The sequence below is a fragment of the Rhodococcus sp. A14 genome (assembly GCF_011603105.1).
GTDB classification, from domain to species: Bacteria; Actinomycetota; Actinomycetes; order Mycobacteriales; family Mycobacteriaceae; genus Rhodococcus_F; species Rhodococcus_F opacus.
Genome location: NZ_JAAOQS010000017.1, coordinates 1 through 57671, shown reverse-complemented (window position 1 = coordinate 57671; position 57671 = coordinate 1). Strand labels below are relative to the sequence as shown.

At 67.9% G+C, this 57671-nt stretch carries 38 protein-coding genes and 1 tRNA gene (1 of these 39 running past the window's edge); 14 read left to right on the top strand and 25 right to left on the bottom strand.

Annotation, left to right across the window (positions count from 1 at the left end; all coding sequences use genetic code 11):
• From G9373_RS12100 to G9373_RS12085, 4 genes are all read left to right on the top strand, one after another.
• A protein-coding gene (locus G9373_RS12100; protein WP_005561491.1) for a sigma-70 family RNA polymerase sigma factor crosses the window boundary here: on the top strand, positions 1-872 show its 3' portion. The gene continues 16 nt to the left of window position 1, outside the view; the window shows 872 of its 888 coding nt (coding positions 17-888); its start codon lies beyond the left edge, outside the window; its stop codon occupies positions 870-872.
• A 92-nt stretch (positions 873-964) separates the two neighbouring features.
• Positions 965-2857 (top strand): glycoside hydrolase family 15 protein, encoded by a 1893-nt coding sequence (locus G9373_RS12095; RefSeq protein WP_005561489.1) that lies wholly within the window; start codon positions 965-967, stop codon positions 2855-2857.
• A 42-nt stretch (positions 2858-2899) separates the two neighbouring features.
• Entirely contained in the window at positions 2900-3535 is a 636-nt protein-coding gene (locus tag G9373_RS12090; protein ID WP_005244512.1) for a TetR/AcrR family transcriptional regulator, read from the top strand.
• 101 nt (positions 3536-3636) lie between these two features.
• Positions 3637-5049, top strand: coding sequence for a lipase family protein (locus tag G9373_RS12085; protein ID WP_120659712.1), 1413 nt, complete (start codon positions 3637-3639; stop codon positions 5047-5049).
• Between the two features lie 14 nt (positions 5050-5063).
• Here G9373_RS12085 and G9373_RS12080 read toward each other — a convergent pair whose 3' ends face one another.
• Both G9373_RS12080 and G9373_RS12075 read right to left on the bottom strand, forming a co-directional pair.
• Positions 5064-5267, bottom strand: coding sequence for a sigma factor-like helix-turn-helix DNA-binding protein (locus G9373_RS12080; RefSeq protein WP_037206487.1), 204 nt, complete (start codon positions 5265-5267; stop codon positions 5064-5066).
• 143 nt (positions 5268-5410) lie between these two features.
• A tRNA-Thr gene (locus G9373_RS12075) sits at positions 5411-5485 on the bottom strand.
• Positions 5486-5557: 72 nt separating this feature from the next.
• Between G9373_RS12075 and G9373_RS12070 the strand changes: the two genes are divergently transcribed.
• Entirely contained in the window at positions 5558-5938 is a 381-nt protein-coding gene (locus tag G9373_RS12070) for a nuclear transport factor 2 family protein (protein ID WP_133986089.1), read from the top strand.
• A 1-nt stretch (position 5939) separates the two neighbouring features.
• On the top strand, positions 5940-7379 hold the full coding sequence (locus G9373_RS12065) for a threonine/serine exporter family protein (protein WP_005561483.1): 1440 nt from the start codon (positions 5940-5942) through the stop codon (positions 7377-7379).
• Between the two features lie 107 nt (positions 7380-7486).
• Here the strand turns inward: G9373_RS12065 and G9373_RS12060 are convergent, their stop codons facing one another.
• From G9373_RS12060 to G9373_RS12040, 5 genes are all read right to left on the bottom strand, one after another.
• The gene (locus G9373_RS12060) at positions 7487-7738 is read right to left on the bottom strand and encodes an MbtH family protein (RefSeq protein WP_005244517.1); all 252 of its coding nucleotides are present in this window, start codon (positions 7736-7738) and stop codon (positions 7487-7489) included.
• Entirely contained in the window at positions 7735-9081 is a 1347-nt protein-coding gene (locus tag G9373_RS12055; RefSeq protein ID WP_005561481.1) for a SidA/IucD/PvdA family monooxygenase, read from the bottom strand. The genes G9373_RS12060 and G9373_RS12055 overlap by 4 nt, the downstream gene beginning before the upstream one ends.
• A 161-nt stretch (positions 9082-9242) precedes the next feature.
• Positions 9243-26003: a non-ribosomal peptide synthetase gene (locus G9373_RS12050; RefSeq protein WP_167115287.1), complete on the bottom strand. Its 16761-nt coding sequence runs from the start codon at positions 26001-26003 to the stop codon at positions 9243-9245.
• A 290-nt stretch (positions 26004-26293) separates the two neighbouring features.
• The gene (locus G9373_RS12045) at positions 26294-27493 is read right to left on the bottom strand and encodes a sensor domain-containing diguanylate cyclase (protein ID WP_133986087.1); all 1200 of its coding nucleotides are present in this window, start codon (positions 27491-27493) and stop codon (positions 26294-26296) included.
• Positions 27494-27541: 48 nt separating this feature from the next.
• On the bottom strand, positions 27542-28345 hold the full coding sequence (locus tag G9373_RS12040; RefSeq protein ID WP_005244521.1) for an alpha/beta hydrolase: 804 nt from the start codon (positions 28343-28345) through the stop codon (positions 27542-27544).
• A gap of 110 nt (positions 28346-28455) precedes the next feature.
• Between G9373_RS12040 and G9373_RS12035 the strand changes: the two genes are divergently transcribed.
• Positions 28456-29391, top strand: coding sequence for a methionyl-tRNA formyltransferase (locus G9373_RS12035; RefSeq protein ID WP_064080302.1), 936 nt, complete (start codon positions 28456-28458; stop codon positions 29389-29391).
• A 58-nt stretch (positions 29392-29449) separates the two neighbouring features.
• Here the strand turns inward: G9373_RS12035 and G9373_RS12030 are convergent, their stop codons facing one another.
• Together G9373_RS12030 and G9373_RS12025 are read right to left on the bottom strand one after the other, a co-directional pair.
• Positions 29450-31198: an ABC transporter ATP-binding protein gene (locus tag G9373_RS12030; protein ID WP_133986086.1), complete on the bottom strand. Its 1749-nt coding sequence runs from the start codon at positions 31196-31198 to the stop codon at positions 29450-29452.
• Positions 31195-32898 carry an ABC transporter ATP-binding protein gene (locus G9373_RS12025; RefSeq protein WP_133986085.1) on the bottom strand — a complete coding sequence of 568 codons (1704 nt, stop codon included), beginning with the start codon at positions 32896-32898 and terminating at the stop codon, positions 31195-31197. The genes G9373_RS12030 and G9373_RS12025 overlap by 4 nt, the downstream gene beginning before the upstream one ends.
• Before the next feature lie 171 nt (positions 32899-33069).
• Here G9373_RS12025 and G9373_RS12020 point away from each other — a divergent pair, with 171 nt between their 5' ends.
• Both G9373_RS12020 and G9373_RS12015 read left to right on the top strand, forming a co-directional pair.
• The gene (locus G9373_RS12020; protein WP_005262874.1) at positions 33070-33243 is read left to right on the top strand and encodes a hypothetical protein; all 174 of its coding nucleotides are present in this window, start codon (positions 33070-33072) and stop codon (positions 33241-33243) included.
• 33 nt (positions 33244-33276) lie between these two features.
• On the top strand, positions 33277-34824 hold the full coding sequence (locus tag G9373_RS12015) for a trehalose-6-phosphate synthase (RefSeq protein ID WP_043787817.1): 1548 nt from the start codon (positions 33277-33279) through the stop codon (positions 34822-34824).
• Here G9373_RS12015 and G9373_RS12010 read toward each other — a convergent pair.
• The 14 genes from G9373_RS12010 to G9373_RS11945 form a co-directional block, all read right to left on the bottom strand.
• On the bottom strand, positions 34794-35804 hold the full coding sequence (locus G9373_RS12010) for an NAD-dependent epimerase/dehydratase family protein (RefSeq protein WP_005562670.1): 1011 nt from the start codon (positions 35802-35804) through the stop codon (positions 34794-34796). The two genes, G9373_RS12015 and G9373_RS12010, sit on opposite strands and share 31 nt — an antisense overlap.
• A gap of 88 nt (positions 35805-35892) precedes the next feature.
• Positions 35893-36717, bottom strand: a complete 825-nt coding sequence (locus G9373_RS12005; protein WP_005562669.1) for a nuclear transport factor 2 family protein — start codon at positions 36715-36717, stop codon at positions 35893-35895.
• A 2-nt stretch (positions 36718-36719) separates the two neighbouring features.
• On the bottom strand, positions 36720-37238 hold the full coding sequence (locus G9373_RS12000; protein WP_005262880.1) for a hypothetical protein: 519 nt from the start codon (positions 37236-37238) through the stop codon (positions 36720-36722).
• Entirely contained in the window at positions 37235-37978 is a 744-nt protein-coding gene (locus tag G9373_RS11995) for a hypothetical protein (RefSeq protein WP_054245867.1), read from the bottom strand. The genes G9373_RS12000 and G9373_RS11995 overlap by 4 nt, the downstream gene beginning before the upstream one ends.
• Positions 37975-39390: an MlaD family protein gene (locus tag G9373_RS11990; RefSeq protein WP_133986084.1), complete on the bottom strand. Its 1416-nt coding sequence runs from the start codon at positions 39388-39390 to the stop codon at positions 37975-37977. Before G9373_RS11990 ends, G9373_RS11995 begins: the two co-directional genes overlap by 4 nt.
• On the bottom strand, positions 39387-40616 hold the full coding sequence (locus G9373_RS11985; protein ID WP_120659717.1) for an MCE family protein: 1230 nt from the start codon (positions 40614-40616) through the stop codon (positions 39387-39389). The genes G9373_RS11990 and G9373_RS11985 overlap by 4 nt, the downstream gene beginning before the upstream one ends.
• Entirely contained in the window at positions 40613-41905 is a 1293-nt protein-coding gene (locus G9373_RS11980) for an MCE family protein (RefSeq protein WP_005262885.1), read from the bottom strand. Before G9373_RS11980 ends, G9373_RS11985 begins: the two co-directional genes overlap by 4 nt.
• Positions 41902-42957, bottom strand: coding sequence for an MCE family protein (locus G9373_RS11975; RefSeq protein ID WP_007300936.1), 1056 nt, complete (start codon positions 42955-42957; stop codon positions 41902-41904). The genes G9373_RS11980 and G9373_RS11975 overlap by 4 nt, the downstream gene beginning before the upstream one ends.
• Before the next feature lie 2 nt (positions 42958-42959).
• On the bottom strand, positions 42960-43982 hold the full coding sequence (locus G9373_RS11970; RefSeq protein ID WP_005562660.1) for an MCE family protein: 1023 nt from the start codon (positions 43980-43982) through the stop codon (positions 42960-42962).
• Complete coding sequence (locus tag G9373_RS11965) at positions 43979-45154, bottom strand: MCE family protein (protein ID WP_054245865.1); 1176 nt, start codon at positions 45152-45154, stop codon at positions 43979-43981. Before G9373_RS11965 ends, G9373_RS11970 begins: the two co-directional genes overlap by 4 nt.
• Positions 45155-45166: 12 nt before the next feature.
• Positions 45167-46018 carry an ABC transporter permease gene (locus G9373_RS11960; protein ID WP_005262888.1) on the bottom strand — a complete coding sequence of 284 codons (852 nt, stop codon included), beginning with the start codon at positions 46016-46018 and terminating at the stop codon, positions 45167-45169.
• 20 nt (positions 46019-46038) lie between these two features.
• Positions 46039-46803, bottom strand: coding sequence for an ABC transporter permease (locus G9373_RS11955; RefSeq protein WP_005262890.1), 765 nt, complete (start codon positions 46801-46803; stop codon positions 46039-46041).
• 578 nt (positions 46804-47381) lie between these two features.
• Positions 47382-48299: a 3-oxoacyl-ACP reductase gene (locus tag G9373_RS11950; protein ID WP_167115284.1), complete on the bottom strand. Its 918-nt coding sequence runs from the start codon at positions 48297-48299 to the stop codon at positions 47382-47384.
• 104 nt (positions 48300-48403) lie between these two features.
• Complete coding sequence (locus G9373_RS11945; protein WP_005262894.1) at positions 48404-48595, bottom strand: ferredoxin; 192 nt, start codon at positions 48593-48595, stop codon at positions 48404-48406.
• 247 nt (positions 48596-48842) lie between these two features.
• On the opposite strand from G9373_RS11945, the gene G9373_RS11940 reads away from it, so the two are divergent.
• Genes G9373_RS11940 through G9373_RS11930 form a run of 3 tightly spaced genes read left to right on the top strand, consistent with a single transcriptional unit; the run spans position 48843 to position 52724 of the window.
• Positions 48843-50024 carry an acyl-CoA dehydrogenase family protein gene (locus G9373_RS11940; protein WP_005562657.1) on the top strand — a complete coding sequence of 394 codons (1182 nt, stop codon included), beginning with the start codon at positions 48843-48845 and terminating at the stop codon, positions 50022-50024.
• Between the two features lie 10 nt (positions 50025-50034).
• Positions 50035-51156 (top strand): acyl-CoA dehydrogenase family protein, encoded by a 1122-nt coding sequence (locus tag G9373_RS11935; protein WP_167115281.1) that lies wholly within the window; start codon positions 50035-50037, stop codon positions 51154-51156.
• The gene (locus tag G9373_RS11930) at positions 51153-52724 is read left to right on the top strand and encodes a long-chain-fatty-acid--CoA ligase (RefSeq protein ID WP_133986082.1); all 1572 of its coding nucleotides are present in this window, start codon (positions 51153-51155) and stop codon (positions 52722-52724) included. Before G9373_RS11935 ends, G9373_RS11930 begins: the two co-directional genes overlap by 4 nt.
• 41 nt (positions 52725-52765) lie before the next feature.
• On the opposite strand, the gene G9373_RS11925 is transcribed toward G9373_RS11930, so the two are convergent.
• Together G9373_RS11925 and G9373_RS11920 are read right to left on the bottom strand one after the other, a co-directional pair.
• On the bottom strand, positions 52766-53881 hold the full coding sequence (locus G9373_RS11925) for a nitronate monooxygenase family protein (protein WP_005262901.1): 1116 nt from the start codon (positions 53879-53881) through the stop codon (positions 52766-52768).
• Positions 53882-55534: an acyl-CoA synthetase gene (locus G9373_RS11920; protein WP_007300930.1), complete on the bottom strand. Its 1653-nt coding sequence runs from the start codon at positions 55532-55534 to the stop codon at positions 53882-53884.
• A 79-nt stretch (positions 55535-55613) separates the two neighbouring features.
• Here G9373_RS11920 and G9373_RS11915 point away from each other — a divergent pair, with 79 nt between their 5' ends.
• On the top strand, positions 55614-56468 hold the full coding sequence (locus tag G9373_RS11915; protein WP_133986081.1) for a crotonase/enoyl-CoA hydratase family protein: 855 nt from the start codon (positions 55614-55616) through the stop codon (positions 56466-56468).
• Between the two features lie 173 nt (positions 56469-56641).
• The gene (locus G9373_RS11910; RefSeq protein ID WP_043788335.1) at positions 56642-57601 is read left to right on the top strand and encodes a hypothetical protein; all 960 of its coding nucleotides are present in this window, start codon (positions 56642-56644) and stop codon (positions 57599-57601) included.
• The last annotated feature ends 70 nt before the right edge of the window (positions 57602-57671 follow it).

Here is a 57671-nt window from a genome sequence, read left to right as displayed (position 1 = left end):
GGCTGACGGAGCGTTTCGAGGAACACCGGCCCCGGCTGCGGGCCGTCGCGTACCGGATGCTGGGCTCGGTGACCGAAGCCGACGACGCCGTCCAGGAGGCGTGGCTGCGCATGAACCGCGCCGACACCGGCGACGTGGACAATCTCGAGGCGTGGCTGATCACCGTGGTGTCGCGGGTGTGCCTGAACGTGCTGCGATCACGCGAGCAGCGGCGCGAGGAACCTCTCGACGTGCAGGCGCACGATCCGGTCGTCGGTCACGAGGACGGTGGCGACCCCGAACACGCAGCGATGCTGGCCGACTCGGTCGGGCTGGCCCTGCTCGTGGTGCTCGACACGCTGACCCCGGCCGAGCGGCTCGCGTTCGTGCTGCACGACATGTTCGACGTGCCCTTCGACGACGTGGCTCCCATCGTGGGCCGGTCCTCCACCGCGGTGCGACAGCTCGCCAGCCGCGCCCGCCGACGGGTGAAAGGAGTCTCGCCGGCGCCGGACACGGCGGATCTGGCACGCCAGCGCCGCGTCGTCGACGCCTATCTGGCCGCCACGCGCGGCGGCGACTTCGACGCGCTGGTCGCGCTGCTCGATCCGGATGTTGTGCTCCGCGCGGATCCGGCTGTCGGCCCCACCCCGGCCCCACTCGTGATCCGGGGTGCCCGCGTCGTGGCCAGGGGCGCGCTCGCCTCCTCGGAACGGGCCAGGTTCACCCAGGTCGCCCTGGTGAACGGGGCGGCCGGGCTCGTAATGGCCCTCCACGGGCGGTTGCACGTGGTGCTGGCGTTCACCATCGCGGACGGCCGGATCACCGAGATCGACGTCATCGCGGAACCCGATCGGGTCCGCCGACTCGATCTCGCGGTTCTCGGTGACTGACGGGACCCCGGTCACCCGTACAGGGTGATGACCCTGCGCGCCCCGACCCGCAGCATGGAGGTGGCCGACACTGCCGGGAGAGGGGCGCGAACGTGACTACTGCCTCGGACGACGACGCCCCACCCCAGAGCGCGGCCGCGCCGTCGCCGTTCCCGCCCATCGCCGACTACGCCTTCCTCTCGAACTGTCACACCGGGGCGCTGATCGCGCCGGACGGTTCCGTCGACTGGCTGTGCGTGCCCCGTTTCGACTCGCCCAGCGTGTTCGGTTCCCTCCTCGACCGCGAGGCCGGGATGTTCCGGATCGGCCCGTTCGGGCTCAACGTTCCGGCATCCCGGCAGTACGAGCCGGGAAGCAACACCATTTCGGCGGTGTGGAACACGCCGACCGGCTGGGTGACCGTGCGCAGTGCACTGACGATGGGGCCGAGCCGCGGCGAGGACACGATCACTCCCCACACGCGGCCGCCTGCAGACGAGGACGCCGATCACATGCTGGTCCGCACGGTCACCTGCCTCGACGGCACTGTGGAGGTGGAGTTGGTGTGCGAGCCCGTGTTCGACTACGGGAGAACACCGGCGGAGTGGGTTCTCGTGGACGGCGATCGGCACACCGCCGACGCGAGCGGCGCGGGGCGGACCCTGCGTCTGCAGACGGACATGGCGCTCGGCATCGAGGGTGGGCGGGTGCGCGCCCGGCACGTGCTCGAGAAGGGTGAAACCCTCTACTGCGCGCTGTCGTGGGCGGCGGAACTCGCCGCACCGGAAACTGCGGAAGAGGCTGTCGCGCAACTCGATGCAACCTCGGCGTTCTGGCGGCGCTGGTTCAGCCACGCACGTTTTCCCGATCACCGGTGGCGGGAGGCGATTCAGCGGTCCGCCCTCACCATCAAGGGACTCACGTACATGCCGACCGGCGCCACCGTCGCAGCCCTCACCACCTCCCTACCGGAAACTCCGGGCGGCGAACGCAATTGGGACTACCGGTACACGTGGATGCGGGACTCCACGTTCACACTGCAGGCTCTGCACTATCTGAACCTGGACTGGGAGGCCGACGAATTCATGCAGTTCATCGCAGACCTCGAGTCGAACGGCGATGGCGCACTGCAGATCATGTACGGGATCGACGGCACCCGCGACCTGACGGAGTCGACCCGCGACGACCTGTCCGGCTACGCGGGCGCGCGTCCGGTGCGCATCGGCAACGGCGCGTTCGACCAGCGGCAGAACGACGTGTTCGGCGCCGTCCTCGACTCGATCCTGTTGCACACGGTGCGCAGCAAGCGCCTCCCCCGCCGGCTGTGGCCGCTCGTACAGCAGCAGGCGACGTGCGCGTCCGCGGTGTGGCGCAACCCCGATCAGGGGATCTGGGAGGCTCGCGGCGCACCGCAGCACTACGTGTCGTCGAAGCTGATGTGCTGGGTGGCACTCGACCGGGCGTCGAAGATCGCGGGCATCCGCGGCGATCGCTCGGCCGAGGAAACCTGGCGCGCCACAGCCGAAGAGATCCGCGCTGACATCCTCGAGCACGGGGTGAAGAACGGGGTTCTGCGCCAGCACTACGACACCGAGGCGCTGGACGCGTCGACCCTGCTCGCCGCGGTCTTCGGCTTCCTTCCCCGCGGGGACGCCCGTCTGCGCGCCACCGTCGACGCCATCGCGAACGATCTCACCGAAGACGGATTCGTCCTGCGCTACCGCACCGGCGAAACCGACGACGGGTTGTCGGGCAAGGAAGGCAGTTTCCTGATCTGCTCGTTCTGGCTGGTGTCGGCACTGACCGTGGTCGAACAGGTGCAGGAGGCAACCGATTTGATGGAGCGGTTGGTCAGCGTGTCCTCTCCCCTCGGGCTGTACGCCGAGGAGTTCGACACGAGCACCGGCCGTCATCTCGGCAATTTTCCGCAGGCGTTCTCCCACCTCGCGCTGATCGAGGCCGCGGGGCGCATCATCCTGCACGAACGGATGCGGGAACTGATGTGAGCCGAGGCGGACCTCGACGTCCCGTCACCGTAGGCTGAGATCGTGTCCCGAGCAGAGTCGAATCGGACGTACAGCGGCCAACCGGTTGCGGAACGTCGCGTAGCCCGCCGGGCACGGTTCCTCGACTCCGCCCTGTCGGTCTTCGCGGAGAAGACGTACGCCCACAGTTCGATCAGTGACATCTGCGCCCACGCCGGACTGTCGCGTCGCCAGTTCTACGAGGAGTTCGGCAGCCGCGAGGACATCCTCCTCGCGCTCTACGACACGATTCAGGACGAGGCCCGGGACGCGGTGCTCGCCGCGAACGACCGGGCGCCCTCGCGCGATCCCCGGACCGTCGCCGGCACCGTCATGACGGCCTACATCGAATCGGTCGGCACGGACGAGCGGCGGGCCAGGATCATCTTCGTGGAGGTGGTCGGCGCGGGCCCCCGGGTGGAGCAGTACCGCCTCGCGCGCCGCACGCAGTGGGCCGAACTCTTCGAAGCGGTCACCCGCACGATCGACGGTGGCGTCGTCGACCCGCCCGAGCGGTTCGCGATGGTGTCGATCGCCTTCATCGGGGCGGTCAACGATCTCGCCCATCACTGGAGCACCGCCTCCCCCAGACCGTCCGCCTCGGTCCTGGTGGACGTTCTGAGCACGATGCTCATCGCGCTGGTCACCGACCAGACCTGAGCCGAACTTACTCGCGAGTATTGCGATACCCGTCACACCTGATCTATGGTCTGCTCTCAAAGTGAGACATAGACGTCTCACTTCGGCCCGGGGAGGACCACATGATCGGAACGAGAGCGCTACGACGTCGAATGCTGCTGGTGGGAGCGATGGTGGTGGGCGCACAACTCGCCGTCGCCACGCCGTCGGTCGGGGCTCCCACCGACGGCGGAACGTCGGTGGACGTGCAGCCGGCCCTTACCGTTCCCGCCTGGCCCGAGGTCGGCCGGGGTTTCTACGAACCGCCTGCGGACGTGGTCGCGGCGGCCGAGCCGGGCGAGATCATCGCCGCCCGCGAAGTGCACCTGGCGAACCTGTCGGTAGTTCCGGTGAACGTCGACGCGTGGCAGCTGTCGTATCGCTCCAACAATTCGCGGGACGAGGCGATCCCTGCGGTCGCGACGGTCGTCAAGCCCCGGGGCACGATCGACGGCGTCCGTAATCTGCTCTCGCTCCAGCCGGCGGAGGACTCCCTCGGCAAGTACTGCGCCGCCTCGTACGCACTGCAGCAGTGGTCCGTTCCCGCGCCGTTGACCGGTCAGATCGTCGCGCCGCTGCAGTTCCTCGAGGCGCAGGCCGCCCTCGCCCAGGGATGGGCCGTCGTGATGCCGGATCACCAGGGCCCGAACGCCGCGTATGCGGCCGGGCCCCTCGCGGGCCGCATCACCCTGGACGGGATCCGCGCGGCGGAGAACTTCGACCCCCTGGGTCTGACGGGCCGGCAGACTCCGGTCGGGTTGATGGGCTACTCCGGAGGCGCGATCGCGACGGGTCACGCCGCCGAACTCCACGCGAGCTACGCACCGGACCTGAACATCGTCGGCGCCGCCGAAGGCGGCATCCCCGCCGATCTCGGCGCCCTCGTCGATCTCGCCGACAACAATCTGGGCGCGGGAATCGTGCTGGGCGGCGTGTTCGGCGTGAGCCGTGACTATCCCGAGCTCGCGGAGTATCTCGACACGCACCTGAACCCACTCGGCAAGCAGCTCCTTGCCGCCAAGAGCAACCTCTGCGTCAGCTACCAGTCGGCGCTACTGCCGTTTGCGAACCTGAGGGGCCTGTTCGACAGCCCGAGCGGCGACCCGCTTCGCGATCCGGTGGTCGAATCGGTACTCGACCGGACCGAGATGGGTCACCGGGTCCCGGACGTGCCGATGTTCATGTACCAGGCGAATCCGGACTGGCTGGTGCCGGTCGGGCCCGTCGACACACTCGTCGACACCTACTGCCAGGACCCGAACGCCCGGGTGACGTACACCCGCGACCACGCCAGTGAGCATCTGTCCCTCGAACCGGTCGCAGCCGCGAGCGCTCTGATGTGGCTGCGGGACCGGTTCGCCGGGGTGCCCACCGACGCCGGATGCATCACCCACGACGTGGGATCGATGGCCCTCGACCAGGCGACGTGGCCGGTGTGGTCGTCGATCGTCGGCGACACGATCGCGAGCCTGCTCGGTCAGCCGATCGGCACGTGAGGGCGCGGTCCCGATCAGAGGTCGCCGACACCGGCGAGCAGTCTGCGCGCCCCCTCGTGAAGGCGGTCCCGGACGGTGGCGACGCTGATCTGCATCGTGTCCGCCACCTCGTCGCAGGACATTCCCCGGTAATACACGAGGGCCAGTGTCTCCCGCTCGAGGGCGGGCAGCGCTTCCACCGCGTCCAGTACCACCGACCTGCACGAATTCACTTGCATGCACTCATCGTCAATGACCGGCGGGGTCGGAGACAGGGACCCCAGGGTGACGAACTGCCCACCCAGGGGTGAGCGTGCGGGAAACACAGAGGGCCACCTTCCCGGGAGAAGGTGGCCCTCTGTGTGCGGAGGTAATTCCGCGGTGGAGCCTCCTGTCAGGATTGAACTGACGACCGCTCGCTTACAAGGCGAGTGCTCTACCACTGAGCTAAGGAGGCGGACACGCGCGCCCATCATATCCATTGCAGGAACGACGGTTACTTCCGCCCACATTGGATAGCGTTGGAGCCATGAGTACCTCGGAGATCGCCACTGTCCTCGCTTGGCACGACGCCCTCAACTCCGGCGACATCGACACTCTGCTGTCGCTGTCGAGCGACGACATCGAGATGGGTGGGCCGAAAAGCGCCACCCAGGGCCTGGCGGCGCTGCGGGAATGGGCGTCTACCGCGGGCATCACGCTGATTCCGCAGCGAATGTATTACTACGACGGGGTGCTGGTGGTCGAACAGCAGGCCACGTGGGCCACGGACCCCGAGGAGACGCGTATCCTGGCCTCTGCATTCCGTGTCGTCCACGATCAGGTCATCTCCACGTTCCGCCACGAGACACTCGAGTCTGCACTCTCCGCCACCGATTTGACCGAGAAAGATCTTGTCTCCGACACGTAGTATGGCCAAGCTCACAGAATCCCTCCAACGTCTCACAGGCGACCGTCGCGCAACGGTCGATGCGGTCACCGCTGCACCCACACCGCTGCAGCCGATCGACCTCACCGACGACGCGGTGGTCGCCGAAGTACTCGACCTCGCCGTGCGAGTCGGTGAAGTGCTCCTCGCGTCCGGCACCGGTGCGATGGACACCGCCGAGCAGGTGCAGTTCATCGCCGCCACGTACGGCCTCGCTCAGTGCGATGTGGATGTCACGTACAACTCCATCGTGCTGTCCGCGTACCGCGGGCCGACGCTCCCGCCGGCGAGCACGATGCGGATAGTGCACTACCGCTCGATGGACTTCACCCGCCTCGCGGCGGTGGACCGGCTCACGCGGCGGATCCGCCGGGAGGCCGTCACCCCCAGCGAGGCGCACGAGGCCCTGACCGCGGTCACCACGGCGCCGCACCCGTACAACCGCTGGATCGCGACGCTCGCCTGGGCGTCCATGGCCGCGTCGGTCTCCGTGTTGATGGGTGGTGGTGTGCTGGTCGCATCGGTCGCCTTCCTGACGACGATGGTGATCTACCGGGTCAACCGCGTCCTCAACCGCATCGGTCTGCCGTTCTTCTTCCAGCAGGTGGCGGGCGGTCTGGTGGCGGCGACCCCGGCGGCGACGCTGTACACGTTCCAGGATCAGCTGGGTGTCGAGATCAGACCCTCACAGATCATTTCGGCCGGTGTGGTGGTGCTGTTGTCCGGGTTGTCGCTGGTCGGTTCCGTGCAGGACGCCATCACCGGAGCACCGATCACCGCGGCGGCGCGATTCTTCGAAGTGGTCATGATGACCGGCGGCATCATCGCCGGTGTGGCCATCTCGTTGCGTCTGACCGGTGTGCTGGGTTCGACCCTGCCACCCGTCAACGTCGAGATCACGGAACTCGTGCAGCTACCCGTCCTGGTGATGTCGGGCGCTTTCGCGTCGATGTTCTATGCATTGGCCTGCTACGCCGAGCAGCGTGCCCTCACGGCCGCGTGGTTCGGTGGCGCGGCCGGCGCCCTGGTCTACATGGTGGCGCACCAGTTCGGCATCGGCCCCATCATCGGTTCGGCACTCGCGGCCACGGTGGTCGGTTTCGCCGGTGGTCTGATGGCCCGCCGCGCGCTCACGCCGCCGCTGGTCGTCGTGGTGGCGGGTATCACGCCACTGCTGCCGGGTCTGTCTCTGTATCGGGGTCTGTACGCCCTGCTCAACAACGAGGTGGTGATCGGACTCAGCTCGCTGCTGGCGGCGTTCGGTATCGGTTGCGCGCTCGCGGCGGGCGTCACGCTGGGCGAGTGGATCGCCCGGACCCTGCGGAGGCCGCGCATCCTGCGTCGCACAGACGACATCCGCCGCCCCGTCTTCAAGACGAGGCGGCGGAAGCCGGTCGAAACACACACACAGAAGGCGGCCTGAGGCAGTTTCAGGTGACGGCCTCTCGGCCGTCTGCCGGGTACGACCGCCGGTGTCTCACCGGACGGTCGTCCCGGCACATCGTCGCCGAAACGCGGCGCCCGGGGAGGTCAGCTCTTGTCGACGCTGTGCCGTCCGCCCGACTTCTCGTCGGCCTCCATGGCCTCACGCAGGCTCTTCGGCCGCATGTCGGTCCAGTTCTTCTCCACGTACTCGAGGCACGCGGCCCGGCTTTCCTCGCCGAAAACTACGCGCCAGCCTGCCGGCACCTCAGAGAACGTGGGCCACAGTGAGTGCTGGTCCTCATCGTTCACCAGCACGTAGAAGCGGCCTTCTTCGTCATCGAATGGATTGGTGCTCATCTCGCCTCGCTTGTCGCATACGTGTCCTGTGCGTTCACACTAGCAAGCGTGCCGTTGCGGCCACGCCTTGTTACGACAGATGTAACGATCTCTCCCGCCCGCACGGCAACGTTCGACAGGAGCGACGACGTGATTCCGTGCGTTTTCTCCGTGCCGCCCTGCAGATAGATTCCCGCTGTGACGTCCGGTGAAACCGCCAATCTGTAATCTCGGCCCACGTCGCGCGGCGGGTGGGTTTGCGGCGCGAGATCGCCGAGTAGAGGTTCGAGGGGTGCGGGGGTGAAACCGGTGGCCAGAATCAGTGCGTCGCAAGCGAGAGTGTCGGTGAGGCCGTCCACGCCGCTGCGGACAGCCACCTCGATTCCGTCCGAAGTCTCGTCGACGGCAATGATCTCCGACGCGCGACGCATGAACAGGCGACGACGCCCACGAACGCGTTCCTGGTATTCGGTCGCGTAGAGCTCGTTGATGAGCTCGATGTCGACCACCGAATAGTTAGTACTCCTATGGACATCCAGCAATCGCAGACGCTCCGCCTCCGGGGCACCGTGCAGATCGTCCACCGCCTCCGGATCGAAGATGCGGTTGGCGTACGGACTGTCGTCGGCCGGGCTGTACCCGTACCGCGAGAAGACGCTGTGGACTTCGGCTTCGGGGTAGTTTCCGTGCAGGTACTGCACAATCTCGGCGGCACTCTGACCCGCTCCGAGGACGACGAACCGATGGTGGACCGGGGCCGGCATCTCACCGAGCCGGAACAGGAACTGGTGGTTGTGGAAGCACCGCGCAGAGGGGTTGGCCCACTCGGGGATTCGTTCCCGCAGACCGGCGCCCATCACGACGTTGCGCGCGATCACCGTGCTGCCGTCGGCGGCGCGGACCTCGAAACGGTCGATCACCCCGTCGTCGCCGCGGATTCCGCGCACGGTCTCCACCGCGGTGCCGTATCGCACGTCGGCGTCCACTCGGCGTGCCGCCCACTGCAAGTAGTCGTGAAACTCGTGACGAGTCGGGAAGAAGGTCTGGTGATTGACGAAGTCGACGAGGCGACCCTGATCGAAAAGGTAATTGAAGAAGGTGAATGCGCTACGCGGATTCCGGAACGTCACCAGGTCCTTCGGAAACGCGATCTGCATCGTCGCGCCGTCGAGAAGCATCCCAGGATGCCACCCGAACCGATCCTGCTTCTCGAAGAACTGCGCGCTGATCCGCTCGCGCGGGGGGCACTCCGCATTGTGCTCCTCGATGGCAATGGCCAGGGCGAGGTTAGCGGGACCGAATCCGACACCCACGACATCTCGCACCGGGAGATCTGTACCGACCGTTTCCGGCGATTCACTCATAGCTCGTTGTCCGTCCTCGACGCCGCGCCGCACCCGACCCAGCCGCCGTCCGCCTTCGAAAAGATAGTGAAGCCTATCCTTATTTCCAGCACAGTACCAAGTACTTCCGGCCCTCGCGGCGGCGAACTCCGCCCCGGAACTGCGATCTGGATCACTCTTGATCATCGGGATCCTTCCGCCCACACGGTGACCAGCGACGACAACTCCGACGCCCAGCCACGAACCGTCTCGGCGTCCAGCACATCCGAGGAGAACGAGAAATACGCGTGGACGGGTCCGTCGCCGATCGGCTCGTAGAAACTCAGCGTCAGGTCCGAATCCGGAACACCCACCGGCACCGGCATCAACCCACCCAGCGCGTCGAGACGACCGAGCCTGGCCTGCTCGTGATGAACGAGCATGACCTGCGGACGCAGCACCGCGGTCTCACCGACCGCCTCCACGACGTCGGCGAACGCCACATCCTGGTTGTCCAGCGCGTCGAGATTCGCGGTACGGACACGCCGCAGCAACTCCACGGGATCGGGATCACCGCTCGTATCCGTTCGCAACAGAACGATATTGAAGAAGCAGCCGACCAGCGCGTCCAGCGCCTCCTCCGTGCGTCCCGCGACGAGTGACCCCAGCGGAATGTCTGTGCCCGCGCCGTGCCGTGTCAGCACGGTGGCGAGTGCGGCCTGCAACACCATGAACAGGCTGGTGCCCGTGTCGCTCGCGAACCTCCGGGCCGCGCTGTGGAGTTCCGCGTCGATCTCGACCGGCACGATCTCCGCCGTCCGCGGTCCGCGCCCGGCCGGGGCGGGCAGGTCGAGCCGGGACGGCATGCCGTCCAGCGTCTCCCGCCAGTAGTCGAGCTGACGCGACCGACGGCTGTCCGGGTCCTCGGGATCGCCGACGAGTGCCTGCGACCACACGACGTAGTCGGCGTATCCGACGGGCAGCGGTTCCCACCCGGGTCCCTCGCCGTGCGAGCGCGCTGCGTATGCGCCCATCAGATCACCGAGCAACGGCACCACGGACCACTCGTCGACGGCGATGTAGTGCATCGCGAGGAGCAACACCTGGGTGCCGTCGGCGCCGGTCACGAGATGCACCCGGAGCGGTGCGTGCTCGGTGAGATCGAGGGGTTCCTGCGCCAATTCGAAGACGGTGCGGTGAACGTCTCCGTCCCCGACGTCGACGAGTTCGAGGGCGGGCCGCACCGCTTCCTGCGCGACGACGGTGTCCCCGGCCTCTACGTACACGGTCCGCAGCGGTTCGTGCCGGGACGTGACGTCGTCGAGAGCCTGCGCCAGGATCTCGACATCGACGGTATCGCGAAGCTGCAGCGACAGTGCGTGACTGGCCCGCGCCTCGGCGCCGGCCGCCCGGAACTGCTTCCAGAACCGGCGTTGCGGCCCGGACAACGGCAGCGCCTCCGGTCTCGGGTCCGCTGCCGTCAGCACCGGCCTGCCGGTGGACGAGGCCCCCGCGACGAGTGCGGCGAGTTCGGCCACCGTGGAATTGTCGAACACGTCCCGGATACCGATGTCGACGGCGAACCGCCCGCGGATCCGTCCCACCACCCGCATCGACGCCATGGAGTTGCCGCCGAGGTCGAAGAAGTTGTCGTGGATGCCCACCGACGGCAGATGCAGGATGTCGGCGAACACTGCGGCGATCTCCTTCTGCTCCGACGTCTGCGGGGCGCCGTCCCCGGTCAGGGCCGACCAGTCCGGCAGCGGAAGCGCCTTGCGGTCGAGTTTGCCGTTGGGTGTCAACGGGAGATCGCCGTCCAGCACGACCACGAGAGTCGGCACCATGTAGTCGGGCAACCGCGCGGCGGCGTGTTCCCGCACCGCCTGCGGATCGATCTGCCCGGCTCCGTGACCGTCGGCCGGTGTCACATAGCCCACGAGCCGGACGATGTCGCCGGACCGGTCCGCGACGACCGCCGACTGCTTCACCACCGGATGGCTTCCGAGGGCCGCGATGATCTCGCCGAGTTCGATGCGGAATCCGCGGATCTTCACCTGGTCGTCGACGCGTCCGAGGAAGTCGATGTTGCCGTCGGCCCGCCAGCGCGCCCGGTCACCGGTCCGGTACATCCGGGTGCCCGCGTCGCCGAAGGGGCTGGGCAGGAACCGTACCGACGTGAGGTCGGGCCGGCCGAGGTAGCCGCGGGCCAGTCCGCGTCCGGCGATGTACAACTCGCCCGCCACTCCCGGCGGTACCGGCTGCAGGCGGTCGTCGAGGACGTACGCCTGCTCGTTGGGATCGGGGATGCCGATCGGCACGGCCGAGTTCCATCCGGGTTGCGCCTGCCACAGCGTGTTGTTGACGGTGGCCTCGGTGAGACCGTACGCGGCCAGCAGGTTGAGCCGTTCCGCCCAGCGTCCGATCAGTTCCGGCGGCACGGTCTCGGTGCCCACCAGCACGGTGCAGCCCTCGGGGACGTCACACCCCGACGGCAACGCCGCCAGCAGTGACGGCGGAATGATCGCGTGCGTCACGGCGTGTGTGGCCATGAAGTCGGTGAGTTCCGGTCCGGCGACACGGGACTCGTCGGGCACGATCACCAGGCGGGATCCCGTGCACAGTGCCATCGACAACTCGAAGACCGCGACGTCGAATCCGATCGACGCGAACTGCATCACCACCGAACCGGGGACGAGCTTCATCCGCTGTTCGGCGGTCGCGACGAGGCTGGGGATCCCGTCGTGAGTGAGGATCGCGCCCTTGGGTTTACCGGTGGAGCCCGACGTGTAGATGACGTACGCGGCGTGGTCCAGGCCCTGCGGGGGCCGTGGCACCTGCGGGGCGGGGCCGGTCCCGAGTTCCGCGACGACGGACGCGTCGTCGAGGAGAACGCGAGCGAGGCTGCCGACGTCCGCGATGCGCGGGCTCTCCCCCACCGTGGTCACCAGCACCCGCGCGGCGGAGTCGGCGAGCATGTAGGAGATGCGGTCGGACGGGTGGTTCAGGTCGAGCGGAAGGTACGCGGCCCCGAGTTTCAGCACCCCGAGCACGACCGAGACCATCTGCGCCGACCTCGGGACCGCGAGTCCCACAACGTCTTCGACGGAAACGCCGCGACGATGCAGCAGTGCGGCGATTCGGTCGGCGCGAACACTCAGGTCCGCGTAGGTCACCTCACCGTCGTCGTCGACGACTGCCACGGCGTCGGGGGTCGCGGCCACGTGGCGGGCGAATGCCTCGTAGAACGTCTCCTCCGCCACCGGCTGTGCGGTGTCGTTGAACCCGCGCACCACGAGTTCGCGTTCGTCGCCGAGGAACACGTCGAGGTCGCCGACCGTGCGACCCGAGTCCGACGCGAGGGCGTCCAGCACCACGACCTGCCTGCGCGCGATCTTCTCCGCGGTGGCCCGGTCGAACAGGTCGGAGCCGTATTCGAAACGCAGCTCGACCCGGTCGTCGTCGAGGTACTCGGTGAAGTTGAACACCAGGTCGAACTTGGCGGTGCGTTCCTCGAACGCCACCGGGGCGAGGGCCAGTCCGGGTGCGAGCGCCGAATCGGACGTCCGGCTGTGGTAGCCGACCATCACCTGGAACAGCGGGTTCCGGGCCAGGGTCCGCGCCGGATTCACCTTCTCCACGACGGTTTCGAAAGGGACGTCCGCATGCGAGAACGCCGCCAGGTCGGTGTCGCGGACCCGTGCCAGCAGCTCGTCGAACGTGGGGTTGCCGGACACGTCCGTCCGCAGCACCACGGTGTTGACGAAGAATCCGATCAGGTCGTCGAGACCCTGTTCGCTGCGACCGGCGACCGGCGCGCCGATCGGCAGGTCGTCGCCCGTACCGAGACGGTGCAGCAACGCCGCCGACGCCGCGTGCAGCACCATGAACATGCTGGTTCCCGACGTCCGCGCGAGCGCACGCAGGGCCCGTGTCATCGCGGCGTCGAGCGTCGTCTCGATCGCGCCACCGGCGAAGCTGGGCCGCGCGGGACGGGTGCGGTCGGTGGGGAGCACCAACTCCTCCGGCGCACCGTCGAGAGTCGTCGCCCAGTAGTCGAGTTGACGGCTGACGAGGCTGGACGGGTCCTGCGGATCACCCAGAACGTCGCGCTGCCACAGCGTGTAGTCGGCGTACTGCACGCCGAGCGGCTCCCACGCCGGCGCCGAACCCTGCGCGCGAGCGGCGTACGCCGTCATCAGGTCCCGCAGGAACGGGCGGTCCGACCATTCGTCGGTGGCGATGTGGTGCAGCACGATGGCCAGCACGTGTTCGTCCGCGACCCGGATGAGGCTCGCGCGCACCGGGATCTCCGTGGCCAGGTCGAACGGGCGGCCGACGGTCTCGGTGATCAGCCGGACCAGATCGGCCTCGGTGCCGTCCACCACCGCGACGTCGGGGCGGGCGTCGTCCAGGATCACCTGCACCGGTTCACCGTCGTGCTCCCCGAACACCGTTCGCAGCGATTCGTGCCGCGACACGACGTCGGTCAGCGCCTGCTCGAACAACCCGGGGTCCAGTGCACCCTGCAGTCGCAGGACGATCGGGAAGTTGTACGCGACGGCGGGGCCCGCCCCATCCCGAACCGACGCGCCCTCCATCTGCTGGAGCAGCCACAGTCGTTGCTGCGCAGCGGAGAGCGGCAGGTGCTCGGGACGCGGCCGAGCCACCAGTACCGGACGCGTCGATCCGGTGTCGTCGCCGATCCGGGCGGCCAGTTCCGCCACGGTCGGTGCCTCGAACAGGTCGCGCATGGTGAGGTCGGTGTCGAGTGCGGCCCGTGCCCGGCTGATCAGCCTGGTGGCCAGCAACGAGTGACCGCCGAGGTCGAAGAAGTCGTCGTCGACCCCGGGGGCGGGGACGCCGAGGACCTCACCGAACAAGGCGGACAGCACCCGTTCGGTGTCGGTGCGCGGTTCCGTGCGCGCGCCGCCGCTGCGGCCGAGCACGTCGTCCGCCGACGGCAGCGCCTTGACGTCGAGCTTGCCGTTGACCGTCATCGGCAGGCTGTCGACCTTGATGACCGCGGCGGGCACCATGTAGTCCGGCAACGTTGCGCGCAGCGCCTGTGAGTACTTGTCAACGTCCCGCGGTTGATAAGTACTCACGGGGACGGCGTAGCCGACCAGTCGCTTGAATCCACCCGCACCGGAGTCGACCACGACAGCCGCCTGGCGCACGCCGTCCAGCGCTTCGAGCGCGGACGCGATTTCGCCGAGTTCCACCCGGTGACCGCGGATCTTCACCTGATCGTCGGTCCGGCCGAGAAAGTCGAGATTCCCGTCCTCACGTCTCCGGACGAGATCACCCGTCCGATACATACGTACGGATTCCCGGAACGGGTCGGCGACGAACCGCTCCGCCGTCAGCGCGAACCGGTCGAGGTAGCCGCGCGCCAACCCGACCCCGGAGATGTACAACTCACCGGGAACGCCGTCCGGGACCGGACGCAACCAGGCGTCCAGCACGTAGGCGGACGTATTCCAAATCGGGGTGCCGACGGTGGGTGTCGCGCTGTCCGCGGTGCCGGCGCCGAGGGTGTTGATCGTGTACTCGGTGGGACCGTACAGGTTGTACCCGACCGTTCCGTCCGTGTCGCGCAACCGGTTCCACACCGAATCCGGTACTGCCTCGCCGCCGAGGAGCACCAGCGGCGGCCGGTGCCGCCCCGGACCGTCGTCGAGCAGACCCTCCTCGACGAGGTGCTGGGCGTACGTCGGCGTCACGTTGACGACGTCGATCGCGTGGGCGTCGCAATAGGCCACGAGCGCCTCGGCGTCACGCCGCAGATTCTCGTCGCAGATGTGGACCTCGTGACCTTCGACCAGCCACAGCAGTTCCTCCCACGACATGTCGAACGCGAACGACACGCTGTGCGCGATGCGCAGTCGCCGGCCGCCCGCAGCGGCCACGACGGGTTCGAAGATCGCCTCACGATGGTTGAACTGCATGTTGGTCAGGCCGCGGTACGGGGTGACGACGCCCTTCGGCTTGCCCGTGGACCCGGACGTGTAGATGACATACGCCGGATGGTCCAGGCGCCCGGGGGTTCCGGGCGCGAATCCGCCGAGTTCGGCCTCCGACAGCGGTCCGGACGCGACCGCGCCGACGTCCAGAGTGTCGACGGTCAGCGTGTCGACCGTCGCAGCGGCGAGGGTTCCCGCGACGTCCGACGTGGTGACCAGGACCGTCGGACGCGCGTCGTCGAGCATCGCGACGAGGCGCTCGGCGGGGTGGTCCAGTTCGAGCGGCAGGTACGCGGATCCGGTGCGCAGCACGGCGAACAGCGCGACCACCATCTCCACCGCCCGCGGCAGCGCGAGTGCGACGATCCGCTCCGGGCCCGCGCCGCGGCCCAGCAGGAGCCGGGCCATCCGGTTCACGTCGGCGTCGAGTTCGGCGTAACTCACGGTGCGGTCCCCGAACACCAGGGCCGTCTCGTCCGGTCGGAGTCGGGCCGCGTCGGCGAACAGATCGGCGATGGTTCTGTCGGGCAGAGCCTTCCGTTCGAACGGCGCGGGCGTTGCGGCACCGGCGATTCCGCCGACCACACCCGACAGGTCGGTGGACCACTCCTCGAGCACGGTCAGGTACCGCGACAGCATACGTTCGACCCGCGACTCCGAGATCTTCTCGGGGTGGAACTCGAACTTCACCTTCACGCTCGCGCCCGGCGTCACGACGACCGTGACCGGGTAGTGCGTGTGATCGATGCTGTCGCCGCCGCTGATGTCGTGCGCCGCATCGAGCGCCGCCACCTGCTTCTCGTCCACGAAGTTCTGCAGCACGTACAGCACGTCGAACAGCTGCCGGTGCTCGGAGACCCGCTGGATGGAGGCGAGCCCGAGGTAGTCGTACGGGGTCAGCGCCAACCTCTCCGACTGGATTCGCCGGAGCAGGTCGGCGACGGTCTCGCCGGCGCGCAGCGTCGTCCGGACGGGGACGGTGTTGAGGAACATTCCCGCCACCGCGTCGATGCCCGGGACCTCCGGTGGGCGCCCGGCCACGGTGGTGCCGAACACCAGGTCCCGGCGTCCGGTCTCGATTCCGAGCACGACGGCCAGCGCGGCATTGAGCACCGCGTTGAACGTGACACCGGCACCGCGGGCACCGGCACGGAGCCGTTCGCTCAGTTCCTCGGACAGCACCGCGTCCCGGCGCTGGGGTGGCTGCGGCTCCCCCACGACGGTCGCGGCCAGCAGCGTCGGTTCGTCGAGCCCGCCGAGCGCGTCGGTCCACGCCGACTGCGCGGCACCGGAGTCCCGGGTGGCCAGCCACTGCAGGTAGTCCTCGAAAGATCCTTCCGGGGCGGCGAACCCGGAGTCGTCGCCGCCCGATTCGTAGAGGGCGAGCAGCTGGCTGACGACGAGGCCGTTGGACCATCCGTCCCACAGCAGGAACTGCCGGTTGATCACCAGTCGGTCGTGGGAGTCACCGAGCCGCAGCACCATTGCCCGCCACAGCGGCGGGGAGGTGAGGTCGAACGGTGTCAGCCGGTCCTGTGCGGTCAGCTGTTCGGCGTAGGACGCGCGTTCGGGCTCGTCGAGTTCCCGGAGGTCGAACTCGGCGATGGGCACGTCCAGGCCGGCGCCGAAGAACTGCACCGGCGCGGGCAGCCCTGCGCTGACGAATCCTGCTCGCAGCGTGGGGTTGCGTCGCTGCAGGGTGCGCAGCGCGGCGGCGAGCCTGTCGGTGTCGAGGCGGTGCGCGAAGTCGAGTGAGAACTGTGCCGTGTAGATGTCGGCGCCGGAGTCGAACCCGGCCTGGAAGTAGAGGCCCTCCTGCAGCGGCGACAGCGGCAGCACCGTGTCGACCCCGCTCGGGCTCGCCTCGACGATCCGGTCGATCTCCTCCTGCGTCAGCTCCACGAGGGGAAGGTCGGACGGTGTGAGCATCGCCGGTCCGTCGTGTTCTCCTGCGGCGTCGGCCAGTTCACGAAGTGCCGACACCCAGCCGTCGCTCAACGCGACGACGTCGGCCTCGCTCAGGTCTGCGTCCGACCAGGCGAAGACGGCCTGCAGTTCGGTGCCCCGCTCGGACTCCTCGCACAGGGCGTTGATCACCAGCCGGTAAGGGCCACCGAGATCGGCATCGGGATCGGTTGCCAGCGAGTCGGATTCGACCGCGGGCGTCCAGGGTCCGGACACCGCGTTCGGCATGCGGCCCAGGTAGTTGAACAGCACCTGCGATTCCGCCCGTGCCGCCAGAAGACCCGCGGTGCGCGCGTTGACGTACCGCAGCATGCCGTAGCCGATGCCGCCGTCGGGGGCGCCGCGCAGCTGTTCCTTGACGTCCTGGAGCGTCTCGAGTGCGCCCGTCCGGCTGCGCAGCCGGACGGGGGTGACGTTGGTGATCCAGCCGACGGTCCGGGAGAGATCCACGCCCTCGGTGAGTTCTTCGCGGCCGTGCCGCTCGAGGTCCACCAGCAGGTCGTTCTCGCGTCCACGGCCGGCGAACCACCGGTCGGCCGACAGTCGTAGCGCCGCGAGCAGCACATCGGTGACGTCGGCGCCGACCACGGCGGGAACGGTGGTCAGCAGCGCCGTCGTGAGTTGCGGGTCCAGGAGGACCGTCCGCCGTGCGCCGCTGCTCACGACCGCGTGCCCGTCGGTGTCGGCCACCAGGTCGGCACCGGGTTCGGTGACGCGCAGCCAGTGGTCGAGTTCGGCGAGCCGGGCGGGGTCCTGCGCCTGCTCGGTGACGATGCGGGCGAATCCGCGCAGCGACGTGGGCACCGGGTCGAGCGCGGCGTCCTGGCCGCTGTCGGCCGCCACCCACGCCATGGCGAGGTCCTCGATCAGCGTCCGCCACGACACCCCGTCGATCACCAGATGGTGTGCGACGAGGAGGAGCCTGCCCAGCTCCTGCGGGCCGGCGTCGAACCACACCGCCGACAGCATGGTGCCGTCGTCGGGGTCGAGCCGATCGGTGGCGGCGTCGGATTCTGCTGCGACGGTTTCGCGCAGCGCGGCGGCGTCGAGTCCGGTGACGTCGACGCGACGCAGTTCCAGGTCTGCGGATTCGGTGATCTCGAGCGACCACACACCCGGCGCGTGCCGGGTGAGCTTCTGCCGCAGGCCGTCGTGGTGACCGATCACCGAGTGCAGGGCGGCCGTCAGGACGGTAGTGCTGGTTCCCGCCGGTGTGTGGAGCAGAACGGCCTGGTTGAAGCGGTTCTTTCCGCCACTCCATTCGGACAGCCGATGGACCACCGGTAGCGGCGGCAGGACACCGGTGCCCGACTCCTCCACGCGCGGGGCCGACGCGACGACGGTGGCCGCGACCAGCCGCGCGAGCGCGGCCGGCGTCCGCTGTTCGAAGATCTGCCGCGGCGTGACGGTGATTCCCTCCCGGCGAGCGAGATTCACCAGGCGGATGGCGAGGATGCTGTCGCCGCCGAGCGCGAAGAAGTCGTCGTCCACCCCGACGGTCCCGAGACCGAGAACCTCGGCGTAGTGGGCGGCCAGCACCGCTGCCGGTCCGCTCTCCACGGCCGGCGCGGACGTCGCCTGCGCGGAGAAGTCCGGTGCGGGGAGGGCTTTACGGTTCAGCTTGCCGCTGGGGCCGAGCGGAAACTCGTCCAGCATCACGAACGCGACGGGCACCATGAATTCCGGCAGCGCCGTGGCCAACTGCGCACGGACGTCGTCGGGGTCGGCGTCGCCGACGACGTATCCGACCAGCTGCTGCTGACCGGGCCGGTCCGAGCGCACGACGGCGGCAGCCTGCCGCACTCCGGGGCAGGCGGCCATCTGGGCTTCGATCTCGCCCAGTTCGATGCGGAAGCCGCGCAACTTCACCTGATCGTCGACCCGGCCGAGGTATTCGACCGCACCGTCGGCGTTGACCCGGGCGACGTCACCGGTGCGGTACATGCGGGACCCGGTGCGGGAGAACGGGTCGGCGACGAAGCGCTCGGCGCTCAGCCCGGGCCTGCCCAGGTAGCCGCGGGCCAGCTGTGGCCCCGACAGGTACAGCTCACCGGCCGCACCCGCGGGCACCGGCTGCAGATACCGATCGAGCACGTAGAGACCGGTGTTGGACGTGGGCAGGCCGATCGGCACGGACGGCGCGGCCGCGTCGATTCCCTGCACCGACGCGGCGTAGCTGACGTCGACCGACGCCTCGGTCGGACCGTAGAGGTTGTCGAGTTCCACTCCCGGCAGGAGTTCGGCGACGCGCCGCGCGGATGCCACGGGAAGCGCCTCACCACTGCACGAGATGATCCGCAGCCCGGTGCACCGGGCTGCGGCGGGCTCGGCAAGGAACACCTCGAGCATCGAGGGCACGAAATGCACACGCGTGATCGACTGCCGGACGATGACGTCGGCGAGGTACGCCGGGTCCTTGTGGCCGTCCGGCCGCGCCAGCACGAGGGTCGCCCCGGCGAGGAGCGGTCCGAAGAACTCCAGCACCGACACGTCGAAGCTGGACGGCGTCTTCTGGAACACGTTGTCCGTAGCGGTGATCGGACGGAACCGCTGAACCCACAACAGACGGTTGACGATGCCGGCGTGCGGCACGACGACCCCCTTGGGCCGTCCCGTCGAGCCCGACGTGTAGATCACGTAGGCGGGGTGCTGGGGCACGAGCGCGACACCGGTCAGCGGCTCGGGCGAGTACCGGTCGGCGTCCGACACCCGGACCTGCGGAACATCGGACCCGGAGAACGGCACGGTGCCGTCGGTGAGGACGCACACCGGTTCCGCGTCCTCCAGCATGAACGCCAGCCGGTCGGCGGGGTAACCGGTGTCGAGTGGAACGTAGGCGCCGCCCGCCTTCCCGACCGCGAGGAGCGCCACCATCAGATCCAGCGAACGGGGCAGTGCCACCGCCACCTTCGACTCGGGTGTCACCCCGCGGTCGACGAGCAGCCGGGCGAGGCGGTTCGCGCGCGCGTGCAGTTCGGCGTAGGTGAGGTGTTCGTCCTCGAACACGACGGCCACCGCGTCGGGTGTCCGGGCGGCCTGCTCCTCGAGCAGCGCCGTCACCGTCGTCTCGGGGAACTCCGCCTCGACGTCGCGCAGTGCCGCGTCGATCGGCTCACGCGACGCCAGCACGACGGAAGACACGTTCTGGTCGACGTCCCGCGTCAGCTCCGCGAGGTACGCCACCGTCGACTCCGCGAATCGGGTCGCGGTCGCCGCATCGATGCGGGCGACGTCGTATTTCAGCTCGAGCGTCAGCGCGTCACCGGGCACGACGATCAGCGTCATCGGGTACGGCGGGTGCTCGTCGAACCGGATGCCGGTCAACTGCACCGCACCGGTGGGATCCGCCACCGCGCCGTCGCCGAGCGGATAGTTCTCGAACACGACGAGCGTCTCGAACAGGTCCTGCAGTCCCGCTTCCCGGCGCAGGTCGGGCAGGCCCAGGTACTGGTGGTCGAGCAGCGTCGACTGCTCCTGCTGCCACCGGGCGAGGGTCTCGGCCACCGTGTCGGTCGGCCGGTACCGCAGCCGGGTGGGCACGGTGTTGATGAACAGGCCCACCATGGTCTCGATACCGGGAAGGTCGCCGCCGCGGCCCGACACCGTCGAACCGAACACCACGTCCTCCTGGCCGGTGAGGCGACCGAGGACCAGACCCCACGTGCCGTGCACGAGCGTGCTGAGCGTCAATCCGCGGGCCCGGCCCACCGCGGACAGCGCGACGGTGGCGTCCGACGGCAGTGTCGCCCGGACACTGTGTATCCCGGACTCTCCCTTCGACGACGGCTTCGGAAGTTCCACCGGCTCGGAGGCATCGGCGAGCGCCTCCCGCCACACGGCGAGCGACGCCCGACGGTCGCGCGCATCCAGCCATTCGAGGTAGCTCCGGTACGGCGTGGGCGTCGGCAGCGCCAGCAGCTTCCCCTCGACGCTGTAGAGGGCCATCAATTCCCGCAGCATCACCGGCACCGACCATCCGTCGGCGACGATGTGGTGAATCGACTGCAGCAGAAGAAACTTTTGGTGTTTCACCCGCGCGAGCGTGTAGCGCAGCAGGGGGCCGCGACCGAAGTCGAAGCCCCGGGCCCGATCCGCCGCCAGCACCTGTTCCACGCGCTGCTCCGGATCCGCGACGCCGGTCAGATCGAGCACCTCCATCGGCACCTGGACGTTCTCGCCGACCACCTGCACGACCCTGCCGTCCGAGACCGCCCGCACTCCGACGCGGAGGGCAGCGTGCCGGTCGACGACCGCCTGCAGCCCACGGTGCAACGCCGCCGCGTCGACGGGCCCGGTCAGTTCGATCACCTGCTGCACCACGTACGGGTCCGTGCCCGTGTCCTCGAATGCCGACTGGAAGTAGATGCCCTCCTGCAGCGGTGTCAACGGAAGCACGTCGGCCGCCCCCGCCAGCGCGTCCACGTCCGGCTGTGTCAGCGACACCAGTGGGAAGTCCGACGGCGTGTGACCGCCGAGACGGTCGACTCCGGCCAGCACCCGCAGCACCGCGGTCCACTCGTCGGCGAGCGCCAGGACGGCGTCACGGGTGAGCACACCGGGCGCCCACGTCAATGTCGTGCGCAGGACTGGGCCGTCGGCGCCGTCCTCGGCGATCACGTCGAACGCCAAGGCGTGTCCGAGCGGCATCCGCGGATCGTCCGCGCCGCCCATCGCTCGGGGCAGCCAGTCGACGCCCGCCGCGGACGTCACCCGACCGAGATAGTTGAACAGCACCTGCGGGGTCGGCGCGTTCGCGAGTTCCGGCTTCGGGACACCGAGGTAGCGCAGCGCGCCGTAGCCGAACCCGGAACCCGGGATGCGGCGCAACTGCTCCTTCACCGCCTTCAGCGCGTCGGCGATTCCAACCTCGTCCGCCGCTGCGCCGGGGTCGAGCACCACCGGGTAGACGGTGGTGAACCAGCCGACGGTCCGGGAGAGGTCGAGGGCGGGTCCGTCGCTGCGGCGCACGAGGTCTTCCTCGCGTCCGTGCCCCTCGAGATCGAGGAGCACGGGGCCCGGCTCTCCGTCTCGCCACCTCTGCAGCGCCACCGCGGCCCCGGTGAGGAGCGCGTCGTTGACGTGGCCGTGGAACGCTGCGGGCACGGTGGAGAGCAGCGGCCGGGTGAACTCCGGAGGCAATGTCACCGTGAGGGTTTCGGCGTCGCCGGCGAGGTCGAGGGCGGGATCGAGCGCACGCGAACCGAGGAGCGGGTCTTCCGTGGTCGCCGCGTCCGCCCAGAAGGACAGTTCGTGGTCGAAGGCACCCGACCGCGTCTGCTCGTCGAGCAGCTCGGACCAGCGGCGCAGCGACGTTCCGACCGGAGCGAGTTCGGGAACGCCGCCCGCCGCAACCGCTGATCCCGCGCGGGCGAGGTCTTCGAGGATGATGCGCCAGGACACCCCGTCGACCACCAGGTGGTGTCCGATCAGCAGCAACCGGCCGGGACCGTCGGACGCGACGAAGAGGACGGCCTGCACCATCGTGCCCGCATCCGGGTCGAGCCTTCCGACGGCCGCCCGTGTCTCGATGTCGAGTTGGTCCGCGCTGCCGTCGAAGTCGACCACCCGCAGGATTCCGTCGACCGCCGCCGGGGACGGTTCCGGCACGGACAGCGTCCAGCGGTCGCCCCCGCGGCGGAGGCCGCTTCCGTTACCGCGGACGAGGGTCGCGCGCAGGGCGTCGTGCCGCGCGAGAACCGCGGCGAGCGCCGCCGTCGCGGCGTGCTCGTCGAGGGCGGCGGGAGTCTGCACGAGCACCGACTGGTGGAACGCGGCGATCTCGCCGCCCCGCTCAGCGGTGCGGGCGACGATCGGGGTGCTGCGGACGTCACCGATTGCGACGTCGTCGGAGTCCACGGCGGCCGCGGTCCGGCCGTCCTGGACCCGGGCGAGCGCCTCGGCGGTACGGAGCTGGAAGATCTCCCGCGGGCTGATCGAAAGACCTTCCCGCCGAGCGTGGTTGACCAGCTGGATCGCGACGATGCTGTCGCCACCCAACGCGAAGAAGTCGTCGGTGACACCCACCGACTCCACCCCGAGAGCACCCGCCATCAGCGCACACAGGGTTTCCTCGGCGGCGGTGCGGGGCGCGACGTTCTCGCCGGCCGCGCCGAGGTCCGGCTCGGGTAGTGCACGCCGGTCCAATTTTCCGTTGGGGGTGAGCGGGAACCGATCGAGGACGACGAACGCCGACGGCACCATGTACTCCGGCAGCTTCGACGACGCCCAGACCCGCAGTTCGGCGACGTCCGGTACCGTATCCTGCTTCGGCACCACGTAGGCCGCGAGATACTTTGCCCCCGAGGGCGTCTCCCGCACGACGACGGCACTGTGCCGGACGTCGGGATGGGACACGATGCCCACCTCGACGTCCTCGAGTTCGAGTCGCATGCCCCGGATCTTCACCTGATTGTCCGCGCGGCCGAGGAAGTCGAGGGACCCGTCCGGCGCCCACCGCGCGAGGTCACCTGTTCGATACAACCGGGATCCGTCGTTCGCGAACGGGTTGGCGACGAAGCGGGACGCCGTGAGCCCCGGAGCGTCCACGTAACCGCGGCCGAGAAGGAATCCGCCGGCGTACAGCTCACCGCCGGTGCCGAGCGGCACCGGGTTCAGGTGTTCGTCCAGCACATACAGCTGCGTGTTGGGGTTCGGGCGGCCGATCGACGTCGCGATCCGCTCGGAGTCCTCCCGATAGATCACGTGCGACACCCCGATCGTCGCCTCCGCGGGGCCGTAGCCGTGGTACAGCGTGATGGCGAGCTGCGATCGGAACCTCTCGAACAGGCGCGGAGTGAGAACCTCACCGCCGCACCACACATGCTTCAGCGCCGCCAGCCGATCCGTACCCCGTGACAAATCGAGTAGCACGTCCAGCATCGACGACACGAGATAGACGAACGTCACCGACTCGCCGGCGATCAGGTCCAGCAGATACTGCGGGTCCCGTTCCCCACCGGGTTCGGCCACCACCAGCCGGCCACCCGCCACCAGGGGCAGCAGGATCTCGTTCACGGAGATGTCGAACGACAGTGGCGCCTTGAACAGCGACGCGTCCGAGGGTCCGAAGCCCAGGATCTGGTCGCGTTGCCACAGCAGCCGCGCGCAGACGGCCTCGTGACGGATCATGGCGCCCTTGGGCCTGCCCGTCGAACCCGACGTGAAGATGACATACGCCAGCCGCGAACCCTGCACGGTCACTGCGGGCGGCTCGGTGGACTGGTCGGCGTACGCCCACGCCGCGAGGTCGACCGGCACGGCCCGCTCCCCCGCGTCGGTGACTCCGCCGGGTCCGGTGAGAACGAGCGCCGCCCCGGCGTCCGCGAGGACCGAGGTCCGGCGGTCCTCCGGCCACGACGGGTCGAGGGGCACGAACGCCCCACCCGAGCACATGACGGCGAGCAGCCCGATCACCATCTCTGCCGACCTCGGAAGACCCACCGCCACCACTGTTTCCGCCTCGACACCGCGGGCGCGCAGGTGGTGGGACAGCTGCGCCACGCGTTCCCCGAGTTCCCGGTAGGTGAGCCGGATGTCGCCGGCGATCAGGGCCTCGGCATCCGGTGTCCGCGACACCTGAGCATGGAACAGGTCGGGAACAGTCACCGATTCCTGCGGGGACGCCGTGTCGTTGAACTCCACCAGCAACAGCCTGCGCTCGGCCTCGGTCATCGGATCGAGCGACGCGATGGGCTGCGACGGGTCGGCGACGAACTGCCCGACGAAGTGCTCGAGCCGGCGGCGATGCTCCTCGAGCTCGGCGCCGAGACCGGCCGGGGCCCGGAGGTCGATCTGGATGGGCTCCGAATCCTGCCCACCGCGGATGGAGAAATCGAGGTCACGGACCGGTCCGGTGGCCGAACCCCGCACCCACGCCGGGAAACCGCCGAACGTCAGCGAGTGCTCGAACATCATGGAATTGATTCCGGGACCGAAGATCTGACGGTCCGGATCGATCGACCGCAGATCGCGGGCGAGGTCCTCGCCGCGATAGCGCCCGTGCCGCAGCACCGAGATCAGCGTCGTATCGATGCGGGTGGCGAGTTCGCCCACGGTCATCTCGGGATCCACCTGCACCCGGAGCGGCAGGATCGTCGAGCACATACCCGGGATGCGGCGCAGCTCGCGTCCGACCCGCGCCGTCATCGGCAGCGACAAGGTGAGGTCGCGGCGGCCGGTGAACCGGTGGATGTACGCCACGACCGCGGCGAGCGGCAGCCGGGTGCGCCGGATCCCGGCGTCGGAGGCGAAGGTGTAGATCGCGTCGGCGTCGTCCCCGTCGATCTCGACGAGGGCGGAGATCGGCGACCCGGAGTGGTCGACGACCTGCGGGAGCAGCCGAGGAGGCTCCGGCGCGTCGATCACCTGCTGGATCCAGAAGTCGCGGTCGGACTCGAAGCGCGCCGACGCACGGTAGTCGCGGTCGGACGTCACGAGAGTGTCGAGGGGCCACGGCGCCGTGGACGTCTCGAGTTCCGGGTGCTCGTATCGATCGACGACGTCGGCCACGAGGAGGGTGATGCCGTATCCGTCGATGAGGCTGTGATGGTAGCGCTGATACCAGATCACCGACTCGTCCCCGGTGCGCAGCAGGGCGTGCCGGAACAACGGTTCGCCGCAGTCGAGGTCGACCACGGTCTCCATGTCGCGATCCATCCACGCGCGCGCACTCGCTTCGGGATCCACTTCGCCTCGCAGGTCCACGACGGCGAGAGTCCACGCATCGGAAGCTGTCGGCACCTGCAGCAGTTCGTTGTCGTCGCCTCGCTCGAAACGCACGTGCAAGGCTTCGGCTCGTTCGACGGTCTTCCGGATCGCCGCGGAGGTACGGTCCAGGTCGATCCGGCCCGCGACCTCGACGACGAGCGAGAGGTTGTAGACCGGGCTGCCCGGGTTCAACTGCTGCCCGACCCACACCTCGGACTGCGCGGCCGTCACCGGCAACGCGACAGACGTCGAACTGACGCGAGCCGAGTGAGAAGTGCCCTCAGCCGAAGTGCGCTGTGGGCGAGCAGCCGCCGAGTGGTCCGGAGACATGGGTGATCCGATCGTCCGTCGAGAGCGCCCGTCCAACGACGGGCACCCGAAGGAGTTTAGGTTAGGCTACCCACTAGCAACAAGCCGGTTGCCGGCAAGTTCACGGGCGCGGGTTATCACAGCGGTAATTCGTGTTCAATCACCACGAACGCGTGTCCCTCGCACCGCCGGCAGCTTTTACCGCACCAAAGCGGTCCCGGCGTCGAGTTCGGCCGTGTAAACATACCGCTCGTTCGCGGCGTTGGCACACGAGCGGCGGCGTCGACACCCAGGGGCAGCCGCCCAGCAACCTACTGGTGCCAGACCGCGGTGTTCCCACCTCGACGCTTGGCTGCGTAGAGGGCGGTGTCCGCATGATGGAGCAGTTCGTCGACCGTGCGAGCCGACGTGCTGCGCGCCATCCCCACGCTGATCGTCACGACGAGGAGTTCGTCGCCGACGTCGATCGGCGTCGTGATCGACGCAAGCATCCGGGTGACCACGTCGTCGACGTCGCGTTCGTCGATGTCGGGCAGGATGGCGACGAACTCGTCGCCGCCGAGCCTGCCGACCGCGGACGGAGCGCGCATCGCGTGGCGCAAATGCTCGGACACCCCCTGCAGGATGCGATCACCGACGCGATGCCCCCGGGTGTCGTTGACGTCCTTGAACCCGTCGACGTCGAGGAACAACGCGACCGCAGGCCCCGCACCGGGCTCGAACAGGCGCTGCAGATGCTCGGTGATGGCGGCGCGATTGAGCAGTCCGGTGAGACTGTCGTGCGTGGCCTCGTGCAGAAGAAGGGCGTGTGCCTCCGCCGCCTGCTGCTGGGCGGTGACTTCCGCGGTGACGTTCCGGAAATGCACGACCAGTGCACCGGAGTCGGCCGCCGCGGTCACCTCGATCGTCATCCCGGGCGAATACAGCGAGTCCACCCGCGTCTGCTGCTCCCGGCCGGTGGCGAGAACCTTGCGGCACAGTGCGTCGAAGTAGCTGCCGCGCGTTTCCGGAAGAACCTCGGTGACGACACGGCCGAGCAGTTCGTCCCGCGACCGCCGCACATGCCGCAGGCAGCCGGAGTTGACGTAGATGATCCGAAGGTCCCCGTCGAGCGCCAAGAACCCCAAGCCCACCCGATCGAGCAACGACGCGAGCTGCGCGTCCCGGCCGGCCACGTGCCCGAGTTCGATGACCACTCCCGTCAGCTCCACAGGGGCACCGGACGCATCGGTGGTGACGTCGATGCTGCGGGTGAGGATGTACCGGGTCGACCGATCTGCCAGCACGATACGGAACACACACTCCGCGCCGACGGACCCGGCGGTGTCACCGAACATGCGACGCACCGCACCGATGTCTTCGGAATGGACCCGCTCCCGCCACCATTCGAGCGGTGGGCGGGAACCGTCGTCCTCGAAGATAGCGGCGGCCTTTTCATCCCACCACAACGCCCCGTTCACGATGTCGTACCGGACGATGCCCACCCCGAGGCGCGGAATACCCAACGCCATCAGAATCTCGCCGTCACCGTGATCGCCCCCCCCAGCCGCTCGGAACTGTCAGTTGGCGAGGAACTCGAGCAGCACCTTGTTCACCACTTCAGGCTGTTCGAGGTAGCCGTAGTGCCCCACGTCGGGGATCTCGTAGTACCGAGCCGACGGGATGGCCTCGGCCACCTCACGCGACAGATACGGCGGAATCATCCTGTCGTCGGCGAAACCGATGGACAGGCACGGCGTCGTGATCGCCCGGTAGGCCTGCCTACGATCGAAGCTGCGGTCCATCTCCATCTGCGCGCGCACGCCGTCCGACGTCCGGCCACCGCTGAACTCGAACAGGTCGAGCCAGTCGCGGGCCGTGTGCGGGTCGACGAGCGAGGCGGGCGACAGATTCATCACGGCAGTCACCGCGGCCCGGTACTTGGCCGGGAGTTCGACCCCACTGTCGTGCAGGGCACGCTCGCCCTCGGTGAGGGTCTGCTGGAAGTAGTCCATGCGGGCGTGACCGGCGAGGAACGCCGCCTTGTGCACGAGGTCGGGCCGGGTCAGGGCCAGTTCCTGCGCGACACGGGCACCCATCGAGGTGCCGACGACACGCGCCGGTCCGCCGCCGAGGTGCTCGATCAGTCCCGCGGTGTCGGCGACGAGATCGTCCATGGTGATCCCGCCGAGGCTCTCACCGGACGGCGCGATGCCCCGGTTGTCGAACGTACAGACACGGTAGCCGGCGTCGATGAGCGCAGGGGTCTGATGCAGATCCCACACCCGTCCCGGGCTTCCGGTTCCCATGATGAGCACCACTAAATCGCCGGATCCCTTGACCTGGTAATTCAGGGGGATCCCGTTGATCGTGGCGATCGTCATGTTGCCTTCCTTCCATGGGCGGTCTCACCGAATTAGGTTGGATAGCCTAAGCTGGCTTCGCTGCCGCTCGCATGCGGCGCTGACCGACAAGCTCGTCCAGGAGGACCGCGTTGAGAGTCGCCACACTCGGATATCAAACCTGGGGTCACCGTACCCTGCAGGCCCTGCTCCAGTCCGACCATGAGGTCGTCCTCGCGATCACCCACCCCAAGAGCGACCACGTCTACGAACAGATGTGGGCGGACTCCGTCGCCGACCTGGCCACCGAGCACGGGGTGCCCGTGCACATCGCCACCAAGCCGGACGAAAACTTCAAGGCCGCGCTGAAGCAGGCCGACCCCGACATCGTCGTCGCCAACAACTGGCGCACCTGGCTGCCACGGGACGTCTTCGACTCTCCCCGCTACGGCACCCTCAACATTCACGACTCGCTCCTGCCCAAGTACACAGGATTCTCCCCGCTCATCTGGGCGCTCATCAACGGTGAAGAAGAAGTAGGCCTCACCGCGCACCTGATGGACGAGGAACTCGACGCCGGCGACATCGTTTTGCAGAGGTCGACGCCCGTCGGGCCGTCGGACACCGTCACCGATCTGTTCCACCGCACCGTCGACATGATCGGCCCGATCACCCACGACGCACTCGAGCTGATCGCGTCCGGTCGCACGGACTGGACGCCGCAGGACCGCTCGCAGGCCACGTTCTTCCACAAGCGTGCCCCCGAGGACAGCCTCATCGACTGGACGTGGCCCGCCGACGCGATCGAACGGCTCGTCCGCGCGCAGTCCGACCCGTACCCGAACGCCTTCACCCATTACAAGGGACAGCGTGTCCGGGTTCTGAAGGCCGCCGTATCCGAAGGAAATTACGGTGGAACGCCCGGGCGTGTCTTCATCCACGAAGGCGACGGAATGGTCATCGTCGCCGGACCCGACGCTCGCACGGGCCGGAACAAAGGCCTCAAGATCCAGCGCATCCGGCTCGACGACGGCACCGAACTCGCCGGAACCGACTTCTTCCCCCACGGCGGCGGCTACCTCAGCTGACGCCCGTGCGCCTTTCTGGTAGCGGGAGCCACCAGAAAGGCGCACGGGGCGGAACGCCCTACCGACCCTCCCACGCCGACCAGAGTTCGGCGTATCGGCCGCCGGTCGCGACGAGATCGGCGTGCGGCCCCTGCTCGACGATCCGGCCGTGTTCGAGGACGACGACCCGATCGGCGGCGGCCGCCTGCGTCAACCGGTGGGCCACCACCAGCGTCGTGCGACCACGGGTCGCCGCCTCGGCCGACGCCTCGAGTTCCCGCGCACCCGCGCTGCCTGCTTCGGCCGTCGCCTCGTCCAGGATCGCGACCGCCGGGTTCGCGAGGACCAGTCGCGCCAGAGCCAATTGCTGCGCCTGGGCGGCGGTCAGCTCGTGGCCGCCCTCCCCGACCACGGTCTGGACGCCGTCGTCCAGTGCGTTCACCCAGCCGTCGGCGCCGACGGCTTTCAGTGCCATCGCCGCGTCCTCCTCGGAGGCGTCGGGTGCGCCGAGCCGAAGGTCGTCGATCAGCGGTCCGGCGAACACGTGGACTTCCTGGCTGACGATGGCGACCCGGCGGCGGAGACCACCCGGCTCCAGGTCCGGCAGCGCGGCGCCGCCGATGCGCACCGAGCCGGACGTCGGGACGATCGAGCCGGCCGCGATCGCCGCGACCGTCGTCTTGCCTGCTCCGGTCGACCCGACGAGGGCAACGCGTTCCCCGGACTGCACGTGCAGACTGATGCCGTGCACCACCTCGTGGCTGCCGTCGTAGGTGTGCCGGACGTCGGTGAGTTCGAGCGTCGAATCCGCGGACTCCCGGCCGGTGGCGGTTCCGGTGCCCGACTCGTCGTCGAGGTCGACGACGCCGACGAGCCGTGCCAGGCTCGCTCCCGCCGACTGCACCTCGTCGAACGTGTACATCAGCATGCCGATCGGATTGAACAACCGATGGAAGAGCAGTGCCGCGGTGGTGGTCTGCCCGACGGTGACGATGTCCGCGTTCACCAGCGCGAATCCGGCGGCGAGGATGGTGGCGAGCCCCACGAACTCGGCCCGGTTGCCGCGCCCCGCGAACCGGGTGAACAGTGCGAAGACGCCGACGGACAGGTCGCGGGCCTTCTCCGACGCACCGTTGATCTGCGCCAGATGGCTGTCTTCCAGACCGTAGGCGCGCACCGTCCGGGCGCCCTGCATGCTGCTGATCAGGGCCTGCGAACGCTCCCCCATCGCGACACGCTCGGCGGCGTACACCGGCGCGGACCGCGGCAGGTACCAGCGCATCGCCAGCGCGTACATCGGCAGCGCCACCATGCCTGCGAGCCCGAGCCGCCAGTCGATGCCGAGCATCGTGACCATGCTGAGCACCACCAGCAGGATCGCCGTGACGAGGTTGGGGACCACGTCGGTGACGGCCTTGCCGATCACCGCGACGTCGTCGCCGACCCGCGACAGCAGGTCGCCCTTGCCGACGCGTTCGACCGTCTGGATCGGCAGCCGGAGCGCCCGGTCGACGGTGCGTTCGCGCAGATCCGCCAGGATTCCCTCGCCGAGGCTGCGGATCAGGAACGACGCTAACCCGGCACACACGCCGCCGATCACCGCGGCGGACGCGATCACCGCGACCACCCACCCGATGGTGGACGGCGGCGCACCGTCCTGCACCCGGTCGACGAGGACGCCGAAGACGTAGACGGGAACCAACGCCATGCCCGCCGCGACGGCGGCGACCAGCATGGTGACGACGCTCCGGCCGCGGCGGTGTCCCAGTTCGGACTTCAGCCACGCCCACGTGTCGCGGGCGTTCGCGATGGGCAGCAGTTCACTCATCGCAAGACCGCCTGACGGTAGTTCGCGTTCTCGGTCGCCAATTGCGAGTGTGTGCCCTCGCCGACCACCGTTCCGTCGTCGAGGACGACGACGCGGTCGGTCACGGACAGCAGCGCGGGGCTGCTCGTGATGAGGATCGTCGTCTGGCTGCCGGCGGAGGCGCGATGCCGCAGGTCCGCGATGCCGCCCGCGATCGTGTGTTCGGTGACCGCGTCCACGGCGGTCGTCGGATCGTGCAGCACCATCACCGGCGACTGCGCCACCAGTGCACGTGCGAGGGCGACCCGCTGCCGCTGACCCCCCGACAGCGAGGACCCGCGGTCGGCGACCTCGTGGTCGAGTCCCTCGGGGTGTGCTTCGACGACGTCCACCGCCGCGGACGCGGTCAGCGCCGCCTGCACCTCGGACGCCGTCGCGCCGGACCTGCCTGCGGTCACGTTCGACGCGACGGTTCCGGAGAACAGGTCGCCGTTGTGCGGTTCGACGAGCAGCGCCCGGCGGGCCTGCGCGAGATCCGCGTCCGACAGCTGCACTCCGCCCACCGTCAGTTCGCCGTCGTACCGGTCGGGCGGAACCTGCCCGGACAGCAGCGCGGCCAGCGCCTCCGCGTCCTGCGGGCGGTACGCGACGATGCCGAGCAGTTCGCCGGGGGTGACCCGGAGGTCCACCGCGTTCAGGGACCGGTAGGACACCCCGGTCAGGCTGAGCTCGCTGCCGTCGAGTGTCCGGCCCGACCCGGCGGGCAGCAGAGGTTCCGCATCGAGGACCAGGGCGAGGCGGTCCGCCGACGCGCGGGCGAGGGCGAGGAACCCGGGCAGACCGGCCAGGACGCCGAGCGGTTCGATGAAGAACTGGGACAGTCCGACGACGGTGATCAGCTCGCCGATGGTGATGCGCCCCTCGAGGGCGAACCAGCCTGCGACACCCGCGACACCGACGGCGAGGAGGGCGCTGACGGTCATCGACGCCCCGGCGAACACGGCGGAACTCTTCGCCGTGTGCAGGGTGGCGCCGAGCGCCTCGCGGCTGGCCGTCCGGTATCGCCGCGACGCCGACACCTCGGCGCCGATCCCGCGCAGGGGGCGGAGCCCGCTGACGAGGTCGGTGGCCATGGCCGAGGCCCGCGCGACGGCGGCCTGCTGATCGGTGGCCCGGCGGGTGATCAGCGGCGCCGCGAGCTGGAGGAGACCGAGGAAAACGGGGGTGCCGATCAGAACGGCGAGTCCGAGCGGCACGTCGATCAGCAGGAGGGCGACGGCGGATCCGATCGCCGCGGTGAGGGCCGCCGCGGCCCGCGGTGTGATGTCCGCGATCCAGGCCGCACGGTCGGCGTCCGACGTCGACACGGACAGCAGCTCACCGGCACGCAGGTCGGTGCGCACTCCCCGCGGGTCGAGGATGCGGTGCGCCACCTCCATCCGCAGCTGGTGCGCCTCGTTCTGCATCGCCACGACGATGAACCGGGCACCGAAACGCCACGCCGCGGTGAGCACCAGGAACAGCAGCGCCAGGGCGCACAGCCACACCGCGAGAGCGAACACGTCCCCGGTCGCGACGGCCCGGTCGACGATCACGCCGATCGAGATCGGGACCAGCGTCTCCGCCACCTGATGCAGGCAGACGAGCACGGTGCCGATCCCCAGCCGAACACGATTCCGCACCAGCGTGCGACGCAGAATTGCGGTGCCACCAGTCTTCACGCGCGTAACTCCCAACGCCGACGCTTCCCCACCCACCCACCAACCAAGTAAGCAGACCCTAACTAGATGAACCTTAATCGATGGGCAACTAGCGTTGACATGCCCGGTTCTCATAGAGTCGCCGATACGAACTACTGCGCGTGACGCAGCAGCAAGCCCGAGAGGACAAAGATGGCCGCGAAGACGACCGCCGAAAACGACATCGCGGACGAGGATCTCGAACCCCTAGCCGACGAGACCGCCCGCCAGGCGCAGCGCGTTGTCGCTGCATACGCCGAAGATGCCGACGAGTGCAGGATGCTGCTCTCCATGCTCGGAATCGGACCCACCAGCAAGCTCGACTGAGAATTTCGTCCACTTCGACTGCGAAGGAAGCCCGTGGCTGCCAGTTCGGAATCGTCAGCATCGTCATCACGCTCGACTTCTGATCCTGTGTCCGGGCAAGCCGACTTCGTCGTCGTCGCGAACCGACTCCCCGTCGACCTCGAACGCCTTCCGGACGGCACCACGCGCTGGAAGCGCAGCCCCGGTGGCCTCGTCACCGCGCTCGAGCCGATCCTGCGCCGCAACAAGGGCGCATGGGTCGGCTGGGCGGGGGTCGCGGACGCCGAGCTCGATCCCGTCGTCGAGGACGATCTCGAGCTCTACCCCGTTCCGCTGAGCGCCGCGGAGATCGCCGACTACTACGAGGGCTTCTCCAACGCCACCCTCTGGCCGCTCTACCACGACGTCATCGTCAAGCCCGAGTACAACCGCGACTGGTGGAACGCGTACGTCGAGGTCAACCGGCGCTTCGCGGAGGCCACGTCGAAGGCGGCCGCACACGGCGCCACGGTGTGGATCCAGGACTATCAGCTGCAGCTCGTTCCGAAGATGCTGCGCATGCTCCGCCCCGACCTCACCATCGGGTTCTTCCTGCACATTCCGTTCCCGCCGGTGGAACTGTTCATGCAGATGCCGTGGCGCACCGAGATCATCGAGGGCCTGCTCGGCGCCGACCTGATCGGGTTCCACCTCCCGGGCGGTGCCCAGAACTTCCTGTACCTGGCCCGCAAACTCGCCGGTCAGCAGACGTCCCGCGGCAACGTGGGCGTCCGCTCCAAGTTGGGCGTCGTGCAGGTGGGGTTCCGCACGGTGCGCGTCGGCGCGTTTCCGATCTCCATCGATTCGGGGCAGTTGGACGAGCAGTCCCGGTCCAAGTCGATCCGGGACCGCGCCAAGAAGATCCGCAAGGAACTGGGCAATCCCAAGCACATCATGCTCGGCGTCGACCGCCTCGATTACACGAAGGGCATCGACGTCCGCCTCGCCGCGCTGCACGAACTGCTCGACGAGCAGCGCATCGATCCCGCCGACACGGTGATGGTGCAGCTGGCCACGCCGAGCCGCGAGCGGGTCGACAGCTACGTGCAGATGCGCGACGACATCGAACGCAAGGTGTCGCGGATCAACGGCGAGTACAGCGAGGTCGGCCGGCCGGTGGTGCACTACCTGCACCGGCCGATCCCCCGCGAGGAGCTGATCGCCTTCTTCGTCGCCGCCGACGTGATGCTGGTGACTCCGCTGCGAGACGGCATGAACCTCGTCGCCAAGGAGTACGTGGCGTGCCGCAGTGATCTCGGCGGTGCGCTGCTGCTCAGCGAGTTCACCGGCGCGGCCGCCGAACTCCGTCAGGCGTTCCTGTGCAATCCGCACGATCTCGACAGCGTCAAGGACGCGATGGAGCAGGCCCTGAACCAGCCGAAGGAGGACGGCCGACGCCACATGCGGGCCCTGCGCAGGCAGGTCCTCGCACACGACGTCGACCGGTGGGCCAGGTCCTTCCTCGACGCCCTCGCTCACGGCGGCGCCGCCGGCCCGGCACTGATCGCTCCCGCCGAGGCTTCCGAGTCCGACTACAACGAGGACGCGACCGGGGAGAACTGACCGCCCCGGCTCAGCTGACCGGACGTCACCAGGAAGGCGACGAAGTCGCGGATCGTCTCGTCGGCGGGACGCGGAACGTAGCCGAGTTCGGACCGCGCCTTGGTGCCGTCGATGACGGGCGCCGCGAGCAGCGCCGCCATCGCCGACCGCGACAGCACGTCGGAGCCGAACCGGGTCCCGATCGGTTCGGCGATCGGCAGCACGCGTTCGATGACACTGAGTGGGAACGAGTACAGCGGCCCCCGACGACCCGCCGCACGCGCAGCCCTCCTCACGGCATCGTGCATGCCGAGCATGTGCCCAGAGATCAGATAGTTCTCACCGGTCCGGCCCTTCTCCCCGGCTGCGATCAGTCCGGCGGCGACGTCGCGGACGTCGACGAAGTCGAACCCGCCCTGCACCGCCGCGGGAACGCGGCCGCGAGCGGCGTTGCGCAGCAACGCGTTCACCCGCGACAGTCCATAGTCGACGGGCCCGTACACCCCGGTGGGATTGCAGATCACCGCGTCGAGCCCGGCCTCGACCACCTCGCGGAGTTCGATCTCGCCCGCCCATTTGGACCTGTCGTACACCGGGATCGACGCGTCGACGGACCGGGGCGAGTTCTCGTCGAGCGTCCCGCCGCAACTGCTCTGATCGAAGGAGTGCACGGAACTGCAATGCACCATCCGCCGAACACCCACTGCGAGAGCGGCTTCGGCGACGGTCCGGACGCCCTTGGTGTTGACGGTCCAGGCCAGATCGTCCTTCTGGGCGAGGGTGATCATCGCGACCAGGTGGTAGACCACCTCGGCGCCGTCCAGCGCCCGCTTCATGGATTCGACGTCGAGCACGTCGGCGTTCACCCACGTGACCCCGTATTCGGGTGCGTACCGGGAACGCACGCGGTCGATTGCGGTCACCTCGTGCCCCGCCTCGACCAACAGATTCAGCAGATTGTTGCCCACGAATCCCGCGGCGCCGGTTACTGCAACCTTCATCGACGACTCCCCGTTCGGTTGTGGCCCCGCCACGCAACGTCGTGCGTCGACAATCGGCCAGGAGACCCCGACAGTACTAGAACTTGTTTCATTTTGTGAAGGGGGTGACCGCCTCGACGAACATCCGCACTCGCGAGATCTCATGGGAGCGGTGCGCGAACTCCAGGAGGGCCACACCCTCCCACGCGGCCACGCGCACGGATGCCGTCACGGTGCGCCCCGCCACGATCATCTTGCTCCACTGCAGTTCACGGAGACTTCCCGCGAACTGAGCGCGAGAGAGCGGGGTACCCGGCGACAGCTCGAGAACCGCACCGGGAGCGAGCCTCTCCGACATCGCGGCCGTGTCCTGACTGCGGACGGCCACCAGAAATCCGGTGGCGGCGTTCCTACCCGGACGTCCGACGGTTCGCAGCCCTCGCATGAAACCCGTTACACCGAGTACGCCCTGATTCGAGAGTAGTTGCGGCGCCAGCTTCACCGACGCCGCCGCGCCCCGCCACCCCGCCCTGGCTAATTGGGCGATCATCACGGGCAGTTCCCAGTGCGCATACAACCCGTCGACGGCCACGACACCCGACTCCACCACGAGGTCGTAGCGCAGGTGCATCGGCACCGTCAGCACCACTCCCGTCGACATCCGGGTCTCCAGGTCGAGGTCTCGGACCACCGACATCCCGCACACCACGTCCCGCGTCACATGGAACGTGATCGAATTGGGGGCGATGAACGTGTCGTAGAACCGTTCGATCGCTGCCGTGCCGACGTGTGGCCGCGAGCCCACCGGGTCGTTGACCCGGGCGCCGTCCGAGAACAGCCCGACCCACGCGGCTCGGTCGTGCGCCGCGACCGCGGACGGTGAACGCCCAACGGCATCAAGCAGTTCCGCTACGGTCGGCGTGGGGTCCGGCACCGCTACACCGGGGTCAACTGATCGACGAGCCAGCGGTCGTCGACCTTCTGCAGCGACACCCGCACGCGGCTGCCCGACGTTCGGGCGTCGGGAGCGTCGGCGCTCGTCGTCGTCTGGTTGAGGTACAGCAGGACCACCGCCTCGTCGGGTGTGGTCGACACGGGCGCGGCGGCCTGTACCGACACCTGCACGGTGAGTTGCTTCTCCTTGGCGCCCGGCGCGATGGTCTCCTGCACGAGTGTGGTGTAGTCGTCGCGGAACGAGCCGGTGAGTCCGTCTGCGGCAGCAGCCAACTGGTTGTCGACGTCGGCGAAGTCGTACGCCAGCATCGCGACCGCCTGCTTGCCCGCGGCGTCGACGGCGTCGATGCGCGCCTGCTCCGAGAGTTGATCCTGCCGGTGGCCGTACCAGAGGAAGCCCACTCCGACGGCGAGCGCAACCACCACGACCGCGGCCGCGATCTTCAGCGCTGCCTGCTTGGTGACGGCGAACTTTCGCTTGTCTTCGTTGTTGTCGCTCATGGGACGAACTCCACCTTCGATGCGGTCAACTTGCCGTCGACGTCGCTGACCGTCACTCGCATCCGGAAGTCGCGCGGTGAGGGTTCCGGTTGCTCCTTGCTGCTCACCATCGTCCGGGCGGCCACCAGAACGTTCGCCGAGATCGAGGTCTCGCTCCCGTTCTCGACGCCGGCCTCGATGACCTGGCCCTCGGTGGTCACATTCGCGTCCTGCACGACGCCGACGAACGGATCCTCACGGCCCTGGAACTCTTCGAGGAACTGACCCGACGCGCCGGCGATGATCCGGTCGACGTCTTCCTTCGCGGTCCCGGGATGGATGGTCGTCAGGTTGAGCACCGTCTGCCGGGCCGTGTCGACGAAGGCCTGACGGCGATCGTCCCGTTCCCGTGCGGACTGTCGGTCGAGCAGCAGCATCACCGCCGCGACGACCAGTGCGACGATGACGACCGCGGTAACGCCCCACGCGAGCAACGACTTCAGGGGACGACGCTGCTTCGGTGCGCCGAGCGCCGGAGCGTCCTGGGATGCCGCCTTCGTCGTCGAGACCTTCTCCGACTCGGGCTCGGCTTTCGCGTCTGCCTGCTTGGCGAGGACCACCGGCTTCGGCGCCGCGGTCTCCCCCACCGGCGGGCCGGCGTGCCGGACTGCCCTTCGCCTACTCCGGTCCTTCGCCGCGGCCGTCTGCTCGGTCGCCTGCTCCGCGGAGTCGGTTGCGCGCTCGTCTGTGCTGGAACTCAAATCTGCTGACCTGTCATCATCGTCTGCCACGTCGAGTCCTTTCCCTGCACCGCCAGATCCGGTTGGGTGTACGTCTTTCCATCCGAACCAATGAAGCTACCGGTGGCCGGGTCGTAGGGCACGGCCGCGACCGGTGCACCCGCGGCGCCTTCGTAGGAACTCGGAACGGCTGTGTACGAGGGTACATCCGGCGGCATGATCGGCCCGTACGGCGGGTTGTTGCCCGACGCCTCCCAGCCCTCGCGGCACGCCTCGACCGTCGGCGCGCGACGTCCCGGGAACTCCATGCACGGCAGGTTCCGCGCGCCACGCACCACGGCCGGGTCGTCCGGAGCGGCCTTGCAGTACAGGTCGTTCGGTGTCGCGATCGGGTCGGTCTGATCTCCCGACCGGCGTTGCTCCGGGGGCAGGAATCCCGTCGTGCAGGCCGGCGGGTCGTGCAGTTGCAGCGCGAAGTCGACGATCGCGCCGTCCTCCACCGGCCCGCCTGTCGCCGCCGTCACGAGCGCCGCGGTCAGGGGCGGGTAGATGACCAGAACCTGCTCGATGCTCTTGTTGTAGATCACCCCGACCTGGCCGACGCTCACCAGGTTCCGCAGCAGAATCGGCAGTGTCGGCTGCAGGTCCTGGAACAGCTGGGTGGCCTCCTGCGCCGTTCCCGGGCCCTTTTCCAGCACCGACCGCAGGCTCGGGTCGCTCGCCCGCAACTGGTCGGTGAACGTCACCAGGTCCTGGGTCCACGACCGGATGGCGTCGCTGCTGACCGTCTGGGTGTCGAGCAGTGGGCCGACCTGGTCGATCAGGGCCTTCGTCGCGTCGCTGTTCGCGTCGGCTTCCTCCACGAACAACCGGGCCGAGTCGATGAGCCGCTGCAGGTCGGGGCCCGACCCGTTGAACGCCGTGAACGCCTCGTCGATCACCGTCTGCAACCTGGTGTCCGAAATACTCGCGAGCAGTTCGTCCGCCTGGTCGAGCATCTCGCCGACGTCCTGCGGAATGGTGGCACGATCCAACGGGATCACGTCGCCGTTCGCGAGGTACGGGCCGTCGGCCTCGGCGGCGCCGTCCCGGGGGATCAGATCGACGTACTGCTCGCCGACCGCCGACACGCTCTTGACTGCCGCGTCGACGTCGGCCGGAATCTTGTAGTCGCTGTCGAGCGACATCTTCGCTTCCACACCGTCGCCGGTGAGCGTCACGGTCTCGACGACACCGATGTTGGTGCCGCGATAGGCGACATTGGCGTGCGAGTAGAGCCCACCGGTGGACGGCAGTCGGACACTCACCTCGTAGCGCCCGACGCCGAACAGCACCGGCACCTTCACGTACTGGATCGACATCACCACGAGCCCGATGACGGTGAGAATCGAGAAGATGATCAGCTGAATGCGAACGAATCTCGTCATTCTCATGGTGTCGGCGCCCCTCCCAGTTGCGGCGGAAGGCCCGGTATCTGCGGCAGTCCTGGTATCTGCGGAAGCCCCGGAATCACCGGGGGTGCGGGTGCCGGTTTCGGAGCCGGCTGCAGGGGTGCCTGCAGCGGATCGCCCGACTGCCCGGCCACCCCGGCGAGCGATCCCACGGCGCCCTCGACGCCGCCGAGCGATCCGCCGAGGCCGGTGCCGGTCAGGAAGTTGCTGTCGACGCGTTCGTTGGTCATGTCGATCGTCATCATGAGGTTCGCGTAGTCACCCTGAATCGCCTTGTCCATCGTCTTCATCGGGAAGGGGTACGTGAGCATCAGGGTCAGCACCTCGGTCAGCGCGCTACCCGAGTTGGCGAGTTCACGCAGCACCGGTGTCAGGTTTGCCAGGTTCGCTTTCAGTTCCTCGCCGCTGTTCTCCACGAGACGGGAAGCGGTGTCGCTGAGCTTGCCCACCTCGACCAGCGCGGTGGTGAGGTTCTGCCGTTGGGTGACGAGCACTTCCAGCGCGGGCGGGATGCCGTCCAGCGCCGCGTCCAGGGTGGCCTTCTGCTCGTTGACGGTGCCCGCCAGCCGGTCGAGTCCCTCCATCGCGCCGATGATGTCTCCGCGCTGCTGATCCAGGCTCGTGACGAGCTGGTCGAGCTGCGGGAGAAGATCCCGGATCGAGTCCTCCCGGCCGCCCAGTGCGGCGTTGAGTTCCTGGGTGATGTCGTGGATCTGGGCGATGCCGCCACCGTTGAGTACCACCGACAGTGACGACAACGTCTGCTCGGTGGTCGGGTAGGCGCCCGCCCGCTCGATGGGGATCACGTCGCCGTTCTCGAGCCTGCCCTCGGGCTCGGTGTCGGTCGGCGGAGCCAGTTCGAGGTGCTGCGAGCCGAGGAGGCTGGTCTGGCCGATCTTGGCGGTCGCGTTGGCAGGCAGTTGGACGTCGCCGTTGATCGAGACGGTGACCAGTGCGTGCCAGTCCTGCACGTCGATGCCCGTCACCGAACCCACCGTCACGTCGTTCACGCGGACTGGCGAGTTCTGCGACAGCGTCGTGACATTGGGCATCTGGATCTCGACCGTGTAGGCGTCGTCGCCCTGCCCCTCGGTGCCCGGCAGCGGAAGCGAGTTCAGCCCTTCCCACTCGCACCCGGTCAGGGTGAAGGACAACGTGATCGCCACGGCCGCGATGGCGCCGCGACGCACCCGTGTGTGCTTCGTCATCGCCCACCTCCCGGCTGCAGCAGATCGTTCAGGTCCTTGGGCACGGCGACGGTCGGCATCCCGGCGAGGGTCCCGGTCATCGGCGGCGCGGACCGCGGAGGTACGGAGGCCTCGAGACTCGGCGGGGTGAATTCGATCTGGTCGGGGAAGGCGTTCACACCCGTCGTCGGGTTGGTGAGTATGGGCAGGTAGTTCGCCGTCAGCGAGTTCAGGACCGGCGACAGGTACTGGGTGCACAGGTCCGCGCTCCGGTTCGCCTCGTTGGCCTGCAGGCTCTGGATGGCACCGCACATGAAGTTCACAGGGTTCCCGAAGTTCGCCATTGCGACCGCACCGACCAGTGAACCCTGCGCCGGCTTGTAGATGTTGCTGAAGTTGGCCAGCGCCGTGGGCGCGACGTGGAGCACCTGCTCGATCTGCGGCCTCTTGTCGGCGAGCACCTGGGTGGCGTCGGCCAGGCGGCCGACCTGTTCGCTGAGACTTGCCCGGTTCTCCACGACGAACCGGTTGACGTCGCCGAGTGCGAGGTCGAGATCGTTCAGGGCGGTTCCGAGTTCGTCGGAGTTGGTGGCAAGCATGTTCGACACGGACGCGAGCCTGCCCTCGAACTGGACGATCTGCTCGTTGCTCGACGAGAGAGCCGCCACGAACGTCTGCAGGTTGCGGATGGTGGAGAACAGGTCGGTCCGGCCGTCGGACAGGGTCCGCATGGTCTCCGACAGTTCCCGCAGCGTGTTCCGCAACGACTCTCCGTTGCCGTCGAGGTTGTCGGCCGCGGTATCGATGAACGTGCCGAGCGAGCCTTGCGGGTCGGCGCCCTGCGGTCCGAGCGCCTCCGACAGCTTGTTCAGCTCGGTCTTGATCTCGTCCCACTCCACCGGGACGGCGGTGCGCTCCACGGGGATGCTCGCACCGTCGCCCATCGTCGGCCCACCCGCGTACACGGGTGTGAGCTGGACGAACCGTCCCGACACCAGGCTGGGTGCGACGATGACGGCCTTCGCGTCGGCCGGAATCTCGACGCTCTTCTTCACGTTCATCGTGACCCGCGCGAAGTCGGCGCCGGGCTCGATCGAATCGATCGTCCCCACCTTCACACCGAGGACGCGGACGTCGTCGCCCGAATACAGCCCGGTGGTCGCCGGGAAGTACGCGGTGATCGTGTTCTGGAAGAGTTTGGGCACGAACATCACTGCGGCGCCGACGATCAGCACCACCACGACCGCCGCGACGCCGCCGCGGATCAGCCACTTCTTCCGCGTGTTGGTGATTTCCGGGTTCGTCGTCATCGCGGCGGTTCCCTCAGCTCGATGGACGGACCTGTCTGCAGGTAGGCCTGGAGGTCGTTGGGGAGATGCTCCGGCCACGTCACCGCGTCGCTGAGCCCCTGGAACAGGTTGCCGATGCCGATGTTGTAGACGTACGCCATGAAGAACGGGCCGCTACCGACCGACTCGCCGAGCTGAGTGGCGTACGGCGCGAGGCCGTCGAGAGCCTGCGAGATGTTGTCCTTGTTCCGCTGCAGGACGTCGACCACCGAGTTCAGCTTGTCGAGCGTCGGTTTCATCTGCTCCTCGTTGTCCTGGACCAGTCCCGTGAGCTGCCGGGACACCGCGGAGATGTTCACGATCAGCTGGCTGATCGCCGTGCGGCGACGGTCGAGCTCGCCGAACAGCTGGTTCCCGTCGACGATCAGCGAGTTGATCTGCCCGCTGCGCTCGGCGAGGATTCCCGTCACGTTCTCGGCACGCGAGAGCAGCTGTCGCAGCGTCTCGTCCCGCGAATTGATGCTCTCCGACAGGCGGGACAGGCCGTCCAGTGCGGTGCGCAACTCGGGCGGTGTGTTCTCGAGAGCGCCGGACATCGCGTTCAACGCGTTGTTGACCTCGTCGGTGTCGAGTTCGGAGACGGTGTTCGACAGATCGCCGAGCGCGTCGTTGAGAGAGTACGGAGAGTTGGTGCGCTCCAACGGAATCGTCGAGCCCACCGGCATCGTGTCGTACCCGAGCGGGGTGACGGCCAGAGACTTGCGTCCGAGAACGGTGTTCGTCTTGATGTTCGCTTCGGTGGCGTCGCCGAGGGCGACGCCGTCCTGGATCGTGAACGTGACGAGCACGTGCTGACCGTCGAGTTCGACCTCGGCGACCTTCCCCACGTCGACGCCGGCGAGCGTCACCGTGTCGCCGGTCATCAGCCCACCCGCGTCCTCGAAGTAGGCGGAGTACTGCGTTCCGCCCGAAAGGAATTGCAGCTGATCATATTGCAGGGTGGCGATCACGATCATGCTCGCGATGGCGACACCGATGATTCCCACCTGTACGGGATTACGTTCGCGCTTCATGGCTACGGTGCACACCTCCCTGCCGTCTGACCGCCCGGCATGTTGAGGAGCAGATCCGATCCGTCCGGGCCGGAGAACTTGAACTTGACCGTGCAGACGTACATCTGGAAGAAGCTGCCGTACGTGCCGATGCGGATGAGCCGCCGGTAGGCGTCGGGCAGATTCTGGAGCACCCAGTCGAGGTCGTCCTCCCCCGCCTGGAGCTGAGTTGCGGTGCGATTGGCCTCGGCGATCGTGCTCTGCAACGGTGGCCGCACACCTTCGAGCAGATTCGCGAGATCCCCCGTCGCCCCGGCGATGCGGGGAATGGCGTCACCGATCTGATCGCGGTCCTGGGACAGCCCGCTGACCAACTGCTGCAACTGGTCGAGCGTCGACCGGAACTGATCGCCGCGGTCGTTGATGGTGCCGAGGACCTGGTTGAGGTTCGTGATCACCTCGCCGATCAACTGGTCCCGGTCGGCCAGGGTGTTCGTGAACGAACTCGTGCTCCCGAGGAGCGAGACGAGCGTTCCGCCCTGCCCCTGGAACACCTGGACGAGGGCCTGGGACAGGTCGTTGACCTGCTGCGGGTCCAATGCCCGCAGCAACGGTTTGAACCCACCCAGCAGAAGGTCGAGATCGAGTGCGGGAGAGGTGTTCTCGACCGGGATGGATCCACCGTCCGGCAGGGGTTCCACCGATCCGGCACCTTCGAGAAGTTCCATGTACCGGTCGCCGACGAGGTTCTCGTACCGCACCGTGGCCTTGGTCCCGTCGAACAGCGAGTACTTGGTGTCGACGGTGAAATCGACGTCGGCGAGGTTGTCGTCGTCGATGCTCACCTTCTCGACGGCGCCGACGGGGACGCCGGCGATGCGCACCTTGTCGCCGGGCTTGAGCCCGGACACGTCGGTGAACGTGGCGTGGTAGCCGTCGGAACTGCTGAACCGGTACTGGCTGAACACCAGGGCGAGTCCGGCGAAGATCACCGACATCACCGTCGCGAAGATCAGCAGTTTGACCGTGGTCGCTCGCACAGTCACTGCCCACCCTGCCCGGGGTACACGCCTGCGAACAGCAACTGGAACACCTTGGGCAGGTGCACCTGGACTTCCGTCGACGGCACGAACGGCACCGTTCCGGTGTCGGCCACGACGAAGTTCGCATGCTTGCTGAGATCGGGGTTGGGAAGACCGTGGCAGTTCGGCCCACCTGTCGCGTTCACTTTCGGCAGGTCCTTCGGATAGGTGTATGGCTCCTGCCCGTACATGAAGCTGGCGCTCAGCGCGATACCCGGCTGATTGCCGCCGATGAGCTGTTCGGCGAGGGGGATCACGTTGTTCAGGCCGACGATGAAGCAGGAGATCTCGGGCGAGTACTCGGCCAGCAGATCCGTCGTCGGGAGCAGCAGGTCGAGGGAGGAGTTCAGGTTCTGCTCGTTCTCGGTCAGCACGGTGTTCGCCGTGTCGGCCAGCCCCGTGACGTTGAGCAGGACGGCATCCAGGTTGTCCTGTTCGTCGACGACGGTGGCGCTGGTGGCCGTCGCGTTGTCGAGTACCCGCAGCAGATCCGGTGCGGTGTCGGCGTACACGTCGGTGACCTGCGCGGCCTTCGCCAGATCTTCCTGCAGCTGAGGCAGACTCGGATTCATCTTCGCCAGGTACCTGTCGCTCTGCTCGAGCAGGGCGCCGAGTTCTTCGCCGCGTCCGCGCAACGCCGAGGAGATGGCCCCGAGCGTGGCGTTCAGCTTCTCCGGCTGCACCTGGGTCAGTACGTCGGACAGGTGCTGGAAGACCGTGTTGAACTCGACGGTGACGTTGTCGGACGCGATGACGGCCCCCGGCTGGAGATGGGTGGACGCCGGGTTCTCCGGCATCACGAAGTTGACGTACTTGGCGCCGAACACGGTGGTGGACTTGATCTCCACGGTGGCGTTGGAGGGTATCAGCGACATCATGTCGGGATACATCGCCAGTTTCAGCTCGGCGCCGTCCGTCACGTGCTCGATGGAGCCGACGCGGCCGACCTCGACGCCGAGGAGCTTGACCTTGGCGTCGGGTTCCATCACCAGCCCGGAGCGATCCGACGTGACGGTGACGGGCGTGGACTCGCTGAAGGTTCCGTTGAACATGGCCAGTGACACACCGATGATCGCGAGAAGACTCACGACGAGGACGAGTGCCGCGAGCTTCTTCTTCCCACCCGAATCAGTCATCTACCGGCACCCCTATCCCGAAAGGTTGAAGTTGCCGGACCCGCCGTAGATGGCGAGCGAGATGAGCAGGGTGACGGTGACGACGGCGATCAGCGAGGAGCGCACCGCGTTGCCGACGGCCACACCGACACCGACCGGACCGCCCGAGGCGTTGAAACCGTAGTAGGTGTGGATGAGCATGATCGCGATCGCCATGACGATGGCCTGGGCGAACGACCACAGGATGTCCGTGGGTATCAGGAACGTCGAGAAGTAGTGGTCGTACACGCCGGACGACTGGTCGTACAGCACCACCGTCGCGAACCGGCTGGCCATGAACGACGCGATCACCGCCAGGGCGTACAGCGGGATGATGGCGATCATGCCCGCCATGACACGTGTGCTGACCAGGTACGGGATCGACGGGATCGCCATCGTCTCGAGCGCGTCGATCTCCTCCGAGACGCGCATGGCGCCGAGCTGGGCGGTGGAGCCGGCGCCGATGGTGGCCGCCAGCCCGATGCCCGCGATGACCGGTGCCGCGATACGCACATTGATGAAGGCCGCGAAGAAGCCGGTGAGGGCTTCGACGCCGATGTTGCCGAGCGAGCTGTAGCCCTGCACCGCGATGGTGCCGCCGGTGAACAGGGTCAGGAAGCCGACGATGACGACCGTTCCGCCGATCACGGCGAGAGCACCCGTGCCCATGCTGATCTCGGCGATGAGCCGCAGCGTCTCCTTCGGGTAGTGCATCAGGGCGCGGGGCGCCCATCCGATGGCACGCGCGAAGAACAGCGCCTGCTCACCGAGCCGGTCGATCGAGCGGGACGCCGACGCGAACCGTCTGCGAGTTCGGGGAAAGCGCCCGGCCGCCGCTAGTGCCATCTACTCCACCACCATGTCGATCACCCTGCCGTCAGCTTGATGCCGACGGCGGTGACGAGAACGTTGACCACGAAAAGGGCCATGAACGAGAACACGACGGTCTGGTTGACGGCGTCACCGACGCTCTTCGCGCCACCCCTGACGTTCAGGCCGAGGTAGGCGGCGACGAGGCCGGCGATCATGCCGAACAGACCGGCTTTGACTTCCGAGATCACGAGCTCCCCGAATCCGGTGAGCAGGGTGATGCCGTTGACGAACGCACCCGGGTTGACGTCCTGGATGTAGACCGAGAAGACGAAGCCGCCGAGGATGCCGATGGTGCAGACCAGCCCGTTGAGCAGGAGCGCCACGACGGTCGACGCCAGCACTCGTGGCACGACCAGGCGGTGGATCGGATTGATGCCCAGCACCCGCATCGCGTCGATCTCTTCGCGGATGGTGCGGGCGGAGAGGTCTGCGCAGATGGCGGTGGCGCCTGCACCAGCGACGATGAGCACGGTGACGATGGGACCGACCTGGGTCACGGTGCCGAGAGCGGCGCCGGCGCCGCTGAGGTCGGCGGCGCCGATCTCACGGAGGAGGATGTTGATCGTGAAGCTCACCAGCACCGTGAACGGGATGGCCACCAGCACGGTGGGCACCATCGAGACCCGGGCGACGAACCACGCCTGGTCGACGAACTCGCGACGCTGGAAGGGCCTCGAAAAGACTGCCCTCAACGTTTCGCCCGACATCGAGAAGAACCCGCCGACCGCACGCAACGGCACCTCGAGGAGGTCTACCATCCGTCCTCCTCGTCCATGATCTCGCCCAGCACCGACTGTCAGTTCGAGCCCAGCCCCCCGGCGGTCTGTGACTCAGGTCATATTAACTAGAACGTGTTCACCTGTCAAAGGTGGTCACTCATCAGCATGAATCGTCCCACATTCAGCACGCCCCGAGGGCCGAATTCGACCGAAACGCCGGGCGTGCCTCCGTCCGAGCAAACTTGACAATTCGCGCCGAGCGGAAATCCGAGTAGCGGACCTAAGATGTTATAGCACAAGCACTTTGAGTGAGGATGACAGTACTCCGACGAACTCCGGAATCGTTCCCTGCCCCAGCTCTCGGCGACCGCACACGGAGGCCGGAACCGGGAGCTCCCGGGCCGGATGGGCAGGCTCGATCGAACTGCTCGACGACAGCAGAACTAGAACACGATCTAGTCATATCCGGCACACCTCTCGAACACCCCACCACGGTCACCCGGCCCCCGTTCCGCCGCTCTTCAGTTGCCTTCAGTATCGCCCATCGCGGGCGCATTACCTGCGGAAACGACACGGAAACAACCTTCGTGTCGGTTCTTCGGCCCCGGAGACGCGGATCAGCCCAGTTCGCGTAGCGCCGCGGAGGCCGAGAACATGGTGGCAGGATCCCGATCCCCGAAGTAGTTCCCGAGTTCCGCCGCGAGCGCACCGGGTGTCCACCGACCGTCCACGGCATCGAAGCGCCGCTCCACGACCGGTGCCGCCATCAACGCCACCATCGGGCCGTAGACGACGAAGACCTGACCGTTCACGGAGTCGGCGGCGGGCGATGCGAGGTAGGCGACCAGCGCGGCCACATGCTCGGGCGACAACGGGTCGACCCCCTCGGCCGGCGCCTCTCCGAAGACGTTCTCCGTCATCGACGTGCGGGCGCGGGGGCAGATCGCGTTGGCTCGGACGCCGTACCGGGACAGCCCACGGGCCGCCGACAGCGTGAGCGCCGTGATGCCTGCTTTGGCGGCGCCGTAGTTCGCTTGCCCCTCGGGGCCGAGCAGTCCTGCCTCGGACGAGGTGTTGACGATGCGCCCGTATACCGGCGCGCCGGCCTCCTTGGACTTGCCCCGCCAGTACGACGCGGCTGCGCGGCACAGCAGGAAGTGGCCGCGCAGATGAACCTTCAGCACCAGATCCCAGTCCTCGTCGGACATGTTGAACAGCATGCGATCCCGCGTGATGCCCGCATTGTTCACCAGGATGTCGAGGCTGCCGAGCCGGCTCTGCGCCGCCTCCATGATCGCGTCGGCGGTGGACCGTTCCCCGATGTCGCCTGCCACGAATTCGACCTTCGCGCCCAGACCCCGGATCTCCTCGAGCGCGGCCTCCACGGCGTCGTTCGCAACCAGGTCGTTGACGACGACGGACGCACCCGCGCGGGCCAATGCGATCGCCTCGTACTTCCCGAGGCCGGATCCGGCGCCGGTCACGACGGCGACCTTGCCGTCCACGTTCACATCGCGGTCAGCCACAGCATTCATGAACACGCTCTCCCGGTTCTGTGCACTCGCCGCAGGTCGCGAACCACGACACGGCGGTAGGTCGACGTCACTGTAGAACGTGTTCTCATTCCGGGCAACAATCCTCAGGGGTGCTCGGTGAGTGCGGCCCTCGGACACTGGGCGATCGCCGTACGCACGTCTTCCTCCCGGTCAGCGGGAGGAACGGCACTCGAAATGTGCAGCTGATCGTCGTCGTCGAGCTCGAAGATGTCGGGTGCGATCCCCACGCACACGCCATTGGCCTCGCAACGGTCGAAATCGACTCTGACCTCCATGGCAACCCTCACTTCTCCTCGTCTCGTCACTCGCGGATCCGGGTGCCGCCGGGCTGCGGCACACTCCGTTCCTGCGATAACACTAGAACCTGTTCCAGTCGTGTGCAATGATTCGTTCCACGACTGCGAGCACGCCTACCGGGCACGCTCCGGGGCCGGCCGGGGCCGGCTCCGCGAATGCACCGCAGAGACTGGAACCTGTGCCAGATTTCAGCTGATTCCGCTCTCGGACTGGAGAGGTATTTCGATGCACATCACCTACACACCGCAGCAGCAGCAGCTGCGGGAAGAGCTGCGCGCGTACTTCGCGAAGCTGATGACGCCGGAGCGTCGAGAGGCACTGGCCGCCACCACCGGCGAATACGGCGAGGGCAACGTCTACCGCGACGTCGTCGCCCAGATGGGCAGGGACGGCTGGCTGACGCTCGGGTGGCCCAAGGAGTACGGCGGCCAGGAACGGTCGGCCATGGAGCAGCTGATCTTCACGGACGAGGCCGCCATCGCCGGCGCCCCGGTCCCCTTCCTCACCATCAACTCGGTGGCGCCGACGATCATGCACTTCGGCACCCCCGAGCAGAAGGCGTTCTTCCTGCCCCAGATCTCGGCCGGCGAACTGCACTTCTCCATCGGCTACTCCGAGCCCGAAGCGGGCACCGACCTCGCCAGCCTCCGGACCACCGCCGTCAAGGACGGCGACGATTACGTCATCAACGGCCAGAAGATGTGGACGAGCCTGATCGCGTACGCCGATTACGTGTGGCTGGCGTGCCGCACCGATCCCGAAGCCAAGAAGCACAAGGGCATCAGCATGCTGATAGTCCCGACCACCGCCGAAGGCTTCTCGTACACCCCGGTCCACACGATGGCGGGTCCGGACACGAGCGCCACCTACTACCAGGACGTGCGGGTTCCGTCGTCCGCGCTGGTCGGCCCCGAACACGGCGGCTGGGCACTGATCACCAATCAGCTCAACCACGAGCGCGTCGCCCTGACATCCGCCGGGCCGGTCCTCACCGCCCAGCGTGAAGTGCGCGAATGGGCGCAGAACACCAAGTTGCCGGACGGGCGCCGCGTCATCGACCAGGAATGGGTGCAGATCAATCTGGCTCGGGTCCACGCCAAGGCCGAGTACCTCAAGTTGATGAACTGGGAGATCGCCTCGTCTACCGACCACGCGCCGGGCCCGGAAGCGGCGTCGGCCAACAAGGTCTACGGCACGGAGTTCGCCACGGAGGCGTACCGGCTGCTGATGGAGATCCTCGGACCTTCGGCCACGCTGCGGCAGAACTCCCCCGGGGTCCTGCTGCGCGGGCGACTCGAACGGATGCACCGGTCGTCGCTGATCCTCACGTTCGGCGGCGGAACCAACGAGGTGCAGCGCGACATCATCGCCATGACCGCCCTCGGCCTGCCCCCAGCGAAGCGTTAGGACTACGACAATGGACTTCACCCCCACCGAGGCCCAGCAGGACCTGGCCGGCCTCACCCGAGGAATCGTCTCGGACCTCGTCACCAACGACCGGCTGCGCGAACTCGACAACGCGGAGGACCGCATCGATCGCCGGCTGTGGTCCGCGCTCGCGTCGTCCGGCGTTTTGAGCGCCGCGCTGCCGGAGTCGGTGGGCGGCGACGGTTTCGGCGTTCTCGAGCAGTGCAGCATCCTCGTCGAACTGGGCCGCGCCGTCGCGCCGGTGCCCTATCTGTCGTCGATCGTGATGGCGGCAGGGGCGATCGCGAAGTTCGGAACCGAACGGCAGCGTTCCGACTGGGGCACTCCGGCCGCGCGTGGCGAGAAGATCCTCACCGTCGCCCTCGACGAGGAACTCAACGACACCCCGGGGGCGCCCGTCACGCGGGCCGAACGCGGCGCGAGCGGCTGGACCCTCGACGGCACCAAGATCGTGGTCGACGCGGCGCCGTCCGCCGACCTCTTCCTGGTCCCGGCGACCACCCCGGACGGTGTGGCCGTCTTCCTCGTCCGCCCCGACGACGCCGGAGTGACCGTCACCCGCCAGCAGACCGTCGATCTGGCCAGCACCGGTGAGGTGACCCTCCGCGGAGTGTCGCTGACCGAGGACCGCGTGCTCGGTGCCGTCGACCAGGGCGGCGAGATCGTGGACCGGCTCGTCGAGCGCGGCTCGCTCGGCGCCTGCGCGTACCAGTACGGCGTCCTCGACGAAGCCCTGAAACTCACTGCGGCCTACGCCCGCGAGCGGGTGCAGTTCGGTCGGCCCATCGGCAGTTTCCAGGCCGTGGCCCAGCGACTCGCCGACGGTTACATCGACGTGAAGGGCGTCCGGCTCACGCTGTGGCAGGCGGCGTGGCGGCTCAGCGAGGGCCTGCCCAGCGAAGGCGACATCCAGACCGCCAACTTCTGGGCGTCCGACGCCGGACACCGGGTGGCCCATACCCTCGTCCACGTCCACGGTGGCGTCGGACTCGACGAGGACCACCCCGTGCATCGGTACTTCCTCGCGGCCAAGGCACTCGAATTCCGGCTCGGTTCGGCCACGCAGCAGTTGCGGATCCTCGGCGCCGAACTGGCCACCGTCCCGGCATGACCGCCACGCTCGCGCGCACGGTATCGGATCTGCTCCTGGGCGTCGCAGAATCGGACGCCCAGGGGCTGTACTTCGAGGACCGGTTCCTGTCGTGGTCCGAACACGTGCGGGCGAGCCTGCGGCGCGCCGCGATCCTCGACGACCTGCTCGATGCACAGCGTCCCCGGCACTTCGGTGTCCTGATGGACAACGTTCCCGAGTTCTCGCTCCTCGCCGGGGCGGCGGCGCTGTCCGGCGCCGTGCTCGTGGGGCTCAACACCACTCGACGCGGGGCGGCGCTGGCCCGCGACATCGCGCTGGCCGACTGCCAGGTGGTCTTCACCGAATCCGGCCGGTCCGCGCTGCTGGACGGTCTCGACCCCTGCGTTCCCGTCGTCGACGTGGATTCACCGGACTGGTCCGCGCTGCTCGCCGGCGAGCGCCCCGAATTCACGCCGAGGGCCGCCGCGGCCGACGACCTGTTCATGCTCATCTTCACGTCGGGCACGAGCGGCGATCCGAAGGCGGTGCGCTGCACCCACGCGAAGATCACCGGACCCGGCATCATGCTCGCCGAACGCTTCGGGCTGACCCCGGATGACGTCGTCTACATGTCGATGCCCATGTTCCATTCCAACGCCATGATGGCGGCATGGTCCGTGGCGCTCGCGGGACACAGCTCGATTGCGCTGCGGCGCAAGTTCTCCGCGTCCCACTTCCTGTCCGACGTGCGGAAGTTCGGCGTCACGTACGCCAACTACGTCGGAAAGCCGCTGTCGTATGTGCTGGCTACCCCGGAGATGCCCGACGACGCCGACAACACACTTCGGGTGATGTACGGCAACGAGGGGTCCGCGCCCGCTGTCGCGGCGTTCTCGCGCCGCTTCGGCACCGCGGTGGTCGACGGATTCGGCTCCACCGAGGGTGGTGTCGCCATCTCCGCCGGCCCCGGGACGCCGGCAGGCTCCCTCGGCAAGCTCCCCGAAGGCATCGCGATCCTCGACCCCGAGACCGGCGATCCTTGTCCCCCAGCCGAATTCGATTCCGCCGGCCGAGTGGCCAACGCCGAGGCCGCGACCGGTGAACTCGTCAACGTCGCGGGGTCGGGTGCGTTCGCGGGCTATTACAACAATCCCGAGGCCGACGCCGAGCGGATCCGCGACGGCAAGTACTGGAGCGGCGACCTCGCCTACCGGGACGCCGACGGATACGTGTACTTCGCGGGACGCAGTTCCGGATGGTTGCGCGTCGACGGCGAGAACATCGGTTCGGCACCCATCGAACGCATCCTGATGCGGTACGACGGCTTCGCCCAGGTGTCGGTGTACGCGGTGCCCGATCCCGACGTCGGGGACCGGGTGATGGCGGCCGTCGTCCCGACGCGTGACTTCGATCCCGCGGCCTTCACGAGCTTCCTCGACGCGCAGTCCGATCTGGGTCCGAAGCAGCGCCCGAGCCTGATCCGGGTGTGTGCCGAGTTCCCGCGGACCGCCACGTTCAAGGTCCTCACCCGCGTGTTGAGCGCCGAGGCCGCCAATTGCACCGATCCGGTGTGGGTCCGCGGCGGAACCGGCTACTCCCGCAGGTGAGTGGCAAAGTGTGCTGACGCATACTTTGCCACTCACATCGGCTACCGGAAGCTGTCGAGGCGGGACACCGCCGAGTCGAAGCCCTTGACGAGTTCGTCCATCACCTCGGCCACCGGACGGATCTCGTTCATCCGGCCGACGATCTGTCCCACCGGCATCGCGACGACATCCGGGTTCTCCGACGCGGCGATCCGCTGATGTGCCTCGCTGACCAGCAGATTCTGCAGCGGCATCGGTAGCGGTGCCGGCGCGTCCGGCTTCGACCAGGCGTCGGTCCACTTGGTCTTGAGCAGGCGCGCGGGCTTACCCGAGTAGATCCGGGACCGCACCGTGTCGGCGGACGTCGCACCGAGCAGGGCGCGCTGGATCGCGGACGGCCCCTCGGACGACGCGCTGCCGAGTTTGTACTCGGAGGTGGTGAGCCAGTACGACCCCATCCACACCCCCGCCGCCCCCAGCGACAGCGCAGCCGCGACCTGACGTCCGCTGCCGATACCACCGGCCGCGAGGACCGCGGCGGAATCACCGATGGCATCGACGATCTCGGGAACCAGCACCATCGACGCGATCTCACCGGTGTGCCCACCGGCCTCGTACCCCTGCGCGATGACGATGTCGACACCGTTCGCGACGTGCCTGCGCGCGTGCTCGACGGCGCCGGCCAGCGCGGCCACCGGAACGCCCTTCTCGTGGGCCTGGTCGATGACATCCTTCGGCGGCGAACCGAGGGCGTTGGCGATCAACGCAATTCGATGATTCAGGGCGACGTCCACGTGCGAGCGCGCCACCGAGTGCAGCCAGCCGAGCACACCGGTCGCGTGTTCGGCGCCCGAATCCAACGGCGGCACCCCCAGCTCGGCCAGGGTCCGGTCGACGAACGCGCGGTGTTCCGCGGGGATCAGCGACTCGAGGTCCACCGACGTGCCCTCGGTGGGAACCTTGGCGGGCATCACGATGTCGACGCCGTACGGCTTGCCGTCGGTGTTCTCGTCCATCCACGACAGGACGGCCTCGAGTTCCTCGGGGTCGTTGAACCGGACGCAGCCGAGTACACCCAGACCGCCGGCCCGGGAGATCGCCGCGGCGACGTGTTCGGAGGGAGTGAACCCGAAGACCGGGTACTCGATGCCGAACTTCTCGCTCAAACTCGTGTGCATTTACGCGCCTTTGCTTTCGGGCGAACCGTTGCCGTTGTGGTCGTCGGCCGGACGGGTCTCGGTCTGTTCCTTGGCCCAGCGGTAGTCGGGCTTACCCGCCGGTGAGCGCTTGATCTCGTCGACGAACCAGAGGCTGCGCGGAACCTTGTATCCGGCAATCTCCTTGCGTGCCGCGTCGGCGATCTCGTGCAGGCTCGGGCGCGCCCCGCCTCGGGCCTGGATGACGGCGGCGACCCGCTGGCCGAAGCGTTCGTCGGGGATGCCGACCACGATGGCGTCGAAAACGTCGGGATGCGACTTGAGCGCGCCCTCGACCTCCTCGGGGAAGATCTTCTCGCCACCGCTGTTGATGGACACCGAACCGCGGCCGAGCATCGTCACCGTGCCGTCCGCCTCCACCTGCGCGAAGTCGCCGGGGATCGAGTAGCGGATGCCGTTGATCTCCTTGAACGTGGCTTTGGTCTTCTGGTCGTCCTTGTAGTAGCCGATGGGGATGTGCCCCTTGCGCGCCAGGATCCCGATCACGCCGGAGCCGGGTTCGACCGGGTTGCCGTCCTCACCGAGAACGGACGTGGACGCGTCGATCTTCACCGTCGGGCCGCCGCCGTGCGAGTCGCCCTTCGCGACCACGCTGAGGCCGCCGAAACCGGTCTCGGACGACCCGATCGAATCGGTGATCATCCGGTTGGGCAGCAGCTCGAGGTACTTCTCCTTGATGCTGGGCGAGAACAGCGCCGCCGAACTCGCCATCAGGAACAGCGACGACAGGTCGTAGGGTTCGCCGCTCGCCTTGTCGCCCTCCACCAGCGCGTCGAGCATCGGTCGCGCCATCGCGTCGCCGGTGATGAAGATGAGGTTGACCTTGTGCTGATCGACGATCCGCCACACGTCGTGGCCGTCGAATTCGGGGTGCATCACGCACTTTCCGCCGCCGAACAGACTCTGGAACACCGCCCACTGGCTGCCGCCGTGGATCATCGGCGGGATCGGGAAACGGGTCATGCCGGGGCTCTCGGCGCCCAGCTTCGCGAGGTCCCACTCGTCCTCGACGTATTCCCCGGTCATGAAGTTGATGCCGCCACCGAGAACCCGCCAGACGTCCTCGTGACGCCACATGACGCCCTTGGGTTTGCCGGTGGTGCCACCGGTGTAGAGCATGTACAGGTCATCGTTGCTGCGCTCGCCGAAGTCGCGGTCGGGGGAACCCTGCGCCAGAGCGGCCTCGTATTCGATGCCTTCGTAGTCGAGATCGGTGCCGTCCTCGACCACGACGGTGGTCTTCAGGAGCGGCGTCTCGGGGAGCACGTTCGCCACCTTGTCGGAGTAGCGGCGCTCGTGAACGAGCGCGACCATGTCCGAATTGTCGAAGATGTATTGCAACTCGTTCTCGATGTACCGGTAGTTGACGTTCACCATCACGGCACGGATCTTGAAGACCGCCACCATCGCCTCGATGGCCTCGATGGTGTTCCGGCAGTAGATGCCCACCTTGTCGCCGGGCTGGACACCCTGTTCGCGCAGGTAGTGGCCGAGGCGATTGGCCCTCTCCTCCATCTGCGCGTACGTCACTTCCCGGTCGTCGGACACCAACGCGACGCGGTCCGGAACGAGGTCGATTGCGTGCTCTACGAGGTCTGCGATATTAAGGGCCACGTCAACAAAGTAGAACGTGTTACCGTTTCTGGCAAGACCCAATTTGAGAGCCAGCTCACACACCCTTCGGGAGACTTCAGTGTCCTCTACAACGACCGAGAAATCCGACATTTCGGCACAGTCGCCGCACTGCCTCGTGGAGAAGCGCGGGCACGTCCTTATCGTGACGATGAACCGCCCCGAGGCGAAGAACGCGCTGTCCGGCGAAATGATGGCGATCATGCGGGACGCGTGGGATCAGGTCGACTCCGACCCGGACATCCGGGTCGCCATCCTCACCGGCGCAGGCGGCGCATTCTGCGCGGGCGCCGACCTCAAGGCCATGACGTCGCAGCACCCCGGCGACTCGTTCTCGGGCGCGGGCGAGCGGAGCGAGGGAAAGAATTCGTCGGGCTGGGACCTGTCGAAGATAGAGGCGCTCCTGAAGGGACGGCGCCTCACCAAGCCCCTCATCGCCGCAGTCGAGGGTCCCGCCATCGCCGGCGGCACCGAGATCCTGCAGGGCACCGACATCCGAGTCGCCGGAGAGAGCGCCAAATTCGGTGTCTCCGAAGCCAAATGGGGACTCTTCCCCCTCGGAGGCTCCGCCGTGCGCCTCGTCCGGCAGATTCCGTACACCGTCGCCGCCGACATCCTGCTGACCGGACGTCACATCAAGGCCCCCGAGGCCAAGGAAATCGGCCTCATCGGGCACGTCGTCCCCGACGGTCAGGCCCTCGACAAGGCCCTCGAACTCGCCGACCTCATCTCCGCCAACGGCCCCCTCGCCGTCCAGGCGATCCTGAAGACCATCCGCGACACCGAAGGCATGCACGAGGAAGAGGCATTCCAGATCGACGCCGCCCTCGGCACCGAGGTCTTCACGAGCGCCGACGCGAAGGAAGGCCCCCGAGCCTTCTCCGAAAAGCGCGCGCCGAAATTCGAGGGCCGCTGACCCCGGGTGCACTAGTCCCGGGCGAATGTGCCTTTCGGCGCATCTGAGGCGGCGAGAGGTACATTCGGCCAGGATGTGAGGGTTATCCACAGCCCCCTACTTATCCACAGACCTCACCAAATCGCCTGGTGACCAGACCTGCCGCCGACAGCGAGTGCGTCATCATCGACTCCATGCGACGGGGAGAGTGGGGGCATCGCCTCGAAGACCTGTACGGAGTGAGCCGGTCCGGAATCATCCGCACCGCCGAGTTGAGGCAATGGGGCGTATCGAATTCGGCGATCGACGCTCGATGCCGTCCGGGCGGGCCGTGGCAACGCATCCTTCCGGGTGTCGTGATGCTCGGCAACGGCCACCCGACCGCGCGTCAGCGTGCCGTGGCCGCGATCGTGCTCAGCGGCCAGAACGCAGTCCTCACCGGGCGAGCAGCGCTGCACGAATACGGCTACGGAACGTCGTACTCCGGCGACGCCCATGTTCTGATCGCCACGCACCGGCGCGTGCAGTCCACGGGCTTCGTCCTCGTCGAACGTACGACGCGGTTGCCCGTGCCGGTGACACGCAACGGGCTTCCCTGCGCACCGCTTCCACGCGCGTTGCTCGACGCAGCACGACGGTGCCGCACCCTGGACAGCACTCGATCCCTCATCGCCGAGGTGATCCAGCGAGGCGAGGTGAGCGTTGCCGAGCTGATCGCGGAGTTGGACTCGGGTAGTGGCCGGGGTGCAGCACTCCCCCGGACAGTGCTGCGCGAAGTGAGTGCCGACGTCCACTCGGTGTCCGAGGCCGAAGCCCGCAGACTATGGCTGCGCAGCGGACTGCCCCGAATGGTTTTCAACCGCAAGATCGTCGACGCCGACGGACAGTTCATCGCCATGCCGGACGGATGGATCGACGACGTCGCATTCGCCTGGGACATCGACTCACTCGACTGGCATCTGGCACCGAAGGCGTACAAATCGACCGTCGAGCGCCGCACCCGGATGCAGAACCACGGCATCATCGTGCTGCCGACGCTACCGAGCGCCGTCCGTGACGACCCCGACCGCGTGATCGCCGACCTCCGGTCGCACTACCAGCTGGCGTCGTCCCGCCCCCGGCCGGAGGTCCGGATGCTCAGAGCGCCCGGGTGAATGCGCCGTTCAACGCCTCAGGTGCGCCGAAAGGTACATTCGCCCGGCCAGGGGGGCGGGACGGGAGCGG

Bases quoted from the DNA above. Each gene is read 5' to 3' on its own strand.
- G9373_RS11960 (WP_005262888.1), bottom strand. From the start codon at position 46,018: ATGGCACTAGCGGCGGCCGGGCGCTTTCCCCGAACTCGCAGACGGTTC.
- G9373_RS11985 (WP_120659717.1), bottom strand. From the start codon at position 40,616: ATGACGAAGCACACACGGGTGCGTCGCGGCGCCATCGCGGCCGTGGCG.
- G9373_RS11945 (WP_005262894.1), bottom strand. From the start codon at position 48,595: ATGGAGGTCAGAGTCGATTTCGACCGTTGCGAGGCCAATGGCGTGTGC.
- G9373_RS12065 (WP_005561483.1), top strand. From the start codon at position 5,940: ATGGCCAAGCTCACAGAATCCCTCCAACGTCTCACAGGCGACCGTCGC.
- G9373_RS11955 (WP_005262890.1), bottom strand. From the start codon at position 46,803: ATGGTAGACCTCCTCGAGGTGCCGTTGCGTGCGGTCGGCGGGTTCTTC.
- G9373_RS12060 (WP_005244517.1), bottom strand. From the start codon at position 7,738: ATGAGCACCAATCCATTCGATGACGAAGAAGGCCGCTTCTACGTGCTG.
- G9373_RS12045 (WP_133986087.1), bottom strand. From the start codon at position 27,493: ATGGCGTTGGGTATTCCGCGCCTCGGGGTGGGCATCGTCCGGTACGAC.
- G9373_RS12020 (WP_005262874.1), top strand. From the start codon at position 33,070: ATGGCCGCGAAGACGACCGCCGAAAACGACATCGCGGACGAGGATCTC.
- G9373_RS11975 (WP_007300936.1), bottom strand. From the start codon at position 42,957: ATGAAGCGCGAACGTAATCCCGTACAGGTGGGAATCATCGGTGTCGCC.
- G9373_RS11940 (WP_005562657.1), top strand. From the start codon at position 48,843: ATGCACATCACCTACACACCGCAGCAGCAGCAGCTGCGGGAAGAGCTG.
- G9373_RS12070 (WP_133986089.1), top strand. From the start codon at position 5,558: ATGAGTACCTCGGAGATCGCCACTGTCCTCGCTTGGCACGACGCCCTC.
- G9373_RS11990 (WP_133986084.1), bottom strand. From the start codon at position 39,390: ATGAGAATGACGAGATTCGTTCGCATTCAGCTGATCATCTTCTCGATT.
- G9373_RS12085 (WP_120659712.1), top strand. From the start codon at position 3,637: ATGATCGGAACGAGAGCGCTACGACGTCGAATGCTGCTGGTGGGAGCG.
- G9373_RS12055 (WP_005561481.1), bottom strand. From the start codon at position 9,081: ATGAGTGAATCGCCGGAAACGGTCGGTACAGATCTCCCGGTGCGAGAT.
- G9373_RS12030 (WP_133986086.1), bottom strand. From the start codon at position 31,198: ATGAGTGAACTGCTGCCCATCGCGAACGCCCGCGACACGTGGGCGTGG.
- G9373_RS11925 (WP_005262901.1), bottom strand. From the start codon at position 53,881: ATGCACACGAGTTTGAGCGAGAAGTTCGGCATCGAGTACCCGGTCTTC.
- G9373_RS11965 (WP_054245865.1), bottom strand. From the start codon at position 45,154: ATGACTGATTCGGGTGGGAAGAAGAAGCTCGCGGCACTCGTCCTCGTC.
- G9373_RS11980 (WP_005262885.1), bottom strand. From the start codon at position 41,905: ATGACGACGAACCCGGAAATCACCAACACGCGGAAGAAGTGGCTGATC.
- G9373_RS11930 (WP_133986082.1), top strand. From the start codon at position 51,153: ATGACCGCCACGCTCGCGCGCACGGTATCGGATCTGCTCCTGGGCGTC.
- G9373_RS12040 (WP_005244521.1), bottom strand. From the start codon at position 28,345: ATGACGATCGCCACGATCAACGGGATCCCCCTGAATTACCAGGTCAAG.
- G9373_RS11950 (WP_167115284.1), bottom strand. From the start codon at position 48,299: ATGAATGCTGTGGCTGACCGCGATGTGAACGTGGACGGCAAGGTCGCC.
- G9373_RS12000 (WP_005262880.1), bottom strand. From the start codon at position 37,238: ATGAGCGACAACAACGAAGACAAGCGAAAGTTCGCCGTCACCAAGCAG.
- G9373_RS12050 (WP_167115287.1), bottom strand. From the start codon at position 26,003: ATGTCTCCGGACCACTCGGCGGCTGCTCGCCCACAGCGCACTTCGGCT.
- G9373_RS11935 (WP_167115281.1), top strand. From the start codon at position 50,035: ATGGACTTCACCCCCACCGAGGCCCAGCAGGACCTGGCCGGCCTCACC.
- G9373_RS11910 (WP_043788335.1), top strand. From the start codon at position 56,642: ATGCGACGGGGAGAGTGGGGGCATCGCCTCGAAGACCTGTACGGAGTG.
- G9373_RS12010 (WP_005562670.1), bottom strand. From the start codon at position 35,804: ATGAAGGTTGCAGTAACCGGCGCCGCGGGATTCGTGGGCAACAATCTG.
- G9373_RS12080 (WP_037206487.1), bottom strand. From the start codon at position 5,267: ATGCAAGTGAATTCGTGCAGGTCGGTGGTACTGGACGCGGTGGAAGCG.